This is a genomic window from Bacillus sp. 179-C3.3 HS, assembly GCF_047229225.1.
Classification (GTDB): domain Bacteria; phylum Bacillota; class Bacilli; order Bacillales; family Bacillaceae; genus Bacillus.
The window spans coordinates 1-56,351 of sequence record NZ_JBFEFT010000024.1; the positions used below are offsets into that span (position 1 = coordinate 1).

General features: G+C 41.2%; 69 protein-coding genes, 1 pseudogene and 2 other annotated features (1 of these 72 running past the window's edge). Of the genes and pseudogenes, 2 read left to right on the top strand and 68 right to left on the bottom strand.

Going from position 1 to position 56,351, the window contains the following annotated elements:
• Window positions 1–95 (top strand): IS3 family transposase (locus AB1K80_RS13890; protein ID WP_211062817.1); only part of this gene is annotated, 95 nt, incomplete at its 5' end.
• 117 nt (window positions 96–212) lie between these two features.
• A pseudogene (locus tag AB1K80_RS13895) lies at window positions 213–584 on the top strand (transposase); the annotation flags it as partial.
• 666 nt (window positions 585–1,250) lie between these two features.
• Here the strand turns inward: AB1K80_RS13895 and AB1K80_RS13900 are convergent.
• From AB1K80_RS13900 to AB1K80_RS14235, 68 genes are all read right to left on the bottom strand, one after another.
• The gene (locus tag AB1K80_RS13900) at window positions 1,251–2,336 is read right to left on the bottom strand and encodes a serine hydrolase (protein WP_412857303.1); all 1,086 of its coding nucleotides are present in this window, start codon (window positions 2,334–2,336) and stop codon (window positions 1,251–1,253) included.
• Between the two features lie 548 nt (window positions 2,337–2,884).
• On the bottom strand, window positions 2,885–3,559 hold the full coding sequence (locus tag AB1K80_RS13905; RefSeq protein ID WP_412857304.1) for a hypothetical protein: 675 nt from the start codon (window positions 3,557–3,559) through the stop codon (window positions 2,885–2,887).
• A gap of 894 nt (window positions 3,560–4,453) precedes the next feature.
• Window positions 4,454–4,846, bottom strand: a complete 393-nt coding sequence (rpsI, locus tag AB1K80_RS13910) for a 30S ribosomal protein S9 (protein ID WP_003217273.1) — start codon at window positions 4,844–4,846, stop codon at window positions 4,454–4,456.
• A gap of 20 nt (window positions 4,847–4,866) precedes the next feature.
• Window positions 4,867–5,304: a 50S ribosomal protein L13 gene (gene rplM, locus AB1K80_RS13915; protein WP_412857306.1), complete on the bottom strand. Its 438-nt coding sequence runs from the start codon at window positions 5,302–5,304 to the stop codon at window positions 4,867–4,869.
• A gap of 164 nt (window positions 5,305–5,468) precedes the next feature.
• Complete coding sequence (gene truA, locus AB1K80_RS13920; RefSeq protein WP_412857307.1) at window positions 5,469–6,212, bottom strand: tRNA pseudouridine(38-40) synthase TruA; 744 nt, start codon at window positions 6,210–6,212, stop codon at window positions 5,469–5,471.
• A gap of 11 nt (window positions 6,213–6,223) precedes the next feature.
• Complete coding sequence (locus AB1K80_RS13925; protein ID WP_412857308.1) at window positions 6,224–7,021, bottom strand: energy-coupling factor transporter transmembrane component T family protein; 798 nt, start codon at window positions 7,019–7,021, stop codon at window positions 6,224–6,226.
• Window positions 7,018–7,887 carry an energy-coupling factor ABC transporter ATP-binding protein gene (locus tag AB1K80_RS13930; RefSeq protein ID WP_412857310.1) on the bottom strand — a complete coding sequence of 290 codons (870 nt, stop codon included), beginning with the start codon at window positions 7,885–7,887 and terminating at the stop codon, window positions 7,018–7,020. The genes AB1K80_RS13925 and AB1K80_RS13930 overlap by 4 nt, the downstream gene beginning before the upstream one ends.
• Entirely contained in the window at window positions 7,863–8,705 is an 843-nt protein-coding gene (locus AB1K80_RS13935) for an energy-coupling factor ABC transporter ATP-binding protein (protein ID WP_412857311.1), read from the bottom strand. The genes AB1K80_RS13930 and AB1K80_RS13935 overlap by 25 nt, the downstream gene beginning before the upstream one ends.
• 123 nt (window positions 8,706–8,828) lie before the next feature.
• A complete protein-coding gene (gene rplQ / locus AB1K80_RS13940; protein ID WP_003216944.1) occupies window positions 8,829–9,191 on the bottom strand; it encodes a 50S ribosomal protein L17 in 363 nt (120 codons plus the stop codon).
• Window positions 9,192–9,265: 74 nt separating this feature from the next.
• Complete coding sequence (locus AB1K80_RS13945; RefSeq protein ID WP_412857312.1) at window positions 9,266–10,210, bottom strand: DNA-directed RNA polymerase subunit alpha; 945 nt, start codon at window positions 10,208–10,210, stop codon at window positions 9,266–9,268.
• Window positions 10,211–10,386: 176 nt separating this feature from the next.
• Window positions 10,387–10,782, bottom strand: a complete 396-nt coding sequence (rpsK, locus tag AB1K80_RS13950) for a 30S ribosomal protein S11 (RefSeq protein ID WP_076762565.1) — start codon at window positions 10,780–10,782, stop codon at window positions 10,387–10,389.
• Between the two features lie 20 nt (window positions 10,783–10,802).
• Window positions 10,803–11,168 (bottom strand): 30S ribosomal protein S13, encoded by a 366-nt coding sequence (gene rpsM, locus AB1K80_RS13955; protein ID WP_003217023.1) that lies wholly within the window; start codon window positions 11,166–11,168, stop codon window positions 10,803–10,805.
• A 21-nt stretch (window positions 11,169–11,189) separates the two neighbouring features.
• Complete coding sequence (gene rpmJ / locus AB1K80_RS13960) at window positions 11,190–11,303, bottom strand: 50S ribosomal protein L36 (RefSeq protein ID WP_003156543.1); 114 nt, start codon at window positions 11,301–11,303, stop codon at window positions 11,190–11,192.
• A gap of 31 nt (window positions 11,304–11,334) precedes the next feature.
• Entirely contained in the window at window positions 11,335–11,553 is a 219-nt protein-coding gene (infA, locus tag AB1K80_RS13965; RefSeq protein ID WP_003217190.1) for a translation initiation factor IF-1, read from the bottom strand.
• 292 nt (window positions 11,554–11,845) lie between these two features.
• Window positions 11,846–12,592, bottom strand: coding sequence for a type I methionyl aminopeptidase (gene map, locus AB1K80_RS13970; RefSeq protein ID WP_412857314.1), 747 nt, complete (start codon window positions 12,590–12,592; stop codon window positions 11,846–11,848).
• Entirely contained in the window at window positions 12,589–13,242 is a 654-nt protein-coding gene (locus AB1K80_RS13975) for an adenylate kinase (protein ID WP_412857315.1), read from the bottom strand. Before AB1K80_RS13975 ends, map begins: the two co-directional genes overlap by 4 nt.
• Before the next feature lie 55 nt (window positions 13,243–13,297).
• Window positions 13,298–14,590 (bottom strand): preprotein translocase subunit SecY, encoded by a 1,293-nt coding sequence (gene secY, locus AB1K80_RS13980; RefSeq protein ID WP_412857316.1) that lies wholly within the window; start codon window positions 14,588–14,590, stop codon window positions 13,298–13,300.
• Between the two features lies 1 nt (window position 14,591).
• Complete coding sequence (gene rplO, locus AB1K80_RS13985) at window positions 14,592–15,032, bottom strand: 50S ribosomal protein L15 (protein WP_412857317.1); 441 nt, start codon at window positions 15,030–15,032, stop codon at window positions 14,592–14,594.
• Between the two features lie 30 nt (window positions 15,033–15,062).
• Window positions 15,063–15,245, bottom strand: a complete 183-nt coding sequence (gene rpmD, locus AB1K80_RS13990) for a 50S ribosomal protein L30 (RefSeq protein ID WP_412857318.1) — start codon at window positions 15,243–15,245, stop codon at window positions 15,063–15,065.
• Window positions 15,246–15,258: 13 nt separating this feature from the next.
• A complete protein-coding gene (gene rpsE / locus AB1K80_RS13995) occupies window positions 15,259–15,759 on the bottom strand; it encodes a 30S ribosomal protein S5 (RefSeq protein ID WP_007496332.1) in 501 nt (166 codons plus the stop codon).
• A gap of 24 nt (window positions 15,760–15,783) precedes the next feature.
• Window positions 15,784–16,146 (bottom strand): 50S ribosomal protein L18, encoded by a 363-nt coding sequence (gene rplR, locus AB1K80_RS14000; RefSeq protein WP_412857320.1) that lies wholly within the window; start codon window positions 16,144–16,146, stop codon window positions 15,784–15,786.
• Window positions 16,147–16,178: 32 nt separating this feature from the next.
• Window positions 16,179–16,715, bottom strand: a complete 537-nt coding sequence (gene rplF, locus AB1K80_RS14005) for a 50S ribosomal protein L6 (protein WP_412857321.1) — start codon at window positions 16,713–16,715, stop codon at window positions 16,179–16,181.
• A 31-nt stretch (window positions 16,716–16,746) separates the two neighbouring features.
• Window positions 16,747–17,145 carry a 30S ribosomal protein S8 gene (gene rpsH, locus AB1K80_RS14010; protein ID WP_412857323.1) on the bottom strand — a complete coding sequence of 133 codons (399 nt, stop codon included), beginning with the start codon at window positions 17,143–17,145 and terminating at the stop codon, window positions 16,747–16,749.
• Window positions 17,146–17,176: 31 nt separating this feature from the next.
• On the bottom strand, window positions 17,177–17,362 hold the full coding sequence (gene rpsN, locus AB1K80_RS14015; protein ID WP_008356542.1) for a 30S ribosomal protein S14: 186 nt from the start codon (window positions 17,360–17,362) through the stop codon (window positions 17,177–17,179).
• 22 nt (window positions 17,363–17,384) lie between these two features.
• Window positions 17,385–17,924: a 50S ribosomal protein L5 gene (gene rplE / locus AB1K80_RS14020; protein WP_412857324.1), complete on the bottom strand. Its 540-nt coding sequence runs from the start codon at window positions 17,922–17,924 to the stop codon at window positions 17,385–17,387.
• A 25-nt stretch (window positions 17,925–17,949) separates the two neighbouring features.
• Window positions 17,950–18,261: a 50S ribosomal protein L24 gene (rplX, locus tag AB1K80_RS14025; protein WP_289381009.1), complete on the bottom strand. Its 312-nt coding sequence runs from the start codon at window positions 18,259–18,261 to the stop codon at window positions 17,950–17,952.
• A 35-nt stretch (window positions 18,262–18,296) separates the two neighbouring features.
• Window positions 18,297–18,665, bottom strand: coding sequence for a 50S ribosomal protein L14 (gene rplN / locus AB1K80_RS14030; protein WP_412857325.1), 369 nt, complete (start codon window positions 18,663–18,665; stop codon window positions 18,297–18,299).
• Window positions 18,666–18,704: 39 nt separating this feature from the next.
• A complete protein-coding gene (rpsQ, locus tag AB1K80_RS14035; RefSeq protein WP_353853999.1) occupies window positions 18,705–18,968 on the bottom strand; it encodes a 30S ribosomal protein S17 in 264 nt (87 codons plus the stop codon).
• Window positions 18,969–18,993: 25 nt separating this feature from the next.
• Entirely contained in the window at window positions 18,994–19,194 is a 201-nt protein-coding gene (gene rpmC / locus AB1K80_RS14040; RefSeq protein WP_003217155.1) for a 50S ribosomal protein L29, read from the bottom strand.
• Entirely contained in the window at window positions 19,184–19,618 is a 435-nt protein-coding gene (rplP, locus tag AB1K80_RS14045) for a 50S ribosomal protein L16 (protein ID WP_412857326.1), read from the bottom strand. Before rplP ends, rpmC begins: the two co-directional genes overlap by 11 nt.
• Before the next feature lies 1 nt (window position 19,619).
• On the bottom strand, window positions 19,620–20,276 hold the full coding sequence (gene rpsC / locus AB1K80_RS14050) for a 30S ribosomal protein S3 (RefSeq protein ID WP_289381004.1): 657 nt from the start codon (window positions 20,274–20,276) through the stop codon (window positions 19,620–19,622).
• 3 nt (window positions 20,277–20,279) lie between these two features.
• Entirely contained in the window at window positions 20,280–20,621 is a 342-nt protein-coding gene (gene rplV, locus AB1K80_RS14055; protein ID WP_007496316.1) for a 50S ribosomal protein L22, read from the bottom strand.
• A gap of 17 nt (window positions 20,622–20,638) precedes the next feature.
• Complete coding sequence (gene rpsS / locus AB1K80_RS14060) at window positions 20,639–20,917, bottom strand: 30S ribosomal protein S19 (RefSeq protein ID WP_003216920.1); 279 nt, start codon at window positions 20,915–20,917, stop codon at window positions 20,639–20,641.
• 57 nt (window positions 20,918–20,974) lie between these two features.
• Complete coding sequence (gene rplB / locus AB1K80_RS14065) at window positions 20,975–21,808, bottom strand: 50S ribosomal protein L2 (protein WP_412857327.1); 834 nt, start codon at window positions 21,806–21,808, stop codon at window positions 20,975–20,977.
• Window positions 21,809–21,836: 28 nt separating this feature from the next.
• Window positions 21,837–22,124, bottom strand: a complete 288-nt coding sequence (rplW, locus tag AB1K80_RS14070; protein ID WP_412857329.1) for a 50S ribosomal protein L23 — start codon at window positions 22,122–22,124, stop codon at window positions 21,837–21,839.
• Window positions 22,124–22,747, bottom strand: coding sequence for a 50S ribosomal protein L4 (gene rplD, locus AB1K80_RS14075; RefSeq protein ID WP_412857330.1), 624 nt, complete (start codon window positions 22,745–22,747; stop codon window positions 22,124–22,126). The genes rplW and rplD overlap by 1 nt, the downstream gene beginning before the upstream one ends.
• Before the next feature lie 27 nt (window positions 22,748–22,774).
• Window positions 22,775–23,404, bottom strand: coding sequence for a 50S ribosomal protein L3 (gene rplC / locus AB1K80_RS14080; protein WP_412857331.1), 630 nt, complete (start codon window positions 23,402–23,404; stop codon window positions 22,775–22,777).
• A gap of 37 nt (window positions 23,405–23,441) precedes the next feature.
• A complete protein-coding gene (rpsJ, locus tag AB1K80_RS14085) occupies window positions 23,442–23,750 on the bottom strand; it encodes a 30S ribosomal protein S10 (protein WP_003156464.1) in 309 nt (102 codons plus the stop codon).
• A 494-nt stretch (window positions 23,751–24,244) separates the two neighbouring features.
• Entirely contained in the window at window positions 24,245–25,435 is a 1,191-nt protein-coding gene (gene tuf / locus AB1K80_RS14090) for an elongation factor Tu (protein WP_412857332.1), read from the bottom strand.
• A gap of 118 nt (window positions 25,436–25,553) precedes the next feature.
• Window positions 25,554–27,632: an elongation factor G gene (fusA, locus tag AB1K80_RS14095; RefSeq protein WP_412857333.1), complete on the bottom strand. Its 2,079-nt coding sequence runs from the start codon at window positions 27,630–27,632 to the stop codon at window positions 25,554–25,556.
• Window positions 27,633–27,686: 54 nt separating this feature from the next.
• Complete coding sequence (rpsG, locus tag AB1K80_RS14100; RefSeq protein WP_003216884.1) at window positions 27,687–28,157, bottom strand: 30S ribosomal protein S7; 471 nt, start codon at window positions 28,155–28,157, stop codon at window positions 27,687–27,689.
• A gap of 119 nt (window positions 28,158–28,276) precedes the next feature.
• The gene (gene rpsL / locus AB1K80_RS14105) at window positions 28,277–28,696 is read right to left on the bottom strand and encodes a 30S ribosomal protein S12 (RefSeq protein ID WP_289380986.1); all 420 of its coding nucleotides are present in this window, start codon (window positions 28,694–28,696) and stop codon (window positions 28,277–28,279) included.
• A gap of 112 nt (window positions 28,697–28,808) precedes the next feature.
• On the bottom strand, window positions 28,809–29,057 hold the full coding sequence (locus AB1K80_RS14110; protein ID WP_412857335.1) for a 50S ribosomal protein L7ae-like protein: 249 nt from the start codon (window positions 29,055–29,057) through the stop codon (window positions 28,809–28,811).
• Between the two features lie 144 nt (window positions 29,058–29,201).
• Window positions 29,202–32,801 (bottom strand): DNA-directed RNA polymerase subunit beta', encoded by a 3,600-nt coding sequence (gene rpoC, locus AB1K80_RS14115; RefSeq protein ID WP_412857337.1) that lies wholly within the window; start codon window positions 32,799–32,801, stop codon window positions 29,202–29,204.
• Between the two features lie 61 nt (window positions 32,802–32,862).
• Window positions 32,863–36,444 carry a DNA-directed RNA polymerase subunit beta gene (gene rpoB, locus AB1K80_RS14120; protein ID WP_412857339.1) on the bottom strand — a complete coding sequence of 1,194 codons (3,582 nt, stop codon included), beginning with the start codon at window positions 36,442–36,444 and terminating at the stop codon, window positions 32,863–32,865.
• Between the two features lie 255 nt (window positions 36,445–36,699).
• Window positions 36,700–37,305 carry a class I SAM-dependent methyltransferase gene (locus AB1K80_RS14125; protein WP_412857341.1) on the bottom strand — a complete coding sequence of 202 codons (606 nt, stop codon included), beginning with the start codon at window positions 37,303–37,305 and terminating at the stop codon, window positions 36,700–36,702.
• A gap of 96 nt (window positions 37,306–37,401) precedes the next feature.
• Window positions 37,402–37,770, bottom strand: coding sequence for a 50S ribosomal protein L7/L12 (rplL, locus tag AB1K80_RS14130; RefSeq protein WP_412857342.1), 369 nt, complete (start codon window positions 37,768–37,770; stop codon window positions 37,402–37,404).
• A gap of 42 nt (window positions 37,771–37,812) precedes the next feature.
• Window positions 37,813–38,313, bottom strand: coding sequence for a 50S ribosomal protein L10 (rplJ, locus tag AB1K80_RS14135; RefSeq protein WP_412857343.1), 501 nt, complete (start codon window positions 38,311–38,313; stop codon window positions 37,813–37,815).
• A 69-nt stretch (window positions 38,314–38,382) separates the two neighbouring features.
• Window positions 38,383–38,523 (bottom strand) — a sequence feature (ribosomal protein L10 leader region).
• Window positions 38,524–38,572: 49 nt separating this feature from the next.
• Window positions 38,573–39,271, bottom strand: coding sequence for a 50S ribosomal protein L1 (gene rplA, locus AB1K80_RS14140; protein WP_412857344.1), 699 nt, complete (start codon window positions 39,269–39,271; stop codon window positions 38,573–38,575).
• A 99-nt stretch (window positions 39,272–39,370) separates the two neighbouring features.
• Window positions 39,371–39,796, bottom strand: coding sequence for a 50S ribosomal protein L11 (gene rplK / locus AB1K80_RS14145; RefSeq protein ID WP_003216956.1), 426 nt, complete (start codon window positions 39,794–39,796; stop codon window positions 39,371–39,373).
• Window positions 39,797–39,966: 170 nt separating this feature from the next.
• A complete protein-coding gene (gene nusG / locus AB1K80_RS14150; protein WP_003217197.1) occupies window positions 39,967–40,500 on the bottom strand; it encodes a transcription termination/antitermination protein NusG in 534 nt (177 codons plus the stop codon).
• A gap of 171 nt (window positions 40,501–40,671) precedes the next feature.
• Window positions 40,672–40,848 carry a preprotein translocase subunit SecE gene (gene secE / locus AB1K80_RS14155; RefSeq protein ID WP_226567638.1) on the bottom strand — a complete coding sequence of 59 codons (177 nt, stop codon included), beginning with the start codon at window positions 40,846–40,848 and terminating at the stop codon, window positions 40,672–40,674.
• A 34-nt stretch (window positions 40,849–40,882) separates the two neighbouring features.
• Window positions 40,883–41,032, bottom strand: a complete 150-nt coding sequence (rpmG, locus tag AB1K80_RS14160; protein WP_008356502.1) for a 50S ribosomal protein L33 — start codon at window positions 41,030–41,032, stop codon at window positions 40,883–40,885.
• Between the two features lie 76 nt (window positions 41,033–41,108).
• Window positions 41,109–41,765, bottom strand: a complete 657-nt coding sequence (gene sigH, locus AB1K80_RS14165) for an RNA polymerase sporulation sigma factor SigH (RefSeq protein ID WP_412857347.1) — start codon at window positions 41,763–41,765, stop codon at window positions 41,109–41,111.
• Window positions 41,766–41,828: 63 nt separating this feature from the next.
• On the bottom strand, window positions 41,829–42,341 hold the full coding sequence (gene rae1, locus AB1K80_RS14170) for a ribosome-dependent mRNA decay endonuclease Rae1/YacP (RefSeq protein WP_412857348.1): 513 nt from the start codon (window positions 42,339–42,341) through the stop codon (window positions 41,829–41,831).
• A 2-nt stretch (window positions 42,342–42,343) separates the two neighbouring features.
• Window positions 42,344–43,093: a 23S rRNA (guanosine(2251)-2'-O)-methyltransferase RlmB gene (gene rlmB / locus AB1K80_RS14175; protein WP_412857350.1), complete on the bottom strand. Its 750-nt coding sequence runs from the start codon at window positions 43,091–43,093 to the stop codon at window positions 42,344–42,346.
• The gene (locus AB1K80_RS14180; RefSeq protein WP_412857351.1) at window positions 43,077–43,508 is read right to left on the bottom strand and encodes a Mini-ribonuclease 3; all 432 of its coding nucleotides are present in this window, start codon (window positions 43,506–43,508) and stop codon (window positions 43,077–43,079) included. Before AB1K80_RS14180 ends, rlmB begins: the two co-directional genes overlap by 17 nt.
• Window positions 43,509–43,512: 4 nt before the next feature.
• Entirely contained in the window at window positions 43,513–44,913 is a 1,401-nt protein-coding gene (gene cysS / locus AB1K80_RS14185) for a cysteine--tRNA ligase (RefSeq protein ID WP_412857353.1), read from the bottom strand.
• Window positions 44,910–45,563 (bottom strand): serine O-acetyltransferase, encoded by a 654-nt coding sequence (gene cysE / locus AB1K80_RS14190; protein ID WP_412857373.1) that lies wholly within the window; start codon window positions 45,561–45,563, stop codon window positions 44,910–44,912. Before cysE ends, cysS begins: the two co-directional genes overlap by 4 nt.
• Window positions 45,564–45,640: 77 nt before the next feature.
• Window positions 45,641–45,872: a binding site (T-box leader), on the bottom strand.
• Window positions 45,873–47,324 (bottom strand): glutamate--tRNA ligase, encoded by a 1,452-nt coding sequence (gene gltX, locus AB1K80_RS14195; RefSeq protein WP_412857354.1) that lies wholly within the window; start codon window positions 47,322–47,324, stop codon window positions 45,873–45,875.
• Window positions 47,325–47,417: 93 nt separating this feature from the next.
• Window positions 47,418–47,894, bottom strand: coding sequence for a 2-C-methyl-D-erythritol 2,4-cyclodiphosphate synthase (gene ispF / locus AB1K80_RS14200; RefSeq protein WP_412857356.1), 477 nt, complete (start codon window positions 47,892–47,894; stop codon window positions 47,418–47,420).
• A 3-nt stretch (window positions 47,895–47,897) separates the two neighbouring features.
• Entirely contained in the window at window positions 47,898–48,587 is a 690-nt protein-coding gene (ispD, locus tag AB1K80_RS14205) for a 2-C-methyl-D-erythritol 4-phosphate cytidylyltransferase (RefSeq protein WP_412857358.1), read from the bottom strand.
• A 13-nt stretch (window positions 48,588–48,600) separates the two neighbouring features.
• Window positions 48,601–49,701 (bottom strand): PIN/TRAM domain-containing protein, encoded by a 1,101-nt coding sequence (locus tag AB1K80_RS14210; RefSeq protein WP_412857360.1) that lies wholly within the window; start codon window positions 49,699–49,701, stop codon window positions 48,601–48,603.
• A 163-nt stretch (window positions 49,702–49,864) separates the two neighbouring features.
• Window positions 49,865–50,944 (bottom strand): DNA integrity scanning diadenylate cyclase DisA, encoded by a 1,080-nt coding sequence (disA, locus tag AB1K80_RS14215; RefSeq protein ID WP_412857362.1) that lies wholly within the window; start codon window positions 50,942–50,944, stop codon window positions 49,865–49,867.
• A gap of 2 nt (window positions 50,945–50,946) precedes the next feature.
• Window positions 50,947–52,326 (bottom strand): DNA repair protein RadA, encoded by a 1,380-nt coding sequence (gene radA, locus AB1K80_RS14220; protein WP_412857364.1) that lies wholly within the window; start codon window positions 52,324–52,326, stop codon window positions 50,947–50,949.
• A 91-nt stretch (window positions 52,327–52,417) separates the two neighbouring features.
• Window positions 52,418–54,853 (bottom strand): ATP-dependent protease ATP-binding subunit ClpC, encoded by a 2,436-nt coding sequence (gene clpC, locus AB1K80_RS14225; protein ID WP_412857366.1) that lies wholly within the window; start codon window positions 54,851–54,853, stop codon window positions 52,418–52,420.
• Window positions 54,850–55,941 carry a protein arginine kinase gene (locus tag AB1K80_RS14230; protein ID WP_412857368.1) on the bottom strand — a complete coding sequence of 364 codons (1,092 nt, stop codon included), beginning with the start codon at window positions 55,939–55,941 and terminating at the stop codon, window positions 54,850–54,852. The genes clpC and AB1K80_RS14230 overlap by 4 nt, the downstream gene beginning before the upstream one ends.
• Window positions 55,942–55,945: 4 nt before the next feature.
• Window positions 55,946–56,351 carry the 3' portion of a UvrB/UvrC motif-containing protein gene (locus AB1K80_RS14235; protein ID WP_412857369.1) on the bottom strand. 152 nt of this gene lie beyond the right edge of the window, so the window shows 406 of its 558 coding nt (coding positions 153–558); its start codon lies off the right edge, out of view; it ends in the stop codon at window positions 55,946–55,948.

The following is a 56,351-nucleotide window of genomic DNA, read 5'->3' on the forward strand; positions in this document are numbered from 1 at the left end:
CTGTCAAAGAATACATTTATTATTATAACAACATTCGTATTCAAACAAAACTAAACAACCAATCACCGATAAACTATAGGCAGTTGGCTGTATAAAGGTGTTTTTGATCCCTGTCTCAAAAACGGGGGTCAGTCCCCGCATTTTGCTGGTGCTTTTTTATCTAAACTTGAAGAAGATAGAAGTAACAACTAGAAGTAGTATTTTTGGATTAATTAGTTCCCGAAGGTCACCTTGTGTAAAAAATTGACTAATCCATCGATTTTGATTTCGTTTATGATCTTGTCAAAGAACTTATAGTCCTGACAACAATAGACCAAGTGTTGATCCCGTTGTTCTCATTATAATGGTTTTGATCCAATATTTATTTGGAGTTCGTCCTCTATGCATCAAACGATTAAAGAAATTGAAACAAATGTAGCTTACCGTTGGTTTATTGGTTAAGGATTTACCGAGAAAACTCCGTTACTATTCCACCTTTAAATTACCTGAGACGTTTCAACGATACAGATTTATTTGAACAAATTTATTATCGCATTTTAAGAGGGGCAATGAAAAGTGAGTACGTTGTTCTTTCTATCGCGTTTAGGTTTTCTTTTAGGGTGACTTGTCACTGCTGCAAATGTACATGATATTCCTATATTAAATTCACTCGTATCAAAGATATAGAGAGTGAAAAAACCAAACCCAGTCGCAGTAGATGCTGGATATAAAACACCCGTACGCTAAGTTTTTAATGGATCAAGACAGAAGGCTCGTTATGCCACGTACATGACGCACATTTTGATTGTTACATTTGCCTAAACGGCCAAATCCTTTCTTATCAGACAATAAAGAGAGAGCCAGAGATGGGGTATAAGCAATATCCGTTCGATTCAGAAGTAAGTAAGAACTGCTCTTTTCTATAGAATCGTACACAAAATCAAAACCATGCCAAGTAGATTCATCGCCATATTTGGTAGGATTACTCAGATAAAACAAAACATCTCAGGCACACGCAATTAAATAAAACCATCTAAATACAAAAGAAAAGCAAAGTATGCATTGGACAAAGCTTCATAAGCTTGATGCAGGCAATACTTACTTTCACTGCAAAGAATCTCAAAAAAACTAGCAAACTGGACATGGCAAGGATCATGTCCAACGTAAGAGATCTTATAGATATTATCAACATAAGTAAAAACTCCACTTTTACTTGAAGTAAAGGTGAGATTTGTCTACGGATTGAATAGAGGGATGTGACCCTCTGTTTTTTATGTTGATGTAGTAAAAGCTTGAATCAATCGTTGCCGAAAGTTTTGGTCAATAGCTGTAGTCACCATAAATTCATTGAATACGCCTCCAATCCAGTGCGAGTTCCTCGCTTTCGGATCATTAATAAAAAGAGAAATGGACATAGACGACGTATCCGTTTTTCGATATAAAGCCGCTGTGAAGACAAACATTGTTGAACCACCTTTATACCAAAGATATTGATCTGCTTCCGTCAACAATTTTTCTCCGAGTACAATTTGGCTAAAAAGACTTTTTTCCTCTGTTGTTAACAGCTCATCATGCAGGCGTTTCATAAAATGTGCGTATTCATGTGTGGTCGACTTCGTCTGCTTTTGCGTCAGAAATGATTGAATACGAAAGCTTAATAAATTCTTTTTCATCATTTTTTCTTCTAACGCCTTTTTATGGTCTGGATCATTTTTCATGATATTGAATATCTCATTCATCAATGATTGATATTGCTCATCAGATACCCTACTCATTTGCTTCAATGCATCCCGCCGATGATCAGATATATAGGATGACCACAAAAGCTTAGGCGTCAGCGGCACCAGTTCATCATGTTTTGTAAGACCTGCTTGTTCCAGTCGATCATTGATCTCTTCTAAACCTAACCGATCAATTAGATAATCGGTACATGCATTTGAACTGACTTGTATCATCCCTTTTGCTACATCCAGCAATGGAGCATGATCAGAAAAACCATTGACCTCTAACCAGTACTTGTGTGCACCTCCGTCTGTTCTATCAATATAAAACCGCTCTACATCAGACAATACTACTTGTTCATCTAGCTTGATGTCGCCACTGGAAACAGCTTTGACAAAGTGATATAAAACCAATAATTTCACCGTACTCGCAAGCGGTGTTTTCTGATCACCATTCCAATCTAACACCACATCTTCATTTTCAATGATTGTCACTGATACGTCCTTTTTGTTTTTGATGACAAATGTCATAAGATCTTCTTTTGTTTTCTTCATGTCTCTTTTATACAAGATGACTTCAACTACTACGTAAAGAATAGCAGCACCTATGAGAGCTAGGACAATTTTGAGCAACATAATTTCCTCTCCTAGTAAACAGATAGTCTTCACATTTAATATAACAAATATTTCAAATTAGGGTATGACTGTTTGATAGATAGACGTCTACCAAATCGTTACCACTAAAAGGTGATCACTGTTGCTGTTCTCATTCAAAAAGAATTCTTGTAACATTCTAAATTGACTAGAAAAATTATGAAGAACAAAAAGACAGACTCACGGAACACAAGATGAGATAAGCAACCGAAAGTACCTAGGGGAATTGGTTCCTCAAGTTCATTTTGGGCGAAAAATTGATTAAGTCATCGATTTTAATTTTATCTATGATCTTGTCAAAGACCATTATAGTTCTCACAACCATAAATTTGATAAAGAAAAATCAATGTACTAACTACGTTTTTGAAGCAGGTGAATTTCTCCGATCATAATCTAGCAATATAAACTTAATTTCGTAATAAGAGGTTTTTCTAGTATGGGTGTTACATGAGGAAAACTTTAGGTGGGATATAAAGCTGTCGATTTTTCTCGACAGCTTTATAATAGTCTGTTTGCTTGCTTTTTTCTAATTATTTACTCCAAATAGAACTTAACTTTCCTTTAGCATCACAATAAATAGTATTTGAGTGACTAAAAGATTTGAAATTTACACCAACTGGATTAATTCCATACTTTATTTTACCTTTGAATGTATTCTTAACATATGATTTAGCACTTTTTTCACTTTTCTTTGAACTAGTAGATACAGTCCATCCTTTTCCTTCATAAGAAGCATAAGCATTAATAGGCTTAGAAGTAAAACCATTCACCTCAAAAACACCAACACTCTTCAACGTTAAAATAGTTGAACCCTTAGCATTTTTAAGTAACATTTGTTTAGTAACTTTTACAATTTGAGACTTGCTCTTTTTAGCCTTAGATACCATTTCCATATTATAAATAGTCGATGAACTCTCTGCTAATGAAGATGGCAGTATAAACCCTGAGGTCTTCTCTAGACTTTTCTCCAAAAAGAGGTTATCACTCACTCTCACTTGTTCAGTATTTTTCTCATTATCTATTTTTTGCATTCCATCTTCTAAAATTCCCCCTAAATTGTTCAATTCTTCTGTACTAATATTTAGTTGTTGAGCAAATTTTTTGTTTTGTTCATTAGGGTAAGATTCCGCAAAAGCCATTTGATTGAAAGTAAAACTAGACAATAGCAACAGAATACCTACAGCAAAAGATAATAATTTCTTCATAAATACCTCCAAATTATTGAATAATTATAAGACAAATAATATAGAGATAAATTACCTATGTAAATAATATCTAATGTAAATTAAGGTGGTTTTAAGAATTACCATTTTGTTACACTATTAAATCTGAAATAGTTATACCTCAGGAATAATTGCATGCCAATGGATGTTAATTATTCTCTTCAAAATTATTTGTATTCTAAATATTTGAAAAACCGATTATTCTAGTTTTTAATGCTTCAATGAACGCCTAACATTTCATATCGTTAACATATCAGATGCTTTTTAAAATTTGCCCCCTATTTCAATATATCTAGGCTTTATACTTGAAATGGACAATGTGACATTAATCAATCATTCAGTTCCTATAGAATGATAAGGATTATATAATTAACCCTTTTTGTCTATCAACCTTTCCGAAATGTCATCAGTGTCTATATAAGTCATAGCACCTTCGTTGGCTCTTGTTATTAATAAAGCACAATGTCCTATTCCTCCAATATCGCTTCGCTATAACTCCTCCAGTTTCAGTTGTTAAACTTGTTTCTTCCTTAATCTTTCTATAAATGGCTTCTTTAAGACATTCTCCCCGTTCCACTACCGACAAAAAGTGACCATCCTGACCGTAATTTTATGCATACGTTAAATCGAATCCGTAATTTCTAATCGTCCCTAAATATTTTAAAAGTCTATTTCAATTTTAGGTTTTTCCTCCAATAATAAAAATTATTTAATCAACACATCCTCTCCCTCTCATGTATCGTTCTATGTGAAATCCACCCCGCATATATATTAACTGGAATTAATGACAGAAAAAAGCACCAGCATTTTGCTGGTGCTTTTTTTGGTTTGTCAGTAACAGACCTCTGTCTGACGTCCATAACAAAATAAATTCGATTAACGCTTCGAGAACTGAGGAGCTCTACGTGCGCCTTTAAGACCGTATTTCTTACGCTCTTTCATACGAGGGTCACGAGTAAGAAGTCCAGCACGTTTAAGTGATGTACGGTACTCAGGATCTACTTCTAGAAGAGCACGAGAGATACCGTGACGAATTGCTCCAGCTTGACCAGAGAATCCACCACCGTGAACAGTTACAAGAACATCGTAGCTGTTAGCTGTTTCTGTGATGTTCAAAGGCTGTTTCACGTCTTCGATTAAAGCAGCGAATGGAATGTATTCAGTAATTTCACGATTATTAACGACGATACGGCCTTCACCTGGAACTAAGCGAACGCGCGCTACAGAACTTTTACGACGACCTGTACCGTAATATTGAACCTGTGCCAAATTGTTAACCTCCCTTTTAATTAACCGCGAAGTTCGTAAACTTCAGGTTGTTGTGCTTGATGTGGATGCTCAGAACCACGGTACACATTTAATTTTTTGAACATTTGACGTCCTAGTGGACCTTTTGGAAGCATACCTTTGATAGCAAGCTCCAACATTTTTTCAGGGTAGTTTGTACGCATCTCAAGAGCAGTTCTTTGTTTCAAACCACCTGGATGATTCGTGTGACGGTAGTAAATTTTATCAGCTAATTTATTACCAGTTAATTCGATTTTCTCAGCATTGATGATGATGACGTGATCACCTGTATCAACATGAGGTGTATAAGTTGGTTTGTGCTTACCGCGCAAAAGTGATGCTACTTCAGTAGAAAGACGACCTAGAGTCTTGCCTGCCGCATCAACAACTAGCCATTTGCGCTCAATTGTGCTTGCGTTCGCCATTGGTGTTGTACGCATGAGTTTCCCTCCTAAATAAATCAATGATTTTTCCTTGAATCAAGTGCTACGTTCTATTTCAAAACACAGATAAGTTTCCGGGGCTTATTTGTGGGGTTGAAATACATACCATAGGATATCTTATAACTTTCTGCTTCTTGTGTCAAGAATATGTTACACCAGGTTTAGTTGTCATAGAAAACTTCCCATAGGTACAGTCCGTGACTAGGAGCAGTCTTGCCTGCCGCTTCTCGATTTCGGGCGGCAAGCATGGTTTTTACGTCCTGAGGGTGAAATTTACCAGCGCCAACGTCGAGTAATGTGCCAGCGATAATTCGCACCATGTTGTATAAAAAGCCATTACCCTTCACACGCATTTCAAGCCCGTCTGAGACGTTTTTCCATTCAAGGGTGTAAATATCCCTCACCTTGTCTTGAACCTCTGTATTGGCCGCACAAAAGCTTGTGAAGTCATGTGTACCAATTAGGTGCCCAGCAGCTTCTTTCATTTTCTCGACATCTAGCTCGTAAGGGTAGTGACAGGCGTAGAGTCTTGTAAATACATTTTGGTGCGTTTCGGTTGAGACTCGGTAGCGATACTCCTTCGATACCACACTAAACCTTGCGTGAAACGACTCGTCCACTTCTTCCGCCTTTAAAATACGGATGTCATCAGGCAGTAAGCTATTGAGAGCAAACGGCCACCGTTTCATCGGAATTGTGAGCGGGGTCTCAAAATGGATGACCTGTCCTTTTGCGTGGACACCACTATCCGTACGACCAGATGCCACAACAGGGATTGGTTCCTCTTGTTTATGCATTCTCGCAAGCGCGGACTCAATCTCCGTCTGAACGGTTCTCTGCCCAGGCTGAACTTGATAGCCTTTGAATTTTGTCCCATCGTAGGAAACGGTACATTTTACCTTCATCTAGGAATCACCTAATTTCTGAAAAGCACAAGAAGTGCGATTAACAGGATGAAGAGGAGGAGTGTAAACGTATCTTTCATGCCCCAGACAAGCTGGCGATACTTTGTGCGCCCTTCTCCCCCTCGGTAGCCTCTTGCTTCCATTGCGGTCGCCAATTCCTCCGCACGCTTAAATGCACTGACGAACAGAGGGACAAGTAACGGAACGATTGCCTTCATGCGATCTTTCAATGGTCCGCTTGTAAAATCTACACCTCTTGCCATTTGTGCCTTCATGATTTTATCTGTCTCTTCTAGTAAAGTCGGAATAAATCGAAGAGAGATTGACATCATAAGTGCAAGCTCGTGAACAGGCAGTTTGATTTTACGAAATGGGTGCAACAATTTTTCCATGCCATCTGTGACTTCTATAGGCGTTGTGGTTAACGTGAGAAGGGTCGTCATCATGATGAGATACACAAAACGTAATGAAATGAAGATCCCTTGTTTTAAACCCTCTTCATAAATATTAAGAAACCCAAATTGGAACAGCAAGGCGCCATCCTTTGTCATGAAAATATGCAAAATAAAAGTGAACAGGACAATCCAAAAGATCGGCTTCATTCCCTTGAGAATAAAGTAAAGTGGCACCTGTGACACCATCACCACTAGAAGCGTGAACACCCCTAACACTCCGTAAGTGATATAGTTATTGGCAAAAAAGACAATAAAAACGAAAAAGAAAATTGATAATAGCTTTGTCCTTGGATCAAGTCGATGGACAAAAGATGAACCAGGCACATATTTGCCGATAATCATACTATCCATCATGATGTCGTTTCCTCCTGAAAAAGAGTTGTTAAGGCGTCTGCCATTTCCTCCATCGTCAGAAGTGGTTTTGGAAATTGAATGCCTAGCTTTTCTTCCACAGCCTGCTGGAATTTTATTGTTTCCGGTAGGTCGAGGCCAAATGAAGACATGTCTGTGCGGTTGGCAAACAATTCCCTCGGCGTACCTGTCGCTTTCACTGTTCCCTTATGCATGACGATCATTTGATCGGCATAGTGGGCTGCATCCTCCATACTGTGTGTGACCAGAATCGTGGTGAGGTTGGCTTTTTGATGAAGTTCATAAAACATGTCCATGATTTCTTTCCGTCCGCGTGGATCTAGACCGGCAGTCGGTTCATCGAGCACAAGAACCTCCGGCTCCATTGCGAGTACACCAGCAATCGCCACACGTCTCATTTGACCACCACTTAATTCAAAGGGTGATCGAGATAGTAGTGATTCTGACAGACCGACTAGTTTGAGCATCTCTTTCGCTTTTGCCTCTGCTTTTTCTTGAGAAACGCCAAAGTTCATCGGACCAAAGCAAATATCCTTCAAAATGGTTTCTTCAAAGAGCTGATGTTCCGGAAACTGAAACACGATGCCTACTTTTTTTCGGATAGATTTTAAATCCTTTTGCTTTTTGTTGGCTTGTAAAACCGTATCCCCAAGCGTAATGCTCCCTTTGGTCGGTTTGAGCAGTCCATTTAAATGTTGCAGCAATGTCGACTTACCAGAGCCCGTATGACCAATGACAGCGACATAGCTGCCCTCTTTGATGGACACATTGACATCATACAAAGCGAGGCGCTCAAACGGCGTTTTCATTTGATACCGATGCTCTAATTCTTTGATCGTAATGTCCATAGCTCTTTCACCAATCCTTCTTGTGTCAAATGGGCATTTGCAAGCGGCACACCTTGCTGCTTTAACTGTTTACTCAACCGATGGGAAAATGGTAGATCCAGTCCGATTTGAACAAGCTGTTCATCTAGCTCAAATACTTCCTCTGGTGTTCCCTCGGCAAATTTCTTACCACCATTCATCACAATGACACGATCGGCCTTAGCAGCTTCATCTAAATCATGTGTGATGGAAATGACCGTAACGGTTCCTTGCTCCTTTAACAATCTGACCGTTTCTAATACTTCTTCACGGCCAATCGGATCAAGCATGGATGTTGCTTCATCCAAAATCATAATGTCAGGGCTTCCGGCAAGCACACCTGCAATGGCTACTCTCTGCTTTTGCCCGCCTGATAGATGGTGCGGCTCTTGATCAAGAAACTCCTGCATATTGACCTGTTTCACAGCCCAATCTACACGTTCTATCATCAATTCCCGCTCAACCCCGTTGTTTTCTAAACCAAAAGCCACATCATCACGAACCGTTGAGCCAACGAATTGGTTATCTGGATTTTGAAAGACCATTCCGACTTTTTTGCGAATATCCCAGACACTGTCTTCTTTGAGCTCAATCTCACCAACCTTTACCGTACCAGCATCCGGTAAAATAAGACCATTCAGCACACGGGCAAGTGTGGATTTACCTGACCCGTTATGACCAACAATCGCTAGCCATTCATTTTGATTCACATGCAATGACACTTGATCTAAAGCGGGCTTGTCTGCTTCTTTATGATAACGAAATACAATATCCTTTACATCAATTAATGTCTTTCCCATCTCTACCGGACCTCCTCTCAGCTCAACCTCTTCTTTGCTTGTCCTAAAAAGCCGTAGTATCTAAAAAAGGGCATAGATCCAGTTATGAACTGTCCCGCCCTTTCTTAGATACACGATATGTGATTAAACTAATTCAATGACAGCCATTGGTGCGCCATCGCCGCGACGAGGTCCAAGCTTCATGATACGAGTGTATCCACCTTGGCGGTCTTCGTAGCGAGTTGCAACGTCAGCGAACAATTTTTGAAGTGCATCTTGGTTTGTTTCAGCGTTAGCTACTTCATTACGGATGTAAGCTGCAGCTTGACGGCGAGCATGAAGATCTCCGCGTTTGCCAAGAGTGATCATTTTTTCAACAACAGAGCGAAGTTCTTTCGCACGTGTTTCAGTTGTTTCAATGCGCTCGTTGATGATCAAATCAGTTGTTAGGTCACGAAGCATTGCTTTACGTTGTGCACTAGTGCGTCCTAGCTTTCTGTATGCCATGTATGTCCCCTCCTTAATTAGAGATGCTGTATGAATAAAAAACACACGAAAATCCTAGTTCACAATGAAACTAGTCAATCGTCTTTACGAAGTCCTAGTCCAAGTTCTTCTAGTTTCGCTTTCACTTCTTCAAGAGATTTACGTCCAAGGTTACGAACTTTCATCATATCCTCTTCTGTCTTGTTAGCAAGCTCTTGAACCGTGTTAATACCCGCACGCTTCAAACAGTTGTAAGAACGAACAGAAAGATCAAGCTCTTCAATTGTCATTTCAAGCACTTTTTCTTTTTGGTCTTCTTCTTTTTCAACCATGATTTCAGCATGTTGAGCTTCGTCAGTTAAACCAACGAAAATATTAAGATGTTCAGTTAAAATCTTAGAACCTAGAGCGATCGCTTCTTTCGGTCCTGTGCTTCCATCAGTCCATACATCTAGTGTCAATTTATCATAGTTTGTGATTTGCCCAACACGGGTATTCTCCACTTGATAAGTCACACGAGATACTGGTGTATAGATTGAGTCAATCGGAATCACACCGATTGGCTGATCGTCTCTTTTGTTTGTATCAGCAGGACTATACCCGCGACCTCTTTGTGCAGTTAGACGAACGCGGAAGCTCGCATTCTGACCAAGAGTTGCGATCTGAAGATCTGGATTTAAGATTTCAATATCGCTGTCGTGTGTAATATCAGCAGCTGTTACAATACCTTCATCTTGTACATCAATTTCAAGCGTCTTCTCTTCTTCAGAGTAGATTTTGAGTGCAAGCTTTTTAATGTTTAAGATAATCGTTGTAACATCTTCAACCACGCCTTCGATCGTTGAGAATTCGTGTAAGACTCCATCTATCTGGATCGATGTTACAGCTGCACCAGGAAGTGAGGATAAAAGGATACGACGAAGGGAGTTCCCTAAAGTGGTACCATATCCACGCTCAAGTGGCTCTACGACAAACTTGCCATACTTGGCATCGTCGCTGATTTCAACCGTTTCGATTTTTGGTTTTTCAATTTCGATCATCTAATAAAACCCTCCTTCAAAACGTCGAAACCTCGGAATAGAATCATATGAGATTCCATCCGAAATTCCTCATTGTTTAGTCCCGTATGTGCTCAGGCAACGAGTCGTGTATTCGTCTCATAAATAACTGTATCATAACCCATTATTGACAGGGACACAAAATCTATACAAACAAATTACACGCGGCGACGTTTTGGTGGACGGCATCCGTTATGAGGAACTGGAGTTACGTCTCTGATTGCAGTAACTTCAAGACCTGCAGCTTGAAGCGCACGAATTGCAGCTTCACGACCAGAACCAGGACCTTTAACAGTTACTTCAAGTGTTTTAAGACCATGTTCGATAGAACCTTTAGCAGCAGTTTCAGCAGCCATTTGTGCAGCAAAAGGAGTCGATTTACGAGAACCTCTGAAACCTAATGCACCAGCACTTGACCAAGAAAGTGCGTTTCCATGAACATCTGTAATAGTGACAATCGTGTTGTTGAAAGTGGAACGGATATGAGCGATTCCAGCTTCAATATTCTTTTTCACGCGACGTTTACGCGTATTTGATTTACGAGCAGCAGCCATTCTTTAACTACCTCCTTTACTTATTTTTTCTTGTTAGCTACAGTACGACGCGGACCTTTACGAGTGCGCGCGTTATTTTTTGTGTTTTGTCCACGAACAGGAAGTCCTCTGCGATGACGGATTCCGCGGTAGCTTCCGATTTCAATTAGACGCTTAATGTTAAGGGATACTTCACGACGAAGGTCACCTTCTACTTTAAGTTTGTCAATGATATCACGGATTTTACCAAGTTCGTCTTCAGTTAGATCGCGAACGCGAGTGTCTTCAGAAACACCTGCTTCTTTAAGGACTTGTTGAGCAGTCGTACGACCAATTCCAAAAACATATGTTAAAGAAATGACAACACGCTTATCACGTGGAATATCTACACCAGCAATACGAGCCATGATTTGGGCACCTCCTTGTTATTAGCCTTGTTTTTGTTTATGTTTTGGGTTTTCACAGATCACCATTACTTTTCCTTTTCTGCGAATCACTTTACATTTTTCACAGATAGGTTTAACAGATGGTCTCACTTTCATGTGTTTCCAACCTCCTTCTTCCGGAGTTGCTTTATTTGTAACGGTACGTAATTCTACCACGAGTTAAGTCATATGGAGATAATTCTACCGTAACTTTGTCTCCAGGTAAAATGCGAATGAAGTGCATACGGATTTTTCCGGATACGTGCGCCAAAACTGTATGACCATTCTCTAGTTCAACTTTGAACATTGCGTTTGGCAAAGTTTCAGCTACAGTGCCTTCCACTTCAATTACATCGTCTTTCGCCATTCAATTGTTCTCCCTTCTTCAAATCAGTAACTTGCTCACTGATAAATGTGCAAAAGAGGGTCTCTCAATTGTCCATCTATCAACCGACCTGTTTTGAATATACTGTTCTGAACTTCCGGAGATACGCAATCATAAAAGGTTACATGATTGATATATTTTTCTGAGGAGAATGAAATTTACGCTTTTCTCCGCCTGCGATAAGTACATGGCAGTCATCGAACATGTCGTTGATAACGATATACTGATGTTGCTTTTCCTAAAAAGGGCTTTCGAATTAGGCTTCAGTGAAGACCTAAATCTTAGTCAGTATATCAAAGCCTGTATCTGTAATCGCAATCGTATGCTCGAAGTGAGCACACTTTTTCCCATCAACCGTTACAACCGTCCAGTTATCAGCCAGTGTTTTCACATATCGGCTGCCTGCGTTCACCATCGGTTCGATGGCCAACACCATTCCAGGTTTTAGCCGTGGGCCTTTGTTTGGCGGACCATAATGAGGAATTTGAGGGTCCTCATGAAGATCCTGTCCGACCCCATGTCCAACATATTCTCTAACAACTGAGAAATTCTCACCTTCAACATACGTTTGTATGGCATGGGAAATGTTTGACAGACGTTCGCCTGGCTTTGCTTCCTGTAAGCCTTTATATAGAGATTCCTCTGTGACTTCCAGTAGTTTACGGTCCTCATCACTGATTCCCCCAACTGGATACGTCCAAGCAGAGTCACCATGATAGCCATTTAACTTTGCACCGATATCGATACTAATGATGTCTCCATCACGTAAAACCCGTTTACCAGGTATACCGTGAACGAGTTCTTCATTCACCGAAACGCAAATGCTCCCGCGAAAACCATTATACCCTTTAAAAGATGGGATTGCACCCTGCTTTGTGATAAAACGTTCGGCAATTTGATCCAATTCTTTTGTCGAAATACCTGGTTTTATATGTTTCTTCAGCTCTTCATGAGTCAGCGCAACAATACGTCCAGCTTCTCTCATAATCTCAAGCTCGCGAGGAGTTTTACAGATAATCATTTACTTAATCCTCCAAGCAGGTCCTTGATATCTGTGTATACATCGTTAATGTGCTTCGCACCATCGATGTTTACTAGATATCCTTTTTCTGAATAGAAGTTCAGTAAAGGTTCAGTCTGCTTTAGGTTTACTTCAAGTCTAGTCGAAACAGTTTCTGCATTATCATCTGCACGTTGATAAAGCTCTCCGCCACACTTATCGCAAACATTTTCTTTCGCAGGTGGATTGAAAACCAAATGATATGTTGATCCGCAATTTTTGCATATTCTTCGGCCAGTCAGACGCTCCATCAAAGCATCTTTATCGACTTTAATATTAATGACATAATCAATCGTTCTGCCAAGTTCCTTTAGAATACCTTCTAAGGCTTCAGCCTGAGCGACTGTTCGCGGAAATCCGTCCAGAAGAAAACCTTGTTCACAATCATTCTTGCCAAGTCTGTCTCTCACAATACCGATTGTGACCTCATCAGGAACAAGCTCTCCTTTATCAATAAAGGATTTTGCTTCGAGCCCAAGTTGTGTCTCCTCTTTCATAGCAGCACGGAACATATCTCCTGTTGAGATATGAGGGATCCCATATTCATCAACAATTCGTTCTGCCTGAGTGCCTTTACCAGCACCCGGAAGCCCCATTAAGACCAAGTTCATTTCGGATTTCCCCTTCCTAACTTAGAGAGGTTGGGCAAACGCCCAGCCCTCTGTTTTATTTCATAAATCCACGGTAGTTTCGTTTCACTAATTGGCTTTCAAGCTGTTTCATTGTTTCCAGTGCAACACCTACAACAATGAGAAGGCTTGTGCCGCCAATTTGTGCAGCGGAAGGTAATCCAGCGAATTGAATGAAAAAGATAGGAAGTATTGAAATCACAGCTAAGAAAATGGCACCCACAAACGTGAGTCGGTACAAAATACTCGTAATTCTATCTTGAGTCATTTTCCCTGGACGAACTCCCGGGATATAGCCACCCTGCTTTTGCAGATTTTCAGCCATTTGTTCAGGATTCACTTGAACAAAAGCATAAAAATATGTGAAAGCAACAATCAGTGCTACATAAATCGTCATACCGATTGGCTTAGTATAGTCAAAGTTGTTTGTTATCCAAGTCGTTACATCATTGGTTCCAAAGAACGAAGCAATCGTCTGTGGAGTAATGATGAAAGAAATGGCGAAGATGACCGGAATCACCCCAGCTGGATTCACTTTCAATGGTAGGTGCGTTGCTTGACTAGCAGACATTTGTGCACGACCTGTTCCTTTTGAGTATTGAATCGCAATTTTTCTTACAGCCATTTGGATGTAAATAACACCCACGACAATAACAAGAATTGCAAGAAGGATCAGTGCAATTTTTAGGATTTGCATGAACAACTGTCCATCTCCACCTACAAACTGCTGCGCGTACACTTGGTTTAATGTTTGAGGGATACCTGCGATGATACCGGCAAAGATAATAATCGAAATACCGTTACCAACACCGTGTGCAGTAATCTGCTCCCCGAGCCACATTAAAAATGCTGTTCCCGCAGTGAGTACGACCGCAATTAAGAGGTACGTTGACACACCAGGGTTTTCAATCAGCATGCCTCCTGCCATATTGTTGAATCCATATGACATTCCTATTGCCTGAATAAATCCTAGAACAATTGTAAAATACCTTGTGAATTGTGCTAATTTTCGGCGGCCAACTTCTCCTTGCTTTGACCACTCAGTAAACTTCGGAACCACATCCATCTGCAAGAGCTGAATGATGATTGAAGCAGTGATATACGGCATAATCCCCATTGCAAGAATGGAGAATTGGAAAAGTGCCCCGCCCCCAAACGTGTTGAGGATTCCGAAAACACTCATTTGATCCTGTGCCTGGAGAACTTCGGCGTTCACATTAGGCACAGGGATGAAAGCACCTATACGAAAGACGATTAACATTAGTAGTGTAAAGATAATCTTATTCCGTATATCTTTCACGCGCATAAAATTGGAGATTGTCTTAAACAAGTTAGATCACCTCGGCTGTACCGCCAGCAGCTTCAATCGCTTCTTTAGCAGAAGCTGAGAATTTATTGGCTTTTACAGTTAATTTTTTTTCTAATTTACCGTTGCCAAGAATTTTAACTCCTGCTTTTAACTTGCTTAATGTACCAGTCTCTAGAAGAAGTTCAGGAGTAACTTCCGTTCCTTCGTCAAAACTGTTTAATCTGTCTAAGTTGATTACCGCATAATCTTTACGGTTGATGTTTGTAAAACCACGTTTTGGAAGGCGTTGGAATAAAGGCATTTGTCCACCTTCGAAACCAGGGCGTACACCGCCACCAGAACGAGCGTTTTGACCTTTATGACCTTTACCAGAAGTTTTACCGTTACCTGATCCAATACCACGACCAACACGGTTGCGTACTTTACGTGAACCTTCTGAAGGCTTCAATTCATGAAGTTTCATTTGGGCACCTCCTTATCGATATAAAATGTATTATTGTTCTTTAACAGAAACTAAATGAGACACTTTGTTAATCATACCGCGGATCGCTGCATTGTCTTCATGAACGACTGTTTGGTTTGTTTTCTTAAGACCAAGAGTACGAACAGTGACTTTCTGATCCTCTGGGCGGCCGATAACACTGCGTTTGAGGGTAATTTCTAATTTTTTTGCCATTATTGTTCCCTCCTTATCCTAACAGGTCTTCTACAGATTTTCCACGAAGCTTCGCTACGTCTTCAGCACGTTTAAGCTCACTTAAACCTTGAAGTGTTGCGCGAATCATGTTGATCGGTGTATTAGAACCTAGAGATTTAGAAAGGATATCAGCTAGACCAGCAAGCTCAAGTACCGCACGCACTGGGCCTCCAGCGATAACTCCTGTACCTTCTGAAGCAGGTTTTAATAAGACGTTTCCTGCACCGAATCGACCGATGATTTCGTGTGGAATTGTAGTTCCAACCATTGGTACTTCAATTAAATTCTTTTTCGCATCTTCAACAGCTTTGCGGATCGCTTCTGGTACTTCTTGTGCTTTACCAGTACCGAAACCTACATGACCGTTTTTGTCACCGACAACAACTAAAGCTGCAAAACGGAAACGACGTCCACCTTTAACAACTTTCGCTACGCGGTTAACCGTAACTAAGCGTTCTTCTAACTCTAATTTGCTTGGGTCAATACGACTCATTCGGATGTGTCCCTCCTTCTTTTATTAAAATTTAAGTCCAGCCTCACGAGCAGCTTCAGCTAGAGCTTTCACACGTCCATGGAATAGGTATCCTCCACGGTCAAATACAACGTTAGAGATTCCTTTTTCAACAGCGCGTTTTGCAACAAGCTCGCCAACTTTCGTAGCAGCTTCAGTATCAGCACTCTTCTCGATCTTTAACTCTTTATCAAGAGTAGAAGCACTTACAAGTGTTACACCGTTAACATCATCAATTACTTGTGCGTAGATATTCTTGTTAGAACGGAAAACGTTAAGGCGAGGTCTTTCAGCAGTACCTGAAAGTTTCGCACGAACACGAGCATGTCTTTTTAGACGAGTAGCATTTTTGCTAGTTTTCGTAATCATCCGAGTCACTCCTTTCTTCACATTAAGCGATCTTACTTACCAGTTTTTCCTTCTTTACGGCGAACGAATTCACCTTCGTAACGAATTCCTTTACCTTTGTAAGGCTCTGGAGAACGGACAGCGCGGATGTTAGAAGCAAGAGCTCCTACACGCTCTTTATCAATACCTTTAACGACAACTTTCGTTTGAGATGGAACTTCAACTTCAACTCCAGCCTCAGGAACGATTTCAACTGGGTGAGAGTATCCAACGTTTAAAACAAGTTTGTTTCCAGATTTAGCAGCACGGTAACCGACACCGATAAGTTCTAAACTTCTTTCGAAACCTTTAGATACACCTTCAACCATGTTTGCAATCAAACTACGTGTTGTACCGTGTAAAGCGCGGTGTTCTTTATGATCAGAAGGACGGCTTACAGTTAAGACGTTATCTTCCATTTTGATTTCCATTTCAGGGTGAAACGTACGAGTTAGTTCACCTTTTGGTCCCTTTACTGTCACTGTGTTGTTGTTGTTCGTCACAGTTACACCTGAAGGGATCTCGATTAGTTTTTTACCTATGCGAGACATACAAGGCACCTCCATTCATCTTAAACTTTTTTTACCATACGTAAGCAAGTACTTCTCCACCAGCTTGTTTAGCACGGGCCTCTTTGTCCGTTAAAACACCTTGTGATGTAGAAATAATTGCGATTCCAAGTCCGTTAAGTACACGTGGTACTTCATTTGATTTCGCATATACGCGTAAACCAGGTTTACTGATTCTTTTAAGACCAGTGATAACACGCTCGTTGTTTTGGCCGTATTTAAGGAACAAACGGATAATTCCTTGTTTGCTGTCTTCGACGTATTCAACGTCACGGATAAAACCTTCGCGCTTTAAGATTTCAGCAATTTCTCTTTTGATTTTTGAAGCAGGTACTTCAAGCTTCTCATGACGTACCATGTTCGCATTGCGAATACGAGTCAGCAAATCTGCAATCGGATCTGTCATAACCATTATTTAATAACCTCCTTCCCATTTATGGGGATTACCAGCTGGCTTTTTTAACGCCAGGAATTTGTCCTTTATATGCAAGTTCGCGGAAACAAATACGGCAAAGTTTAAACTTACGAATAACTGAATGTGGACGTCCACAACGTTCGCAGCGCGTATACTCTTGAACTTTAAACTTTTGTTTGCGTTGTTGTTTCGCAATCATAGACTTTTTAGCCACGATTTCGCCTCCCTTTCATTGATTATTTCTGGAACGGCATACCTACTAGAGTTAATAACTCACGTGCTTCTTCGTCCGTATTGGCAGTCGTAACAATAACGATGTCCATACCACGAACTTTAGTTACTTTATCGTAATCAATTTCTGGGAAGATTAACTGTTCTTTAATACCAAGCGTGTAGTTTCCACGTCCGTCGAAAGATTTCTTAGAAATCCCACGGAAGTCACGTACACGTGGTAAAGATACAGAAATAAGTTTATCAAGGAAATCATACATGCGCTCTCCGCGAAGTGTTACTTTCGCACCGATTGGCATTCCTTCACGTAGACGGAATCCAGCAATAGAATTCTTCGCACGAGTAACGACAGGTTTCTGACCAGCGATAAACGTTAATTCTTCAACAGCAGAGTCGATTGCTTTAGCGTTTTGAACTGCGTCACCAACACCCATGTTGATCACGATTTTTTCGATTTTTGGCACTTGCATTACTGATGAGTATTCAAACTTAGAAACCAATGCAGGTGTAATTTCTTTTACAAATTTTTCTTTAAGGCGGTTCATGAGAAAGACCTCCCTTCCTTATTTACTATTTATCTAGAACTTGCCCAGATTTTTTCGCTACACGGACTTTCTTTCCGTCCTCAACCTTATACCCAACACGTGTCACTTCACCCGTTTTAGGATCAAGCGGCATTACGTTTGATACGTGGATTGGCGCTTCTTGTTCAGAAATTCCGCCTTGAGGGTTAGCTTGTGTTGGTTTAGAGTGTTTTTTCACAAGGTTGATACCTTCTACTAAAACACGGTCCTGTTTAGGAAAAGCAGCAAGGATGACACCTTGTTTACCTTTATCCTTACCAGAGATAACCACTACTTTATCGCCCTTTTTAACATGCATTTAATCGCACCTCCTTGAGTCGCGGGTTGTATTCATTAGATTACTTCTGGTGCTAAAGAAACAATTTTCATATAGTTATTTTCACGAAGTTCACGTGCTACTGGTCCGAAGATACGAGTTCCACGTGGGCTCTTATCGTCACGGATGATGACACATGCGTTTTCATCAAAAGTGATGTAAGTTCCATCGTTTCTGCGAGCTCCGCTCTTAGTACGAACGATAACTGCTTTTACAATTTCACCTTTTTTGACAACGCCACCTGGTGTTGCTTGTTTAACCGTACAAACAATGACATCACCGATGTTAGCCGTCTTACGTCCAGAGCCACCAAGAACTTTAATCGTTAGTACTTCGCGTGCACCAGAGTTGTCAGCTACTTTTAAACGAGTCTCCTGTTGAATCATTAATGTTACCTCCTTTCGGAAAAAGAATTCCGAACTTTATTAGATAATAACAGCTTCTTCGACAACTTCAACTAGACGAAAACGCTTAGTCGCAGATAATGGACGAGTTTCCATGATCTTTACGATGTCTCCGATTTTTGCTTGGTTATTTTCATCATGCGCTTTGAACTTTTTAGAATATCTTACACGCTTACCATAAAGTGAATGCTTTTTGTATGTTTCAACTACAACTGTGATAGTTTTATCCATTTTGTCAGAAACAACACGACCTTGATACACTTTACGTTGGTTACGTTCGCTCATGTTTGCGGGGCCTCCCCTCTAATTATTATTTATTAGCAGCGATTTCTCTTTGACGAATCACAGTTTTCATGCGTGCGATTGATTTACGCACTTCACGAATGCGAGCAGTATTTTCAAGTTGCCCAGTCGCTAATTGGAAACGAAGATTGAAAAGTTCTTCTTTAAGAGACTTTACTTTTTGTTCAATTTCAGCAGTGGTAAGGTCACGAATTTCATTAGCTTTCATTTGATTCACCACCAATTTCTTCACGTTTTACGAACTTCGTTTTAATTGGCAATTTGTGAGATGCAAGACGAAGAGCTTCACGAGCAACTTCTTCAGACACACCAGAAATTTCAAATAAAACTTTACCCGGTTTTACAACAGCTACCCATCCTTCTGGAGCACCTTTACCGGAACCCATGCGGACCTCAAGTGGTTTCGCTGTATATGGCTTAGAAGGGAAAATTTTGATCCAAACTTTACCGCCACGTTTCATGTAACGAGTCATAGCAATACGAGCAGCTTCGATTTGACGGTTAGTGATCCAAGAAGCTTCTACAGCTTGGATACCGAACTCACCGAAATGTACTTCAGTGCCACCTTTTGCACGACCACGCATTTTTCCACGATGTTCTCTGCGATACTTTACGCGTTTTGGCAATAACATATTATTTTCCTCCTTCCGCAGTATTCTTCTTAGTTGGAAGGACTTCTCCACGATAGATCCATACTTTTACGCCAAGCTTACCATAAGTAGTGTCAGCTTCAGCATGAGCATAGTCGATGTCAGCACGAAGTGTGTGCAACGGAACAGTACCTTCACTGTAATGTTCAGAACGAGCAATATCTGCACCGCCAAGACGACCAGAAACCATTGTTTTAATTCCTTGTGCTCCAGCACGCATTGTGCGTTGGATTGTTTGTTTTTGTGCACGACGGAATGAAATACGGTTTTCAAGTTGACGAGCGATGTTTTCAGCAACTAGTTGTGCATCAAGATCTGCTCTCTTGATTTCAAGAATGTTGATGTGTACACGTTTGCCAGTTAGGCTGTTAAGAGCTTTACGAAGTGCTTCAACTTCAGATCCGCCTTTACCAATTACCATACCTGGTTTAGCCGTGTGGATTGTGATATTTACGCGGTTTGCAGCACGCTCGATTTCTACTTTAGAAACAGACGCGTCAGACAAACGCTTGCTAATGAATTCACGGATTTTCAAGTCTTCATGTAGGAAGTCAGCGTAATCTTTACCAGCGAACCATTTAGATTCCCAATCACGAATAACGCCAATACGAAGACCTATTGGATTTACCTTTTGACCCACGGATTATCCCTCCTTCTTTTCTGATACAACGATTGTAATGTGGCTAGTACGTTTGTTAATTGCGCTCGCACGACCCATAGCACGTGGACGGAATCTCTTAAGTGTTGGACCTTCGTCAACGAATGCTTGAGTGATCACTAGGCTGTTAGCATCTAACTCGTAGTTGTGCTCAGCATTTGCGATAGCAGATTTCAATACTTTTTCAATAATCGGTGAAGCAGCCTTCGGTGTAAGGTTAAGAATAGATACTGCTTCTCCTACTTGCTTACCTCGGATCAGGTCCATTACTAGACGTGCTTTACGAGGAGCAATACGGACTGTTCTTGCGACAGCTTTAGCTTGCATTTAAAAGCCTCCTCTCATTAGCGTCTTGTTTTTTTATCGTCACTAGCATGACCTTTGTAAGTACGGCTTGGTGCGAATTCGCCCAATTTGTGACCTACCATATCTTCAGAGATGAATACAGGTACATGTTTGCGGCCGTCATAGACTGCAATTGTGTGACCGATGAATTGTGGGAAAATTGTAGAACGACGAGACCAAGTTTTTACTACTTGCTTCTTGTCAGTTTCATTTAGTTTCTCGACTTTAGCCATCAAATGATCATCAACAAATGGTCCTTTTTTTAAGCTGCGAGCCATTGTGGAACCTCCCTTCGTGATTGAGCTACGGTCCTAAATGAACCGTAGACAACCCCGTTACTTGTTTTTACGACGACGTACAATGAATTTATCAGACTTGTTGGTTTTCTTACGAGTCTTGAATCCAAGAGTCGGTTTACCCCATGGAGACATTGGTGATTTACGTCCGATTGGAGCGCGTCCTTCACCACCACCGTGTGGGTGATCGTTAGGGTTCATAACAGAACCACGAACTGTTGGGCGTACGCCTTTCCAGCGAGAACGACCAGCTTTACCAATGGTAATTAATTCGTGTTGCTCGTTTCCAACTTGACCAACTGTTGCACGGCAAGCAGAAAGAATCATACGAACTTCTCCTGAGTTCAAGCGTACAAGAACGTATTTACCTTCTTTACCAAGAACTTGAGCAGAAGTACCAGCAGAACGAACTAATTGTCCACCTTTACCTGGTTTTAATTCAATGTTATGCACAACTGTACCAACAGGGATGTTGATCAGTGGAAGAGCGTTACCTGGTTTGATGTCAGCTTCTGGACCAGAAGTAACTTCAGTACCAACTTGGATTCCTTTTGGAGCAAGAATGTAACGTTTCTCACCATCTGCATAGTTTACAAGAGCGATGTTTGCTGAACGGTTTGGATCATACTCGATTGTAGCAACGCGTCCAGGTATACCGTCTTTATTGCGTTTAAAGTCAATCACACGGTATTGACGTTTGTGACCGCCACCTTGATGACGAACAGTTAATCTACCTTGGTTGTTACGTCCGCCTTTTTTATGAAGCGGTGCAAGTAATGATTTTTCTGGTGTGTCAGTCGTAATTTCAGCAAAATCTGAAGTAGTCATGTTACGACGACCATTACTGGTTGGTTTATACTTTTTAATCGCCATTTTGAATTTCCCTCCTTCTTTTTAAGATTTATGCTTCAAAAATTTCGATTTCTTTGCTGTCAGCAGTTAATTTCACGATCGCTTTTCTGCGACGGCTAGTCATACCAGTGTAGCGTCCAACGCGTTTAGATTTCCCTTTGTAGTTTTGAACGTTGACTTTCTCAACTTTCACTCCAAAGATTTCTTCAACAGCATCTTTCACTTCTGTTTTGTTAGCTTTGACATCAACTTCGAACGTGTACTTCTTCTCTGTCATTAGATCAGCAGAACGCTCAGTAATGATAGGGCGCTTTAGAACATCACGAGGATCTTTCATTATGCAAGTCCCTCCTCTACTTTTTCAACCGCTGCTTTTGTGATCAGAAGTTTCTCATGGTTAACAACGTCAAGAACGTTGATACCGTTAGCTTCAACAACTGTTACTCCAGGGATGTTACGAGCAGATAATGCAACTGTTTCGTTTACATCAGCAGTAACGATCAACGCTTTTTTCTCAACAGATAACCCTTTAAGAATGCTTGCGAATTCTTTCGTTTTCACAGCATCAAGAGTAAGATCTTCAAGAACGATGATGTTGTTGTCGTTTACTTTAGAAGACAACACTGACTTGATAGCCAAGCGGCGAACTTTTTTAGGTAATTTATAAGAATAGCTGCGTGGTGTTGGACCGAATACGATACCGCCTCCGCGCCATTGTGGTGAACGGATAGAACCTTGACGAGCACGACCTGTACCCTTCTGTCTCCAAGGTTTGCGACCTCCGCCACGTACTTCAGAACGAGTTTTTACTTTGTGAGTTCCTTGACGTAAGGAAGCTCTTTGCATAAGAATAGCATCGAATACTACGCTTTCGTTCGGCTCGATTCCAAACACAGAAGCGTTTAATTCGATTTCACCGTTAGTAGAACCGTTTTGGTTAAATAATGCTACTTTTGGCATGACTTGTTTCCTCCTTTCCTAAGAGAGTTATTTAGATTTAACTGCACTTTTCACAGTTACTAGAGATTTTTTAGGTCCTGGTACGTTACCTTTGATCAAAAGAAGATTACGTTCTGCATCAACTTTAACGATCTCAAGGTTTTGGACAGTGATTTGCTCTCCACCCATACGTCCTGGAAGAAGTTTACCTTTGAATACACGGTTTGGATCAACAGGTCCCATTGAACCAGGACCACGATGGTAACGTGAACCGTGAGTCATTGGTCCGCGTGATTGTCCGTGGCGCTTGATAGCCCCTTGGAATCCTTTACCTTTTGATGTTCCTGTTACATCTACGATATCTCCACTTGCGAAAATATCAACTTTGACTTCCTGACCAACTTCATACGCATCTAACTCCGCACCGCGTAATTCTTTTACGAAGCGCTTAGGAGCAGTTTCCGCCTTAGCAACGTGGCCTTTCTCTGGTTTGTTAGAAAGCTTTTCACGCTTATCGTCAAAACCGATTTGGATTGCTTCGTAGCCATCCGTATCAGTCGTCTTCTTTTGAAGAACAACGTTAGCTGCAGCCTCAACAACAGTTACAGGGATAAGATCTCCGTTTTCTGCGAATACTTGCGTCATACCAATTTTTCTACCTAAGATTCCTTTGGTCATTCGTCACACCTCCTATAATATGTGTTTTCTATTTGAATTAAAGTTTGATTTCGATATCTACACCAGATGGTAAATCTAATCGCATTAGAGCATCAACTGTTTGCGGAGTTGGATTCACGATGTCGATTAGACGTTTGTGAGTACGCATCTCGAATTGCTCACGAGAATCTTTGTACTTATGAACCGCACGAAGGATTGTGTAAACTGATTTTTCAGTTGGAAGCGGGATTGGACCAGATACACTAGCACCAGAACGCTTAGCCGTTTCAACAATCTTCTCAGCAGATTGATCAAGAATTCTATGATCATATGCTTTTAAACGAATACGAATTTTTTGTTTTGCCATTATTTTCCCTCCTTTTCGCCTACTTACGTTAGACAGTTCTCCGTGAGAAAAACCTGATCACCTTGCCATGGCAAAGCGGCCGGGTGTGTCAGCAACCTCTCACTTCATCGCAGTCAAAGACCAACATGCACTATTGTACCAAATTGGCCTGCATGTTGCAATCATTAATCGCATAAATTTATGATTTGCACACTTTTCATATTATACAGGGCATCGCTCTATAAATCAAGTTTTCCCTAAAGATGTTGCACTGCTTTTTCTCTTGTTTTATTTGGATCACAATAAGGAGGAAGTTGATCTGATTATCATTGATGAATAACGGTTACAACAAGGGATATACCGGGCCTCTTAGTACTCGATTAAGTAGCACAGTATTTATATAGTAGAAACTCGGTTTTTTATTGGTTTACAGTACTAGTATTCGTTCAATTTCTTATCGCATTTCTACATGAAAAAAAGAGACCCTTTTGCAAGGAGTCTCTTTTATTTATTCATTACTTAATGATTGAAGATACAACACCAGAACCTACAGTACGTCCACCCTCACGGATAGAGAAACGAGTTCCTTCTTCGATAGCGATAGTAGAGATAAGTTCAACTTCCATCTCAGTGTTATCGCCAGGCATTACCATTTCAGTACCTTCTGGAAGATGTACGATACCAGTTACGTCAGTTGTACGGAAGTAGAACTGCGGACGGTAGTTAGCGAAGAATGGAGTATGACGTCCACCCTCTTCTTTAGAAAGTACATAAACTTCAGCTTTGAAACGGCTATGTGGAGTGATTGTACCTGGTTTAGCAAGTACTTGACCACGTTGGATATCTTCACGAGATACACCACGAAGTAGTGCACCGATGTTGTCACCAGCTTCAGCATAGTCAAGAAGTTTACGGAACATTTCAACACCTGTAACAGTTGTTTTACCGTTTTCTTCTTGAAGACCGATGATTTCAACTTCGTCACCGACTTTAACTTGTCCACGCTCAACACGTCCAGTAGCAACTGTTCCACGACCAGTGATTGAGAATACGTCCTCAACTGGCATCATGAATGGCTTCTCAGTGTCACGCTCTGGAGTTGGGATGTACTCATCAACCGCGTCCATAAGTTCGAAGATTTTCGCTTCGTACTCAGCATCTCCTTCAAGAGCTTTAAGAGCAGAACCTTTGATAACTGGTACATCGTCACCAGGGAAGTCATAGTCAGAAAGAAGGTCACGAACTTCCATTTCAACAAGTTCAAGTAACTCTTCATCGTCAACCATGTCACATTTGTTAAGGAATACAACGATGTAAGGTACACCTACGTTACGAGAAAGTAGGATGTGCTCACGTGTTTGTGGCATTGGACCATCAGCAGCAGATACTACTAAGATCGCGCCGTCCATTTGTGCAGCACCAGTGATCATGTTTTTAACATAGTCTGCGTGTCCTGGGCAGTCTACGTGTGCGTAGTGACGAGTATCAGTTTCGTACTCAACGTGAGAAGTTGAGATTGTGATTCCACGCTCGCGCTCTTCTGGAGCACCATCGATTTGATCATATCCCATTGCTGATCCTTTACCAGATTTCTTATGAAGAACTGTTGAGATAGCAGCAGTTAGAGTTGTTTTACCATGGTCAACGTGTCCAATTGTACCAATGTTAGCATGCGATTTGGAACGGTCGAATTTTTCTTTAGCCATTCTGAAAATCCTCCTTAAAGGTTCATTGTATTTGGTATAGAGTGATAGAAAGTGAAGAGTTACCTCCCACTTTCTGATCTTCAATAGTAGTTATACTTTAGTTTAAAGGCAAAATCAATTATTCACCTTTATTTTTTTTGATGATTTCTTCACTAATGCTCTTCGGTACTTCTTCATAGTGATCCATGAACATTGTGAAAGTCCCGCGTCCTTGTGTGTTAGAACGGAGTGATGTTGCATATCCGAACATTTCAGATAGTGGAACCATAGCGCGAACAACTTGTGCGTTACCGCGAGCTTCCATACCTTCAACACGTCCACGACGAGATGTGATATCACCCATGATGTCTCCCATGTATTCTTCTGGGATAACGACTTCTACTTTCATCATTGGCTCAAGTAGAACTGGGTTACATTTGCTTGCAGCATTTTTCAATGCCATAGATGCAGCAATTTTAAACGCCATTTCGTTAGAGTCAACATCGTGGTATGAACCATCAAATAGTTTTGCTTTGATGTCGATTAATGGGAATCCAGCGATAACACCATTATCAAGTGAATCTACAAGACCTGCTTGAACTGCTGGAACGTACTCACGAGGAACAACCCCACCGACGATAGCATTTTCAAATTCGAAGCCTGCGCCTTCTTCGTTTGGTTCGAACTCGATCCAAACGTGTCCGAACTGACCACGTCCACCAGACTGACGTACGAATTTACCCTCAACTTTTGCACTAGAACGGAATGTTTCACGGTACGCAACTTGAGGAGCTCCTACGTTAGCTTCAACCTTGAACTCACGCTTCATACGGTCAACAATGATATCAAGGTGAAGTTCACCCATACCAGAGATGATCGTTTGACCAGTTTCAGGGTTTGTTTGTGCACGGAATGTTGGATCCTCTTCAGCTAGTTTAGCTAAAGCGACACCCATTTTGTCTTGGTCAGCCTTCGATTTAGGCTCAATCGCTACATCGATAACTGGTTCTGGGAAGTCCATAGACTCAAGGATAACAAGATTTTTCTCGTCACATAGAGTATCACCAGTTGATGTATCTTTAAGACCTACAGCTGCTGCGATATCTCCTGAATATACAGTAGAGATTTCTTCACGGCTGTTTGCGTGCATTTGCAGGATACGTCCAACGCGCTCACGCTTGTTTTTAGAAGAGTTCTTCACGTAAGAACCAGAATCAAGTGTTCCAGAGTATACGCGGAAGAAAGTTAATTTCCCAACAAATGGGTCAGTCATGACTTTAAATGCAAGAGCAGCAAATGGTGCGTCATCAGTAGACTCACGTACTACTTCTTCATCTGAATCTGGCACTGTACCTTTGATAGCTGCAACATCAGTTGGTGCAGGTAGGTAATCAAGGACAGCATCAAGTACAAGCTGAACACCTTTGTTTTTGAAAGCAGAACCAACAAGAACTGGGAAGAATTCGACATTCAAAGTACCTTTACGGATAGCAGCTTTCAATTCAGGAATTGAAATTTCTTCACCTTCAAGGTATTTTTCCATAAGCTCTTCATCCAGCTCAGCAACAGCTTCAACTAAGCTATTACGTTGCTCTTCAGCTTTTTCTTTATACTCAGCAGGAATTTCTGTTGCTTCTGAGCGAGTTCCAGTTTCATCATCGTAGAAATATGCTACGTTTTCTACAAGATCGATGATTCCTACGAATTGGTCTTCAGCACCGATTGGCAATTGAATTGCATGTGCGTTTGCTTGAAGACGATCTCTGATTGTGCCTATAGAGTAAAGGAAATCCGCACCTGTTTTATCCATTTTGTTAACGAATACGATACGAGGTACTCCATAAGTTGTTGCTTGGCGCCAAACTGTTTCAGTTTGTGGCTCTACTCCTGATTGTGCATCAAGAACAGTAACAGCACCATCAAGTACACGTAAAGAACGTTCAACTTCAACAGTGAAGTCTACGTGTCCTGGTGTATCAATGATGTTTACACGGTAACCCTTCCATTGTGCTGTAGTAGCAGCAGAAGTGATTGTGATACCACGTTCTTGCTCCTGTTCCATCCAGTCCATTTGTGAAGCTCCTTCGTGAGTTTCACCAAGTTTGTGGATACGACCAGTATAATACAAGATACGCTCAGTCGTTGTCGTTTTACCAGCATCGATGTGAGCCATGATACCAATATTACGAGTTTTGTCTAAGGAGAACTCTCTTGCCATTGGGTAATTTCTCCTTCCTTATTAGGGAATAGTTTTTTTAGTTTGGTATAAATCTTACCAGCGGTAGTGAGCGAATGCTTTGTTCGCTTCTGCCATTTTGTGTGTATCTTCACGTTTCTTAACAGCAGCACCAGTGTTGTTAGCTGCGTCAAGGATTTCGTTAGCTAGACGCTCTTCCATCGTTTTTTCTCCACGAAGACGAGCGTAGTTTACTAACCAGCGAAGACCTAAAGTTGTACGACGGTCTGGACGAACTTCTACAGGTACTTGGTAGTTAGCTCCACCTACACGACGTGCTTTTACTTCAAGAACTGGCATGATGTTTTTCAAGGCTTGTTCGAAAACCTCCATCGCTTCATTACCAGTACGTTCTTTGATGATATCAAATGACTTGTAGAGGATTGTTTGAGACTTTCCTCTTTTACCGTCGATCATCATTTTGTTGATCAGACGAGATACAAGTTTAGAATTGTAAATTGGATCTGGCAAAACATCTCTTTTTGCTACAGGACCTTTACGTGGCATCTGAATAGCCTCCCTTCTCTTTTAAAAGGATTCTTATCTGTTTTCATCTCAGTATCATTGTCAGTCACCCGACTCAACTAATCTGATTCAACTTCTAAAAACCCTTATGTTTGTTTTTATTATTTGCTTTGTTTAGGACGTTTTGTTCCGTACTTAGAACGACCTTGCATACGACCTTCTACGCCGGCAGTATCAAGCGCACCACGAACGATGTGATAACGTACCCCCGGTAAGTCTTTTACACGTCCGCCACGGATTAGTACTACACTGTGCTCTTGTAGGTTATGTCCGATACCAGGAATGTAAGCTGTTACTTCAATCAGGTTAGACAAGCGTACACGAGCATATTTACGTAATGCTGAGTTTGGTTTTTTCGGTGTCATTGTACCGACACGAGTACAAACCCCGCGTTTCTGTGGAGATGTTACGTTAGTGTGCTCTTTTTTGAAACTGTTGTATCCTTTGTTAAGTGCTGGAGACTTTGAGTTTTCAACTTTACTCACGCGTCCTTTGCGTATTAGCTGATTAATTGTAGGCATGTTGTTATTCCTCCCTTCATTACTTTTTTTATAACCCACATACCCAGGTGGTTCATCAAAAGGCAAAAAACAATGCTTTTACATTTAAAGCATGCAAAAACAAAAAAGTACGTTATAACATAATGGCAACAGTTGCTGCCCCAACTTCAATTCCGCAGGCTTTGCCAAGCTTTTTCATGGAATCTACCACTGAAATATCTACGCCCTTTTCCTCTGCTAGCTTGATTACACTAGCTGTTAAAGCGGGATCGGCGTTTTTCGCTACGACAATTTCCTTCACTGAATCTCGTTTTAGAGCCTTTACTGTTTGCTTCGTACCAATAATAATGGATTGGGCCTGTGATACTTTATCATAAGACATTGAATATCCTCCAAAGTAACAGGTTTTATTTGAGCACCTTGGTTATATTACCATCATGGCAGTAGGATGTCAATAATCTATGACAAATTATCTTGACACCCTACACCATTTTTAATGGCATTTATGAAAACCTTAAAAGAAAGATTATTCTACAGGAACCATGTCGTCAGACGGCTGAACTTGAGAAACCGGCTTAACTTTACGGTAGTTTGGCATTCCTGTTCCAGCAGGAACAAGCTTACCAATGATCACATTCTCTTTCAAGCCAAGCAGTTCATCACGTTTTCCTTTGATCGCCGCGTCTGTTAGGACACGAGTTGTCTCTTGGAATGATGCCGCAGACAGGAATGAGTCTGTTTCAAGCGACGCTTTTGTAATACCAAGAAGAACTGGACGTCCTGTTGCAGGGCGTTTGCCTTCGAATAGTACCTTTTTGTTCGCTTCAGTAAATTGATGTACATCAAGAAGTGTGCCTGGTAATACATCTGTATCACCCGCATCGGCGACACGCACTTTACGTAGCATTTGGCGAACCATTACTTCTACGTGTTTATCACCAATTTCTACCCCTTGCATACGGTAAACTTTTTGCACTTCATGTAGTAGGTATTCTTGAACAGCTGTCATATCCGTTACTTTCAGAAGTTCTTTCGGATCGATAGAACCTTCTGTCAGTACTTGACCGCGTGCGACTTTATCACCTTCAACAACTTTCAGACGTGCATTATAAGGAGCTGTGTAAGAGCGAGATTCAACTTCACCTTGAACCACAATTTCCTGTTGCTTGTCACGAACTTCGTTGATTTCGGCAACAACACCATCAATTTCAGTGATTGTCGCTTGACCCTTCGGATTACGTGCTTCAAATAGCTCTTGAATACGAGGTAAACCTTGGGTGATATCGTCTCCTGCAACCCCACCAGTGTGGAATGTACGCATCGTTAACTGTGTTCCTGGCTCACCGATAGATTGTGCAGCGATGATTCCAACTGCCTCACCAACCTCAACGTCAGTACCAGTTGCAAGGTTACGGCCGTAGCATCGTTTACATACACCGTGTGGCGTGTTACATGTAAATGCAGAACGAATCCATACTTCTTCAATTCCTGCTTCGACTACTTCAAGTGCTTTATCTTCATCGATTAGTTCGTTTTCGCCTACAATGACTTCGCCCGATTCAGGATGAACAATTGGTTTTCTTGCAAAACGTCCGATGAGACGTTCTTCAAGTTTCTCAATGATTTCATTTCCTTCTTTAATGGACTTCGCCAAGAGGCCTCGGTCTGTGCCACAATCTGTTTCACGGATGATCACATCTTGTGCAACGTCAACGAGACGACGCGTGAGGTAACCAGAGTCAGCTGTTTTAAGGGCTGTATCGGCAAGACCTTTACGCGCCCCGTGAGTGGAAATAAAGTATTCCAATACGGTTAAGCCTTCACGGAAACTAGATTTAATCGGAAGTTCAATGATACGTCCAGCCGGGTTGGCCATCAGACCACGCATACCAGCTAGCTGAGTGAAGTTAGATGCGTTACCACGCGCTCCAGAGTCACTCATCATGTAGATCGGGTTGACTTCATCAAGGGACTTCATCAGTTTACCTTGGATGACATCTTTAGAAGAACTCCAGATTGAAATAACTCTCTCATAACGTTCTTCTTCTGTAATCAAACCACGTCTGAATTGCTTCATGACGTTATCTACTTTCCCTTGTGCTTCTTCAAGGATTTCTTGCTTATCATCTAATACGACGATATCTGATACACCAACTGTGATACCAGCTTTGGTCGAATATCTGAAACCAAGATTTTTCATGCGGTCCAGCATTTTAGATGTCTCAGTGATATGGAATCTCTTAAAGATTTCCGCAATGATTTTACCTAAAATACCTTTTTTGAACGGCGCGTTGATTTCTTGTTTCTCGATCGCAGCTTTGACATCCTCACCTTTTTCAAGGAAGAAACGATCAGGCGTATTTTCTTCAATATTGCTCTTTGTCGGCTCATTCATATATGGGAATGATTCCGGTAAGATTTCATTAAAGATCAGTTTTCCAACTGTTGTGATTAACAGTTTTGAACGCTGTTCATCAGTGAATGTGATATTCTTCAACGAGCTAGCTGCAACAGCTACACGTGTATGAAGATGCACATAGCCATTTTGATAAGCTAAAAGGGCTTCGTCAGTATCTTTGAAGACCATACCTTCTCCGATAGCACCTTTACGCTCAAGTGTAAGGTAGTAGTTACCAAGCACCATATCCTGAGATGGCGTAACAACTGGTTTTCCATCTTTCGGGTTCAAAATGTTTTGTGCAGCAAGCATTAAGATACGAGCTTCAGCTTGAGCTTCAGCAGATAATGGTACGTGAACCGCCATTTGGTCACCATCAAAGTCAGCGTTGTAGGCTGTACATACAAGTGGATGCAGACGAATTGCGCGTCCTTCCACAAGTGTAGGTTCAAACGCTTGAATACCAAGTCTGTGAAGAGTTGGTGCGCGGTTTAGTAAGACTGGGTGCTCACGAATCACAGATTCTAAGACATCCCAAACTTCTGGCTGCACGCGCTCAATTTTACGCTTCGCGCTCTTAATGTTGTGAGCTAATCCTTTTTCAACAAGCTCCTTCATCACAAATGGTTTGAATAACTCAAGAGCCATTTCCTTCGGAAGTCCACATTGATACATTTTCAAATTCGGTCCAACAACGATAACAGAACGCCCAGAATAGTCAACACGTTTACCAAGTAAGTTTTGACGGAAACGTCCTTGTTTTCCTTTCAGCATGTGTGAAAGAGATTTTAATGGACGGTTTCCTGGTCCTGTTACTGGTCGACCTCTACGTCCATTGTCAATCAAAGCATCTACAGCTTCTTGAAGCATTCGCTTCTCGTTCTGAACGATGATGCTTGGTGCGCCAAGGTCTAGTAGTCGTTTTAGACGGTTGTTACGGTTGATGACACGACGATAAAGGTCGTTTAAGTCAGATGTAGCAAAACGTCCACCATCAAGCTGAACCATTGGTCGTAATTCTGGTGGAATCACCGGAAGTACATCAAGAATCATCCAAGATGGTTTGTTGCCTGAGTTACGGAAAGCTTCTAATACTTCAAGGCGCTTGATCGCACGTGTACGACGCTGTCCTTGAGCTGTTTTCAACTCTTCTTTAAGAGTATCAACTTCTTTAACAAGGTCGATATCCTGAAGGAGTTTGTTAATTGCCTCTGCACCCATAGCTGCTTGGAACGTATTTCCGTACTTATCTAAATAGGCACGGAACTCTTTCTCAGAAAGAAGTTGTTTCTTCTCAAGCGGTGTGTTTCCTGGATCTGTCACGACGTAAGAAGCGAAGTAAATCACTTCTTCTAACGCACGCGGCGACATGTCAAGGACAAGACCCATTCTGCTTGGGATACCTTTGAAATACCAAATGTGGGAAACTGGGGCAGCCAGTTCGATATGCCCCATTCTCTCACGACGGACTTTTGCCCGTGTTACTTCTACACCACAACGGTCACATACAACACCCTTATAACGAACGCGCTTATACTTTCCACAATGACATTCCCAGTCTTTTTGCGGTCCGAAGATACGTTCACAAAAGAGACCATCTTTTTCAGGCTTCAGTGTACGATAGTTGATCGTTTCAGGCTTTTTCACTTCACCAAAAGACCAAGAACGAATTTTATCCGGTGATGCGAGACCGATGTTCATATACTCAAAATTGTTCACATCTAGCAAGGGGCCTACCTCCCTTTTAATCTTCGGGTTATACCCTAGTCACTTGCTCTAATCGTTTCTGTTATTCTTTTGTGACTGTGTCACGTTCAAGATCGACAGGTGCGAAGTCAGCGGCATCTTCGTCATTTGATAACGCTAATCCGTCTGCTTTCTTCGTCTCCTCATCGTCCTCTAAATCTCTCATTTCTATCTCTTCTTCATCGCCTGATAGGATTTTTACATCCATACCTAAACTTTGAAGTTCTTTAATTAACACTTTGAATGATTCAGGAACACCTGGTTCTGGTACGTTTTCTCCTTTGACGATGGCTTCGTATGTTTTCACACGACCTACAACGTCATCCGATTTAACTGTTAAGATCTCTTGAAGTGTGTAAGCTGCACCGTAAGCTTCAAGTGCCCATACTTCCATCTCTCCGAAACGCTGACCACCAAACTGTGCTTTACCGCCAAGTGGTTGTTGCGTAACAAGTGAGTAAGGTCCAGTTGAACGAGCGTGAAGTTTATCGTCAACCATGTGAGCCAGTTTGATCATATACATGATTCCGACAGATACACGGTTGTCGAATGGTTCACCAGTTCGACCGTCATACAGGACTGTTTTCGCATCACGAGACATGCCTGCTTCTTCAAGCGTTTCCCAAACATCTTCCTCACGAGCACCATCAAATACTGGTGACGCGATGTGGATGCCAAGGTAACGTGCAGCCATACCCATATGAAGCTCAAGAACCTGACCAATGTTCATACGAGATGGTACCCCTAGAGGGTTTAACATGATATCAATCGGTGTTCCGTCTGGAAGATACGGCATATCTTCTTCTGGAAGGATTTTAGAGATAACCCCTTTGTTACCATGTCGTCCGGCCATTTTGTCACCTTCAGAAATTTTACGCTTCTGAACGATGTATACGCGGACTAATTGGTTTACACCTGGTGGTAATTCATCTCCATCTTCACGATTAAAGACTTTGACATCATGAATGATTCCGCCGCCGCCGTGTGGAACACGTAGAGACGTATCACGAACTTCACGAGCTTTTTCACCAAAGATTGCATGTAATAGACGTTCTTCAGCTGTCAGTTCTGTTACACCTTTAGGCGTTACTTTCCCTACAAGAAGGTCTCCGTCTTTTACTTCTGCACCAATACGGATGATTCCACGCTCGTCAAGGTTACGTAAAGCGTCTTCCCCAACGTTCGGAATATCACGTGTGATTTCTTCTGGTCCAAGCTTCGTGTCACGTGCTTCTGATTCATATTCTTCAATATGAATAGATGTGTAGACGTCATCTTTTACAAGACGCTCACTCATAATGATGGCATCCTCATAGTTGTAACCGTCCCAAGTCATGAAGCCGACCATGACGTTACGTCCTAGAGCCAATTCGCCTTTTTCCATAGAAGGTCCATCTGCAAGGATTTCTCCTTTGACGACTTCATCTCCTACGCTAACGATTGGGCGTTGGTTGTAGCAAGTCCCTTGGTTAGAGCGGACAAATTTCAGCAAGCTGTATTTGTCTAAGTTGCCCTTCACTTTTTGTCCGTCAACGTCTTCATAGCGACGAACCCAAATGGTTTTCGCTTCCACACGTTCTACAACACCTGGATAGCGACAGATGACAGCAGCACCAGAGTCTTTACCTGATACATACTCCATACCTGTACCAACAATTGGTGATTCCGGCTGCATCAAAGGCACAGCCTGACGTTGCATGTTCGCTCCCATTAGAGCACGGTTAGAGTCATCGTTTTCTAAGAAAGGAATACATGCTGTCGCTGCAGAAACAACCTGCTTTGGCGATACGTCCATGTAGTCAACGCGGCTTTTAGGAACAACCGTGTTTTCGCCTCTAAAACGAGCGATGATGTTATCTTCAATGAACGAGCCGTCTTCAGCTAATTCAGCGTTCGCCTGAGCTACAACGTAGTTATCCTCTTCGTCCGCAGTCAAGTAATCAATTCTCGGTGTGACTTTACCTGTTTCAGGGTCAACACGGCGATAAGGTGTTTCGATAAAGCCGAAACGGTTTACTTTTGCAAATGACGATAGCGAGTTGATCAAACCAATGTTTGGTCCCTCTGGCGTTTCAATCGGACACATACGGCCATAGTGAGAGTAGTGAACGTCACGAACTTCCATTCCTGCACGCTCACGCGTCAAACCACCTGGTCCAAGCGCTGATAGACGACGTTTATGCGTCAATTCAGCAAGCGGGTTTGTTTGGTCCATGAACTGAGAAAGCTGAGAGCTACCAAAGAACTCTTTGATCGAAGCGATCACAGGACGGATGTTGATCAGCTGTTGAGGTGTGATCGTGTTTGTGTCTTGGATCGACATTCTTTCACGAACAACACGCTCCATTCTGCTCAGTCCAATTCGGAATTGGTTTTGCAATAATTCACCTACAGAACGTAGACGACGGTTACCAAGGTGATCGATATCATCTGTATCACCTACACCATGTAGTAGGTTAAAGAAGTAACTGATTGACGCAATGATGTCAGAAGGGGTAATGTTCTTTACAGCTTCCTCTACATATGCATTGCCAATCACGTTAATGACTTGTTCGCCTTCTTGGTCAGACGGCGCGTAAATTTTAATAGATTGAAGTTCTACTTCATCTTCTACCACGCCACCGTTCGGGTAAAGCTTTCTAAAACCGATGCCGCTTTCTAAGTATGGAAGAACTTTATCAAGAACTCTTCTATCTAAAATTTGACCTTTTTCTGCTAGAATTTCACCTGTTTCAGGATCAACTAACGTTTCAGCCAACTTTTGATTGAACAGTCTGTTTTTAATATGAAGCTTTTTATTAATCTTGTAGCGTCCAACGTTTGCTAGGTCGTACCTTTTTGGATCAAAGAAACGAGAGTCTAGCAAGCTTTTCGCGTTTTCAACAGTTGGCGGCTCTCCAGGACGAAGGCGCTCGTAGATTTCAAGAAGTGCTTTATCAGCATTCTCTGTGTTGTCTTTTTCCAACGTGTTGCGTAAGTATTCATTCTCGCCAATGAGGTCAAGAATCTCTTGATCAGAGCTGAAGCCGAGTGCACGCAAAAGAACCGTAACCGGCAACTTACGTGTGCGATCGATGCGTACATAGACTACATCCTTCGCATCAGTTTCGTATTCTAACCATGCGCCACGGTTTGGAATGACAGTCGCAGTAAAACCTTTTTTACCGTTTTTGTCTACTTTACCACTGTAATATACACTTGGAGATCGCACTAATTGAGAAACGATAACACGTTCTGCACCGTTAATAATAAAAGTACCTGTGTCTGTCATGATAGGGAAATCCCCCATGAACACATCTTGGTCTTTTACTTCTCCAGTTTCTTTGTTAATTAATCGAACTTTTACTCTTAGTGGAGCAGAGTAAGTGACGTCGCGTTCTTTTGATTCTGCTACAGGATACTTTGGATCCCCTAGGCTGTAATCAATGAATTCAAGAGAAAGGTTACCAGTAAAATCCTCAATTGGGGATATATCTTGAAACATCTCTCTAAGACCCTCATCAAGAAACCACTGATAAGAAGAGGTTTGAATTTCAATGAGATTTGGTAATTCTAACACTTCGCTTATGCGTGCGTAACTTCTGCGCTGGCGGTGTCGTCCATACTGAACTAGTTGACCTGTCAACTGATTCACCCCTCAAATCATGCGTATTATATGTGTAAAAAGTATTTCGGCATTTCAAATGTCAGAAAAGAAATACTTTTACAAGACAAAAGAAAAAAGGGTTTCTAAAATAAGAAAACCACATCCAAAAACAAATACCGATTTTATTAGTTTTCCCAAGTATGCATAATTTATACAAAATAGTTATTTATTAAGCCTATCAAGCAAAATATACATATTGGCATTTTATAATGTTAACACAGCTAGGAAACTGCGTCAAACATTTTTAGCTCTGATAATATAGTAGCCCTTCTTTTTCAACACGACCGTCACTTCTCCAAAGAGCTGCTCTAATTTTTCTATCGTAGATGGTCCGCCTTGCTTTTTCTGGATAACCACCCACAACTCGCCTTCTGGCAATAAATGATCAGCACTTTTTTCAAAGATTGCATGTACAACTTTTTTTCCTGCTCGGATCGGAGGATTGGTCAGTATAGAGGCAAAAGTAGATGATGAATGAACATTCGAGAACAAATCACTTTGATAAATGCGGACATTATCAATTCGATTATGTTTAGCGTTTTCCTTTGAAAGTTCGACTGCTCTTTCATTCACATCAATCATATGAATGGTGCGGCTTGTCAATTCATTCGCTATTGATAAACCGATCGGTCCATAACCGCAACCGACATCTAAGACGTCGCCATCCAATTCAGGTTCTTCAAAAGCTTCAATTAAAAGCCTTGAACCAAAGTCGACTTCTTTCTTAGAAAACACTCCATTGTCACTTGTAAAAGTAAAGGTACGGTTTCTCAAGGTGAAGTCCCAAGTCTGTTTATCGCTTTTCACAGATGGCTTTTCCGTATAATAGTGGTCACTCATGATGAATGGACCTCCTCTGGGTTCAATCGTTTCAGGAGATTAGAAAAGAAAAAGCCCGCCAGTAAAAGCGAGCTTTCTCAAAAGATTAGGCGAAGATTACTTAACTTCTACAGAAGCGCCAACTTCTTCAAGCTTAGCTTTAAGTTCTTCAGCTTCTTCTTTAGCAATACCTTCTTTAAGAGGTTTTGGAGTGTTGTCAACAAGTTCTTTAGCTTCTTTCAAGCCAAGACCAGTGATTTCACGAACCACTTTGATAACTTTGATTTTTTGGTCTCCAGCACCAGCAAGTACTAGATCAAATTCAGTTTTCTCTTCAGCAGCGCCACCAGCAGCAGCACCAGCTACAGCTACAGGAGCAGCAGCAGTTACGCCAAATTCTTCTTCGATTGCTTTTACTAAGTCGTTTAACTCAAGTACAGTTGCTTCTTTAACTGAAGCAATGATTTCTTCGATATTTAAAGCCATTTGTAATTCCTCCATTTTAAGTTATTTTACGTCAAGTACGCATTAAGCGCCTTGTTCTTCTTTTTGTTCTGCAACTGCTTTAGTTGCAAGAGCAAGGTTACGAACTGGAGCTTGAAGAACGCTAAGCAACATAGAAAGTAAGCCTTCGCGAGACGGAAGTTCCGCAAGAGCCTTCACTTCTTCTACAGTCGCTACGTTTCCTTCGATGACACCAGCTTTGATTTCTAAAGCTTCGTGGCTTTTCGCAAAATCGTTGATGATTTTCGCAGGTGCGATAACATCTTCGTTACTGAATGCGATAGCGTTTGGACCTGTTAAGAAATCATTTAAACCCGCTAGTTCAACTTGTTCAACTGCACGGCGAGTCATCGTGTTTTTGTAAACTTTGAATTCTACACCAGCATCACGAAGTTGCTTACGAAGTTCAGTCAGTTCAGAAACTGAAAGACCACGGTAATCTACTACTACAGTAGATGCACTATCTTTAAATTTTGAAGCAATTTCATCAACGAGTACCTTTTTTGTATCGATTGCGCTGCTCATGGTTACACCTCCTGTACATTCTTTGTGTAACACTTATACCGATCAGGTCATCACGTTCCTAACGAACGGTTCTCCATATAAAAAGCCTCCATCAAGACATGGAGGCTGTATATACAAGCATACGTTAACGTAAGACTGTGACATATACACCTCGGCGGGTTATTTAAGCCATCAGGCCCCTGCTGTCTACGGTATAAATGGACATTATTTTATTTTACAACATTTTGATAATATCAAAATGATTGTGACAAGTCAAGAATTACTTTGCAGAGAAAGAAGATGGATCCACTTTCACGCCAGGGCCCATTGTAGATGTAACAGAAACGTTTTTCACGTATACACCTTTAGCCGCTGCAGGTTTAGCTTTAAGGATTGTTTCATAGATTGTTGAGAAGTTCTCAACAAGTTTGTCATCCTCGAAAGAAACCTTTCCGATTGGCGCGTGGATGTTACCAGCTTTATCAACGCGGTATTCAACTTTACCAGCTTTGATTTCATTGATTGCTTTTTCTACTTCAAATGTAACAGTTCCTGTTTTAGGGTTTGGCATAAGACCTTTTGGTCCAAGTACACGACCGATCTTACCAACTTCACCCATCATGTCAGGTGTTGCAACGATTACATCGAATTCGAACCAACCTTGTTGGATTTTTGCGATGTAATCAGCATCTCCAACGTAGTCTGCTCCAGCAGCTTCTGCTTCTTTTGCTTTTTCGCCTTTAGCGAACACAAGAACGCGTTGAGTTTTACCAGTTCCGTTAGGAAGTACAACTGCACCGCGGATTTGTTGATCGTTTTTACGAGGGTCTACACCCAAACGAAAAGCAACTTCTACAGTCGCATCAAATTTCGCTGTATTTGCTTTCTTTGTAAGAGAAACAGCTTCAGCTACATCATACGCTTTTGTACGATCAATTAGCTTAGCAGCTTCTACATACTTTTTACCTTTTTTAGCCATTATATAAATCCTCCTTATGTGGTTTTAGCGGAATAACCTCCCACGAATAAGGGTTGCGAACTTGTCAAAACAAAACTCGCAACCCAACAAGACAAAAAATTAATCTTCGATGACAATACCCATACTACGTGCAGTACCTTCAACCATACGCATAGCTGATTCAACGCTAGCAGCGTTTAAGTCAGGCATTTTTGTTTCCGCGATTTCGCGTACTTTATCACGCTTAACAGTTGCCACTTTATTACGATTAGGTTCACCAGAACCAGACTCAATACCAGCTGCTTTTTTAAGTAAAACTGCAGCAGGTGGAGTTTTAGTAATAAATGTAAATGAACGGTCTTCAAAAACCGAAATTTCAACAGGAATGATAAGACCAGCTTGGTCAGCTGTACGAGCATTAAACTCCTTACAGAATCCCATGATATTAACACCGGCTTGACCTAGTGCAGGTCCAACTGGTGGAGCTGGGTTAGCTTTTCCAGCAGGAATTTGCAATTTAACAACTTTTACTACTTTTTTAGCCACGAGACACACCTCCTTAAAGTCCGTGATGTGGTAATAGGGGAATCCCCCTCCCACTCAACAACTTCATTCTTTATATGAATGACGAAATAACTAGCTAGCGATCTTGAGCGAACTCAAGACGTACCTTTGCTATATTACCACTTCTATACACTCATTTCAAGCTATTTCAATTACAATTTATCGATCTGTGTGAACTCAAGTTCCACAGGTGTTTCTCTACCAAACATATTAACAAATACTTTGACTTTGCTTTTATCGTAATCAATTTCTTCAATAGAGCCAGTGAAATTAGCAAATGGTCCATCGATTACTTTGACTGTTTCTTTTAATTCAAAGTCGATTTCTGTCTTGCGTTCTTCAAGACCCATTCTCTTCAGAATGGTTTCAGCTTCGCCTGGTAATAACGCAGTCGGCTTTGAACCTGATCCGGCTGATCCAACGAAACCTGTCACACCTGGTGTATTCCGTACGACATACCAAGAATCGTCAGTCATGACGATTTCAACAAGGACATAGCCAGGGAACACTTTCTTTTTGACGACTTTTTTCTTACCATTTTTAATATCAGTTTCTTCTTCTTCAGGTACAACAACGCGGAAGATTTTGTCTTGCATCCCCATTGATTCAACACGCTTTTCTAAGTTCGCTTTTACTTTGTTTTCATAGCCAGAGTACGTATGCACAACATACCAATTCTTTTCCATTTTCGTTCAGGACTATTTAGTCCTTCCCTCCCCACATTTCAAAATGTCTATTTGACGTATCTCAAGTAACGGTAAATATTTTCAAGCAATTGAAAAAACCCGTAAAACGGGTTTTTTGGCAAGTCATATTATGATCTATTATAGCACGTTCAGCAGACCATTATTCAAGTATTAATGAATTAATTCAATTAATTGTGAGATTCCTATATCAAGGAGAGAGAAAAAGATTGCAAAGAATACAACTGTTAAAATAACAGTAATTGTGTAGCGGACCATTTCGTTTTTCTTTGGCCAGCTGACCTTTTTCATTTCTTTCCCGACACTTTTTAAGAAACTGATAATACGCATGTAAAAGACCTCCACAGATTAAAGAACGCAAATCTTACTTCGTTTCTAAATGTGTTTTATGTGAATTACAAGTCTTGCAATATTTCTTCACTTCTAATCTTTCAGCTGCTGAAGCCACACTTTTCATCGTTGTATAATTACGGCTTCCACAGTCTTTACAGGCTAGAGTAATTTTCTTCCTCATATTTACACCTATTTTCTCGACATCATTTCTTTAGTACCTTATCACAGTGTCGAAAAAACTGTCAATATAGGTTTTACTAGAGACTAATCTCGCGAAGCTCTAAGTACTTCTCTAATTTTCTCTTTACTCTCTGGAGAGCGTTATCAATTGATTTGACATGACGGTTCAAATCTTCAGAAATCTCCTGATAAGATCTGCCGTCAAGATAAAGCACAAGTACTTTCCTTTCCAGCTCGCTTAATAGTTCACCCATCTTCATTTCAATATCATCAAATTCTTCTTTGCTAATAATCAAATCTTCTGGGTTAAGCGCTTTAGTACCGGAAATGACATCTAATAATGTTCTGTCCGATTCTTCATCGTAAATCGGCTTATCTAATGATACATAGGAATTTAACGGGATATGTTTTTGGCGAGTAGCTGTTTTAATTGCGGTGATAATTTGGCGGGTAATACATAATTCTGCAAAAGCCTTAAATGAAGTAAGCTTGTCCTCTCTGAAATCACGGATAGACTTGTAAAGTCCAATCATCCCCTCTTGCACAATGTCCTCTCGGTCCGCTCCAATCAGAAAATATGATCTTGCTTTTGCACGTACAAAGTTGCGATATTTTGTTATTAAGTAATCTAGCGCATCACTATCTCCGACATGAACCCTTTCAATGACTTGTTCATCTTCCAACTGGCAAAATTGCTCTCTGATGGACTTACCCTTGCTGTTGTTTAGATTCACTTCGATCCCCCCGACCGCACCTAGATAGAAATATTATACATTAATTATCAAAATTTAGTCAAGTTATTCCAAATTCCCTCTTCGCCATTTTTCGAACGTTTTCAATACGTCTTCTGACAATTCAATTTTAGATGCCGGCTTATCAGACGTAATCTTTTTGACACGTGTTTCTATCTTTCTTTCAATCACTTCAATTTCTCTTAACAGCTCTCTCGCCGACTTACGAAGGGCGCCTTGTCCAAAAATCGCCCATTGTTCTGTGTAATCAGATGTCGCAACATGAATTTGCGTTCTAATATTGTTCAAATCCTGTGCAAGCTTTTCAATCCGCTCATCAGCCGTTTCATTCTCTCTCGTAAAGATGACCTCTACCCGGTGGTTTTTCCGCTTTTTCTCGATACCTTTGACCATATGGGCATCGAATACGACGATCACTCGATACCCTGTGTATGCTTGATATTCTGCCAAATATTGAATCAGCACATCTCTGGCTTCTTCAAAGCTGTTTTCCTTTAAGTGTTGCAAACGAGGCCATGCACCTATCATGTTGTATCCATCGACTAAGAGGATGTCCATCTCTATTCTCCTAACGGATAACGTTTTCGGTACACTTCATACATCAATAATCCAGCTGCAACCGATGCATTTAATGAAGTAACCTTCCCTGCCATTGGTAGTTTAATGAGAAAATCACATTTTTCTCTGATTAAGCGACCAATTCCCTTTCCTTCACTACCGATGACTAGAGCGAGAGGCATTGTCCCATCAAACTGTCTGTAATCCTGTTTAGCAGATGCATCTGTACCTGCTACCCAGATGCCCCGTTCCTTCATCTCATCAAGGGCTCTTGATAGATTGGTCACTTTCGCTACAGGTATATGTTCAATTGCTCCAGTAGATGCTTTTGCAACGGTTGTCGTTAACCCTACCGCTCGTCGTTTCGGGATGACAATTCCGTGTGCACCAACAGCATCAGCTGTTCGCATAATGGAGCCCAAATTATGAGGATCTTCAATCTCGTCTAAAATAAGAAAGAATGGCTGTTCATTCCGTTTTTCTGCGATTTGATATAGATCTTCCAATTCTGCATATTCATACGCAGCCACCTGTGCAACGATTCCTTGATGCTGACCAGATACCATTTGATCAAGTTTTTTCCTCGGAACATACTGAATGGTGATATTTTGTTTTTTAGCGAGTTCAATGACCTGCTGGGCTTGTCCTTTTACAGTGTTTTCTGCCATCCAAAGCTTGTATAGCTCTCGATCTGACTTCAGTGTCTCAATCACTGCATTTTTCCCAATCACATAATCATGTTGCTGACTCATTTGTCTTCCTCCCTGACGTTCCGATTTCAATCGCTTGACTGATCAGTTCTTCTAACCGCTCGTCCTGCTTTTCAATAAATAGATAACCCATGATCGCTTCAAGCGCCGTACTATAACGATACGTTTGAACGTCTGTGTTTTTAGGCACTGTGCCCGATTTTGCGTTTCGTCCTCTTTTCAACACCGCTTCTTCTGCTTCAGTGAAAAAGCCCTGCTGCTGAAGCTCAAATAAAATGGCAGCCTGAGATTTAGCTGAAACGATCTTACTTGCTCGTTTATGCAGCTCATTCGGTTTTGTTGCCCCCGTTTGGAGGAGGTGATGCCTCACATATACTTCAAAAATGGCATCACCCATATACGCTAGCGCAAGACCGTTTAATTGCTTTCCGTCTTTCAGCTTTTCAAAATTCAACATGCTGTTATTCTCCTCTTTTCCAACGAGTACCTTGAGGAGTATCCTCTAATACAATATTCATGCTCTTTAACTGGTCACGAATTTGGTCAGATAGCGCAAAGTCACGATTTCTTCTAGCTTCATTTCTCTTCTCAATCAATGCTTCAACCTCTTCATCAAGCGTGTGCTTTTCTTCTAGTGAGAAGCCGAGCACGGACGTCATTTCTTGGAACAAGCCAATAAACGCATGAATGACTTCTTCTGATGTATGATCATTCTCCATATAGTAATTCGCCTGTTTCGCTAGTTCAAATAAAACAGAAATCGCGTTTGCTGTATTGAAATCATCATTCATCTCAGAAATAAATGTCGCGCGCTGTTCCTCGATCTTTGTCAGCCATTCGCCGTTATCCTCTGTTAGATTGGTGCTGCTCTCTAGGCGGTGATGTAGATTAGCATAAGATGTTTTCAGTCTGTTAAACGCGCTCTTTGTACTATCCAATAAATCAATTGAGTAATTAATCGGATGGCGATAGTGAACGGACAGCATAAAGAAGCGAAGCACATCTGGGTCTTGTTCTTTAATAATGTCATGCACCAATACAAAGTTGCCTAGTGATTTTGACATTTTTTCATTTTCAATATTAATGTATCCATTATGCATCCAATACTTCGCAAAAGGCTTTCCTGTCAATGCCTCTGATTGGGCGATTTCATTCTCATGGTGAGGGAATGTTAAGTCCTGTCCGCCAGCATGAATGTCGATCGTATCACCTAAATATTTTTTGACCATAGCCGAGCACTCAATGTGCCAGCCTGGACGCCCTTTGCCCCACGGGCTATCCCATGAGATCTCCTGATCCTTCGCAGCCTTCCATAAAGCAAAATCAAGGGCATCTTTTTTCTTCTCACCTACACGAATGCGGGCACCTGTTTTTAGCTCATCAATCGATTGGTGAGAAAGCTTTCCATAGCCATTAAACGACCGTGTGCTGTAATAGACGTCACCGTCAGCTTCATACGCATAGCCTTTATCAATCAACTCCGCAATAAATGCGATGATTTCATCCATATTTTCTGTTACGCGTGGATGGAGGTCTGCCTTTTTGCAACCTAACGCACTTACGTCTTCAAAATAGGCTTGGATAAATCGATCAGCAATGGTTGGGACATCCTGCCCTAATTCCTTGGCTGCTTTAATCAGTTTGTCGTCAACATCTGTAAAATTGGATACAAAGTTTACATCATAGCCTCTATACTCTAAATACTTACGTACTGTGTCATAGACAATGGCAGGCCTTGCATTCCCAATATGAATATAGTTGTATACGGTTGGTCCGCACACATACATTTTGACCTTTCCTGGTTCAAGCGGAACAAACTCTTCCTTCTTACGTGTCAGTGTATTATAAATATGAATTGTCATGATTGTTCTTCCTTTCTGCTCAATGAAGCCAGCTCACGTTTTAGCTTTTCCATTTCTCGCTCCAATTCTTTGAAACGATCGGAAACTGGATCTGGCAAATCTTGATGATTGAGATCACGATTGATTTTCTTCCCATTTTGAACGACCACTCGCCCAGGTATACCTACAACCGTTGAATGGTCTGGTACATCTTTTAATACAACTGATCCTGCTCCCACCTTGGATCCTTTACCAACAGTAATGGAACCGAGCACCTTTGCACCAGTGGCAATGAGGGCGTCATCTAAAATGGTTGGATGCCGCTTTCCCTTCTCTTTCCCTGTTCCCCCTAAAGTCACGCCTTGGAAGACGGTGACGTTGTCTCCAATTTCACATGTTTCTCCGATCACGACCCCCATGCCATGATCAATGAAGAAGCGTCTGCCGATTGTCGCCGCTGGATGAATTTCAACCCCTGTGAAAAACCGGCTGACCTGAGAAATGATCCGCGCAATGAAATATAACTTACGCTTATAAAATGCGTGCGCGATACGATGAGCCCAAATCGCATGAAGCCCTGAATAAGTTAACACTACTTCAATGTAGCTTCTTGCAGCAGGATCTTGATCAAACACAGTATCAATATCTTCTTTCAGCATTTTGAAAAACACATGCTCCCCCCGTTCTTCCCAATCATTCTCTCTAAAGACTTCTTTTTTGGACAAATAAAAAAACGCCCCTGCCAAATGACAGAGACGTTTTGAAAACGCGGTTCCACTCTGTTTAGAAAACTCTACATCCTACAAGTTTTCTCAACTTCATCCCGTAACGGTGGGTACCGCCCTTGCATACTAACGTACGTGTTCCTCAAGGGTCTTGAGGGTGCATTTCCAATGTCTGTCCATAAGTCTCTTTCAGCCGGTGAAGACTCTTTCTGTGATGGACGTAAACACTGTACTTCTCCCTCGCAACGATTTTCCTTATATTTGTTTAATGCGGTTTAGTACCGTTTCTTTGCCTAAAAGTTCAATACTTTGCGGAAGTTCTGGGCCATGCGTCTGTCCTGTGACAGCTACACGGATCGGCATGAATAGTTTCTTGCCTTTATGCCCTGTTTCTTTTTGTACCGCTTTAATAGCAGCTTTGATTTCATCTGGTGTGAAAGACTCAAGCTGTTCAAGCTGTGCTGCGAACGAAGCCATGACTTCTGGTACTTGCTCTTCTGCTAGCACATCCCTTGCCTCTTGATTATACTCAATTTGCTCCTGAAAGAACAACTCTGTTAACTCCACAATTTCTGCTCCGTAGCTCAGCTGCTCATGATATAGAGAAATAAGTTTGCGAACCCATTCGCTTTCCTCTGCTGTCAGCTGCTCGCTTACCTTGCCTGCCTTTTGAAGATGCGGAAGTGTTAATGCAACGACCTGATCGAGATCAAGTCCTTTCACGTATTGGTTGTTCACCCATTTTAGTTTATGCATATCAAATAGAGCTGGTGACTTAGATAGTCGATTCACATCGAAAATATCAATGAATTGCTCTTTTGTAAACAGTTCTTCTTCGCCAACTGGAGACCATCCAAGCAGTGCAATGAAGTTAAAGAGTGCTTCTGGTAAATAACCCAAGTTCTTATATTGCTCGATGAATTGAATAATGGATTCATCACGTTTGCTTAACTTTTTACGATTCTCGTTCACAATCAAGGTCATATGTCCGAACAATGGTACTTCCCAGCCAAATGCATTGAATACCATGATTTGTTTCGGTGTATTCGAAATATGATCCTCTCCACGGAGAATATGTGTCATTTTCATTAAATAATCATCAATGGCTACAGCAAAGTTATATGTCGGTGTACCATCTTTCTTCACGATGACAAAGTCACCGATGCCATCAGTTTCAAAAGAAATCTCTCCTTTGACCATGTCGTCAAATTTGATCAATTCTCCCTTTGGCACACGGAAGCGAATACTTGGCTCTCTTCCTTCAGCAATGAGTTTGTCCTCTTCTTCTTTCGATAAATGACTGCACTTCCCAGAGTATCGAGGCATCTCACTGCGAGCGATTTGTGCTTCACGCTCTTCTTCCAATTCTTCAGACGTACAATAGCATTTATATGCCAAGTCTTTTTCTAATAGCTCGTCATAGTACTTTTTATAAATATCATTACGTTCTGATTGTCTGTAAGGCCCGTACCCGCCATCTTTATCAACGCTCTCATCCCATTCGATGCCGAGCCATTTTAAATGACGAAGCTGACTTTCTTCTCCGCCTTCTACATTACGCTTTTGGTCCGTATCCTCAATTCGAATAATAAATTTACCGCCTTGGCTACGTGCGAACAAATAGTTGAAAAGAGCCGTTCTAGCATTCCCGATATGTAAATGACCAGTTGGACTCGGTGCATAACGAACACGCACTTCATTTCCCATGAGTTTAACTTCCTTTCATCTGCATCATGTTGTCTGACACCATTTTTTATAACCGTATTTTATCATCAAACGCCGTTCTCATCAAAACGGATTTTACTTTTTCTGAAGAAGCACTGTGGCTTGTGAAGCAATTCCTTCTCCTCTTCCTGTAAAACCAAGTTTCTCCGTTGTTGTAGCTTTGACATTCACCTGTGTTACATCCGCCTCAAGTGCTTCAGCAATCTTGATGCACATCGGCTCAATATATGGAGCCATCTTTGGCTTTTGAGCCATGATGGTGCAATCAATGTTCACGAGTGAATAGCCTTTTTCTTTTACAAGTGTCCAGACATGCTGAAGCAATTGAAAAGAATCTGCATCTTTAAACTCAGGATCAGTGTCTGGGAAGTGTCTGCCGATATCGCCTTCTCCAATCGCACCTAGACATGCATCTGCCACTGTATGAAGCAATACGTCAGCATCTGAATGACCAAGCAATCCTTTTTCAAAGGGAATGGTCACCCCGCCGATAATGAGAGGTCTTCCCTCTGTTAACTGATGTACATCAAAGCCTTGTCCTATTCTAAACATGATCTAGTACCCTCTTTCCGCATCCATAATTGCTTTTGCAACCAACAAATCATCCGGTGTTGTTAGCTTAATATTCGTATAGTCCCCTTGGACAATGTAGACACTCTCACCTTGTAGCTGTTCAACAAGACTCGCATCATCTGTGCCAAGGAAACCTGTCCGCTCCGCATGTTCATGCGCCTCTTTTAAAATAGAATGACGAAAAGCTTGTGGGGTCTGGACTGCCCACAAGCTTTGACGTTCAATGGTCTGTTCTACTTTACCTTCTTGAACGCGTTTGATTGTGTCCTTCACTGGTACCGCTACGACTGCGGAGCCTTTTTCAATCGCTGCCTTAACGAGCAAATCGATTTGTGTATGCTTAATAAAAGGCCTTGCCCCATCATGAACAAGCACGATATCTGCATCCTTTACAGCCTTCAATCCTTCATAAACACTTTGCTGTCGTTCTTCACCGCCAGTGACAAGTGAAACAGGCGTTTGAAAAGCGTGTACCTTTAGTAGCCTTTCAAAGTCATGACGTTCCTCTTCATTAATTGCTAGGATCATGCGTTTGCAAAGTGAATGGGCGTCAAATACCTTCAGTGTATGAATAATGACCGGCAGTCTTTTCAGTTCAATAAAAAGCTTATTGCGGCCGGCCTTCATTCGTTTCCCCTGCCCCGCAGCCGGAATGACTACTTCATAATACATGTTCGTTCTCCCTTTAGAGCGCCTTCTCCAGAAGTTTTGGCTTCGCAAAAATCATTCTTCCAGCAGCAGTCTGCAGCACACTTGTGACAAGCACATCAATATCCTTACCAATGTAATTGCGTCCTTCTTCGACCACAATCATCGTACCGTCATCTAAGTAGGCAACACCTTGGTTATGCTCTTTCCCATCTTTAATGACCTGTACCTTCATTTCTTCCCCAGGCAACACAACCGGTTTGACCGCATTGGCTAGATCATTGATGTTTAACACTGCTACTTTTTGAAGTTCGCATACTTTATTTAAATTAAAATCATTTGTGACAACAACACCAGAAGTTAATTTAGCGAGTTTGACTAGCTTGCTATCAACCTCTTGAATGTCTTCAAAGTCACCTTCGTAAATTTCAACTTTAATATCTAATTCTTTTTGAATTCGATTTAAAATATCAAGACCTCTTCGTCCTCTATTTCTCTTTAATACATCAGAGGAATCTGCAATATGCTGTAATTCTTCTAACACAAATTGAGGAATCACCATAATGCCTTCTAAGAATCCAGTTTGACAAATATCTGCGATTCTCCCATCAATGATAACACTAGTATCTAAAATTTTCAGCTTTTTATCTTCGATTTCAAGTTCCTCATCAGCTGTTCCTTTTTTCTTACTGACCTTTGTAGATCTAGAGAACAGCCCCATCATTTCATCCTTCTTCTTAAATCCTACCTGGAATCCAAGGTATCCTAAAAAGAAAGCCAGGAAAATCGGAATAATGGTACCAAAAATATGATATGGGATATTGTTTATTGGGATCACATTTACAACAAGATATGCTAGAATAAGTCCAAATACTAAACCGAAACTTCCAGATATAAGATCAGGAAGAGGCGCCTTTAAAAGAGAATCCTCGATCCATTTCACCCAATTAACAACATAGCCTGTGCACCATTGGCCTACAACGAAAAACACCGCGGCTCCTATTAGTGCTGAAGAGTAAGCATTTGTTATGAAAGGTATGTCCTTTACATTTAACACTAGAAATAATTCTGGAATGATAAAAATCCCCACAACTGCCCCTAAAATGATAAAAAACGCCTGAACGATTCTTTTTAACATACCTTCACCTCCTTTAGTTTTCATCTGTCAATCCACCTTCATCTGACATTGATATATGTTTAAGTCTCCCATCATGATAAACGGAAAACAAAAAGCATCATTAATATACCCATATTCATCCATTTTTAATCGCATCACCTTTAAAAAAATCTCTTTTTTTATTTTATAGCTGACGATCGATATAATGTTTTTCCTGTAATCTTTTTAATCCTTTTTTTATCTTTTTCGCTCTTACTTCTCCAATTCCTTCTACTTCATCCAATTCTTGTACATCCGCTTCCATAATTCGATCTAATACACCGAATGCTTCCACGACATTTTCCACGATTGGCATTGGTAGTCTAGGGATTTTATGAAGTAATCTGTAGCCTCTTGTGTACACATATTCGTCAATATTTGTAGAAGCTGGATACCCAAGCAACTTGTACAAAATCGAATCATCTAACAATTCAAAACTAGACATATCCTGAAGTTGTTTGAGCAACACATATGGATCTTTGACCTTTTCTTTTGCGTAATCTTTAATAAATAACGCAGCTTCTTGTTCCATATCCGTAATCAGCTCATTGACTTGAAGACGAATCAAGTGTCCCTCTGTTCCAAGTTCTTTGATATACATATTGATTTCATTTTTGATTCTGAGTACCATTTCGTATCGATGCAGAACGGAAAGCACATCACTGAATGTCACAAGCTCTTCGAATTCGAGGGCGCTTAACGTGGATATGGCATGATCTAAAATGGTTTTATATTTTTCAAGAGTTTGAATGGCCTGATTGGCTTTTGTTAAAATAAACCCGATATCCTTCAACGTATAACGGCGATTGTCTTGATAAAGGGTAATGACGTTTCTCCGCTCAGAAATGGCAATGATTAAACAGCCTGTTTGCTTGGCTACACGTTCAGCCGTGCGGTGTCTCATACCTGTTTCTGACGAATGAATCGTTGCATCTGGCATCAATTGGGTATTCGCATACAAGATTTTTTGACCAGAGTCGCTTAATATAATGGCTCCATCCATTTTAGCTAATTCATATAAGTGTGCTGGGGAGAAGGCAGAGTTAATGTGAAAACCTCCATCTACCAGTCCTTTCACCTTATCGTTATAGCCGACAACAATGAGCCCTCCGGTATTGGCCCTCAGGACATTTTCAATCCCAGCTCGCAGCGGTGTCCCTGGTGCCACAAACTGAACGATATCTAAGAGATCGCCTTCTTTGGCTCCTTTTTTCTCTTTTTCCATTTCTATGATCCCCCTAGTGAAATACGAAGTGCCTCCGCTACATTTTCTACACCGACTAACTCAATCCCTCTAGGCTTTTTCCAACCGTCTATATTCGCCTGAGGAATAAACATTCGCTTAAATCCTAGTTTCGCTGCTTCCTGCACACGCTGTTCAATTCTTGATACTCTTCTGACTTCTCCAGTCAGACCGACTTCCCCTATAAAGCAATCTGCTTGATGCGGGGCTGCATCCTTAAAGCTTGAGGCAATACTGACGGCAATCGCCAAGTCAATCGCTGGCTCGTCAAGCTTCACCCCACCTGCGACTTTTAAATACGCGTCTTGGTTTTGGAGCAGCAATCCAACACGTTTCTCTAAAACGGCCATGAGCAATGACACACGATTATGATCAAGACCTGTTGCCATTCTCCGCGGATTTCCAAAGCTTGTCGGCGAAATTAAAGCTTGTATCTCCACAAGAACCGGTCTTGTACCTTCCATTGAGGCAACAACACACGAGCCAGATATACCCGCTGACCGCTCTTCTAAGAAAATTTCTGAAGGGTTTAATACTTCTGATAGCCCTTCCTCTTTCATTTCAAAAATGCCTAATTCATTCGTTGAACCAAATCGGTTTTTTACTGCTCTAAGGATACGAAAAGTATGATGACGCTCACCTTCAAAATAAAGAACTGTGTCAACCATATGCTCTAACAAGCGTGGACCTGCAATCGAGCCTTCCTTTGTCACGTGGCCGACAATAAATATAGGAATACCATTGGTCTTCGCAATCTTCATCAACTGTGCTGTACACTCTCTCACCTGAGAAACTGATCCCGGAGCTGAAGTAATATCACTTTGATAGACGGTTTGAATCGAATCCACCACAACAAAAGCAGGTTTCATCTCTTGTATAGCAGACGTTATAAACTCCATATCGGTTTCAGCCAAAACATGTAATGAGGCGCTTTCAATTCCAAGACGATCTGCTCTTAGCTTCGTTTGTTTAATAGACTCCTCACCAGATATGTATAACACATTCTGATTTTGATCTGAGAGCTGAGCCGATACTTGTAACAATAACGTAGACTTCCCAATCCCGGGGTCTCCACCAATGAGAACGAGAGAGCCTTTGACAATGCCACTTCCTAATACTCGGTTAAATTCTTCTAAGTTCGTTTTTATTCGGGGTTCTTCTGATGTTTCAATTGCAGAAATGGGTGAAGGTTTTTGAACGGTTTGAACAGAATGATTAAAAGCACTTCGACGATTTGCTGGCTCTTTACGAACGACTTCTTCTGTCATACTGTTCCACGTGCCGCAGCCGGGACATTTCCCCATCCATTTGGCGGATTCATAACCGCACGACTGGCATATAAATTTTGATTTTGTCTTTGCCATAGATTGAAGAATACAACTCCTTATGTTGGTCAAAAAATAAGTAAAGGGAGGCATACAGCTAAACAGTATGCCTCACACTTGTTCTACTATATTAGTTCGTAGCAGCCGTTGCTTTTACGACAATTTCTCCATTTTCCACATCTAATACGATCTGTTGACCCTTTTGAATATTGCCCTTCAGCAATTCCTCAGAAAGTCGATCCTCAACGTGCTTCTGAATCGCTCTTCTTAACGGACGAGCACCATACTCAAGGTCTACGCCTTCATCAGCAATCTTCGCTTTTGCTGCCTCTGTCAGCTCAATTGAAAGATCCTGCTCTTTTAATCGTTTAGTTAATTGATCGGACATAAGGGAAACAATCTCTTTTAGATGTTTCTTTTCAAGTGAGTGGAAGACAATGATTTCATCAATACGGTTGATGAATTCTGGTCTAAACGCACGCTTCAACTCGCCCATCACTTTGCCTTTCATATCTTTATAATTTTGACTTTCATCCTGTACGTTAAAGCCAACATATTTATTGCGCTTCAGCTCACTAGCTCCAACGTTTGACGTCATAATCAAGATCGTATTTCTAAAGTCTACAGTACGTCCTTTAGAATCAGTGAGGCGTCCATCCTCTAGCACTTGAAGTAAGATATTAAACACATCTGGATGCGCTTTTTCAATCTCATCTAAAAGTACAACAGAATATGGCTTTCTTCTGACTTTTTCGGTCAATTGGCCTCCCTCATCATAGCCAACATAGCCTGGAGGTGATCCAACAAGTCTTGAAGTAGAATGTTTCTCCATGTATTCAGACATATCAATACGAATCATCGCTTCTTCATCACCGAAAATAGACTCCGCTAAGGCTCTTGCAAGCTCGGTCTTACCAACCCCAGTTGGCCCTAAGAAGATAAAGGATCCAATCGGACGTTTCGGGTCTTTTAAGCCAGCACGAGCACGTCTCACTGCCTTTGCTACAGCCACAACCGCTTCATCCTGTCCAATCACTCGATTATGGAGTAATTGTTCCATATTCAGAAGCTTATCTGTTTCTGTTTGTGCAATTTTTGCAACAGGTACTCCCGTCCAGCTAGAGACAACCATCGCAATATCATCGACTGATACCTCTGAATTCTCTTGGCCTTGCTTTTCTTTCCACGTCTTCTTTGTCACTTCTACTTTTTCACGTAAACGCTGCTCTGTATCACGAAGTGAAGCGGCTTTTTCAAATTCTTGGCTTTGAACAGCTGCATCCTTTTCCTTGCGTACTTCATCTAGCTTTTGCTCTAATTCTTTTAAGTTAGGTGGTGTCGTGAAAGAACGTAGACGTACCTTCGAACCTGCTTCATCAATCAAATCAATCGCCTTGTCTGGAAGGAAACGATCGGAAATATAACGATCAGATAACTTTACCGCAGCCTCAATCGCTTCATCCGTAATAGATACACGGTGATGTGCTTCATAGCGATCTCTAAGCCCTCTTAAAATTTGGATGCTTTCATCGACGGATGGCTGATCGACTTGAATTGGTTGGAAACGGCGTTCAAGTGCAGCATCTTTCTCAATGTACTTACGGTACTCATCTATTGTTGTAGCTCCTATACATTGAAGCTCACCACGAGCTAAAGATGGTTTTAAAATATTGGAAGCATCAATTGCCCCTTCTGCTCCACCTGCACCAATGAGCGTATGAAGTTCATCAATGAAAAGAATGATATTTCCAGCCTGACGAATTTCGTCCATGACCTTTTTCAAACGATCCTCGAATTCACCGCGGTATTTCGTACCCGCGACAACCGTTCCCATATCAAGGGTCATCACGCGTTTATCACGCAAAATTTCAGGCACTTCATTGTGGATGATTTGTTGTGCTAGCCCTTCTGCAATCGCTGTTTTCCCTACACCTGGTTCACCAATCAGCACAGGGTTATTTTTTGTTCTTCGGCTAAGTACCTCAATCACACGTTGAATTTCTTTACTTCGGCCGATCACAGGGTCTAGACTATCCTCTTTCGCAATAGCCGTCAGGTCTCTCGCCAAACTATCCAATGTTGGCGTGTTTGCATTACTATTAGATCCTGTTGCAGACGCACCAGTCTCATTGCTGCCAAGCAGCTGTAATACTTGCTGACGTGCTTTATTTAAGCTCACTCCGAGGTTATTTAAAACACGAGCCGCTACACCCTCACCCTCACGAATAAGACCTAAAAGAATATGTTCTGTCCCGACATAGGAATGACCTAACTTTCTCGCTTCATCCATGGAAAGCTCCGTGACCTTTTTCGCTCTAGGCGTATAATGAGGAATAGCTTGAGATACCTCTTGCCCTCTTCCAATCAAGCTCTCGACTTCTTTTTGGATTTTATCTGAAACAAGACCCAGTGCTTCTAATGCTTTTGCGGCGATACCTTCACCTTCACGCACAAGGCCAAGCAAAATGTGCTCTGTTCCAATATTTTTATGGCCTAGGCGAATGGCTTCCTCTTGTGCAAGTGCTAATACCTTTTGAGCTCTTTCAGTAAATCTTCCAAACATCATATCGTTTCATCCTCCTGTCCATTCCTATGCATTTCTAAGCGCAGCCTTTCTCTAATAATTGCTGCTCGCTTTATATCTCTTTCATTTGGCTTCAAAGCTCCTCCTGAATATTGTTGAAGGAAGCCAGGCTGTGTCAAAATCATGAGCTCATTCAGTATATTACTTGAAAGTCCTTGAATGATCCCTAAATCAATACCAAGACGTACATCCGACAAACATTTTGCCGTTTCCTTCGATTCAATCATCCGACAATTAGCCAAAATCCCTAAAGATCGGTACACTCTGTCCTCAAGTTCAATTTTAGACGTTTGATAAAGTGCTTTTCGTGCAGATCGCTCCTGCTCAATTAGCTGAGCTGCCACACTATTCAAATCATCCACAATATCCTCTTCCGATTGACCAAGGGTCATTTGATTAGAAATCTGAAAGATATTTCCTATTGCTTCGCTACCCTCACCATAAATTCCTCTGACCACAAGACCTAATTGATTGATTGCAGGAATAATACGATTCATTTGTCTTGTGAGAGCCAATGCTGGTAAGTGCATCATAACGGAAGCCCTAATCCCTGTACCTACGTTAGTTGGACAGCTTGTTAAGTATCCTCTCTTTTCAGAAAACGCATAGTCTACCTGCTCCTCAATCCAATCATCAACTTGATTTGCTGCTTTTAATGCTTTAGCAAGCTGGAACCCTGGGAATAAGCATTGAATACGTATATGGTCTTCTTCATTCAGCATGACACTGATCTCTTCATTTTCAGAAAGCAAGCAACCGCCAAATCTCGATTCGGCTAAGTTCGGACTAATCAAATGTTTTTCAACAAGCACCCTTTTCTCTAAAGGCTGTGTTTCATTCATTCTGATTAGCACAAAATTTCCAATATCCTCAACTTCTTGGTTAGCAAATTTTTGCTCGAATTGCTGAAGTACAGCATCAGCCTCTTCTTGAGAAAACTGAGTTGGGAAACGAACATGTTCTAGGTTACGTGCTAGCCGAATACGACTGCTTAGAACAATGTCACTTTCTGGTCCTTTTTGTTTCATCCATTGACTTAATGCGTCTTGAATAAAATGCTGGAGCGACATGTCGTTACTCTCCCTCCCTCTGCTGAGATTGCTCAAGCTCTAATGAACGAATTTGATCGCGAACTTCCGCTGCTTTTTCAAACTCTTCCTGCTCAATCAGCTGTTTCAATTCTTGCTGCATATACTCAAGCTGCCGGCGTACATGTAGGCTACCGGCAATTCGTTTAGGAACCTTTCCATGATGGACTGTATTTCCACTATGCACTTTTCGTAACACCGGATTTAGATATTGATCAAACGTGCGATAACACTCTGCACAGCCGAAACGCCCCGTTTTTCTAAACTGTTGAAAAGTTAAGCCACACTTTGGACATTGATCCACTTCTCTTGCTTCTTGAAAAATAGATGAACCCTTGTTACTACTTGCTGTAAAATGAGGGTCGATATTCAATAAGCCTGACAATAAGTTG

What these genes read in the sequence shown, in the direction of transcription:
- rpsM (WP_003217023.1), bottom strand. Translation starts at nt 11,168, where the DNA reads ATGGCTCGTATTGCTGGTGTAGATATTCCACGTGATAAGCGTGTTGTC.
- rpsS (WP_003216920.1), bottom strand. Translation starts at nt 20,917, where the DNA reads ATGGCTCGCAGCTTAAAAAAAGGACCATTTGTTGATGATCATTTGATG.
- disA (WP_412857362.1), bottom strand. Translation starts at nt 50,944, where the DNA reads ATGGAAAAAGAGAAAAAAGGAGCCAAAGAAGGCGATCTCTTAGATATC.
- radA (WP_412857364.1), bottom strand. Translation starts at nt 52,326, where the DNA reads ATGGCAAAGACAAAATCAAAATTTATATGCCAGTCGTGCGGTTATGAA.
- rpmD (WP_412857318.1), bottom strand. Translation starts at nt 15,245, where the DNA reads ATGGCAAAAAAATTAGAAATTACCCTCAAACGCAGTGTTATCGGCCGC.
- AB1K80_RS14125 (WP_412857341.1), bottom strand. Translation starts at nt 37,305, where the DNA reads ATGAGTGACCACTATTATACGGAAAAGCCATCTGTGAAAAGCGATAAA.
- rpsH (WP_412857323.1), bottom strand. Translation starts at nt 17,145, where the DNA reads ATGGTTATGACAGATCCGATTGCAGATTTGCTGACTCGTATTCGCAAT.
- rplR (WP_412857320.1), bottom strand. Translation starts at nt 16,146, where the DNA reads ATGATTACGAAAACTAGCAAAAATGCTACTCGTCTAAAAAGACATGCT.
- rpsG (WP_003216884.1), bottom strand. Translation starts at nt 28,157, where the DNA reads ATGCCACGTAAAGGTCCTGTAGCAAAAAGAGATGTTTTGCCAGATCCA.
- ispD (WP_412857358.1), bottom strand. Translation starts at nt 48,587, where the DNA reads ATGTATTATGAAGTAGTCATTCCGGCTGCGGGGCAGGGGAAACGAATG.
- rae1 (WP_412857348.1), bottom strand. Translation starts at nt 42,341, where the DNA reads ATGGACATCCTCTTAGTCGATGGATACAACATGATAGGTGCATGGCCT.
- AB1K80_RS13900 (WP_412857303.1), bottom strand. Translation starts at nt 2,336, where the DNA reads ATGTTGCTCAAAATTGTCCTAGCTCTCATAGGTGCTGCTATTCTTTAC.
- secE (WP_226567638.1), bottom strand. Translation starts at nt 40,848, where the DNA reads ATGCGTATTATCAGTTTCTTAAAAAGTGTCGGGAAAGAAATGAAAAAG.
- truA (WP_412857307.1), bottom strand. Translation starts at nt 6,212, where the DNA reads ATGAAGGTAAAATGTACCGTTTCCTACGATGGGACAAAATTCAAAGGC.
- AB1K80_RS13930 (WP_412857310.1), bottom strand. Translation starts at nt 7,887, where the DNA reads ATGGACATTACGATCAAAGAATTAGAGCATCGGTATCAAATGAAAACG.
- gltX (WP_412857354.1), bottom strand. Translation starts at nt 47,324, where the DNA reads ATGGGAAATGAAGTGCGTGTTCGTTATGCACCGAGTCCAACTGGTCAT.
- AB1K80_RS14230 (WP_412857368.1), bottom strand. Translation starts at nt 55,941, where the DNA reads ATGTCGCTCCAGCATTTTATTCAAGACGCATTAAGTCAATGGATGAAA.
- clpC (WP_412857366.1), bottom strand. Translation starts at nt 54,853, where the DNA reads ATGATGTTTGGAAGATTTACTGAAAGAGCTCAAAAGGTATTAGCACTT.
- rplA (WP_412857344.1), bottom strand. Translation starts at nt 39,271, where the DNA reads ATGGCTAAAAAAGGTAAAAAGTATGTAGAAGCTGCTAAGCTAATTGAT.
- AB1K80_RS13925 (WP_412857308.1), bottom strand. Translation starts at nt 7,021, where the DNA reads ATGATGGATAGTATGATTATCGGCAAATATGTGCCTGGTTCATCTTTT.
- rplB (WP_412857327.1), bottom strand. Translation starts at nt 21,808, where the DNA reads ATGGCGATTAAAAAGTATAAACCAACCAGTAATGGTCGTCGTAACATG.
- rlmB (WP_412857350.1), bottom strand. Translation starts at nt 43,093, where the DNA reads ATGAGTCAGCAACATGATTATGTGATTGGGAAAAATGCAGTGATTGAG.
- rplM (WP_412857306.1), bottom strand. Translation starts at nt 5,304, where the DNA reads ATGCGTACAACACCAATGGCGAACGCAAGCACAATTGAGCGCAAATGG.
- AB1K80_RS14180 (WP_412857351.1), bottom strand. Translation starts at nt 43,508, where the DNA reads ATGTTGAATTTTGAAAAGCTGAAAGACGGAAAGCAATTAAACGGTCTT.
- rplP (WP_412857326.1), bottom strand. Translation starts at nt 19,618, where the DNA reads ATGTTATTGCCAAAACGCGTAAAGTATCGCAGAGAACATCGTGGAAAA.
- rpmG (WP_008356502.1), bottom strand. Translation starts at nt 41,032, where the DNA reads ATGAGGAAGAAAATTACTCTAGCCTGTAAAGACTGTGGAAGCCGTAAT.
- AB1K80_RS13945 (WP_412857312.1), bottom strand. Translation starts at nt 10,210, where the DNA reads ATGATCGAAATTGAAAAACCAAAAATCGAAACGGTTGAAATCAGCGAC.
- rplD (WP_412857330.1), bottom strand. Translation starts at nt 22,747, where the DNA reads ATGCCAAAAGTAGCATTATTTAACCAAAACGGTTCTACTAACGGTGAA.
- rpsQ (WP_353853999.1), bottom strand. Translation starts at nt 18,968, where the DNA reads ATGAGCGAACGTAACCAACGTAAAGTGTATCAAGGTCGTGTTGTTTCT.
- nusG (WP_003217197.1), bottom strand. Translation starts at nt 40,500, where the DNA reads ATGGAAAAGAATTGGTATGTTGTGCATACGTACTCTGGCTATGAAAAC.
- rpmC (WP_003217155.1), bottom strand. Translation starts at nt 19,194, where the DNA reads ATGAAAGCTAATGAAATTCGTGACCTTACCACTGCTGAAATTGAACAA.
- rpmJ (WP_003156543.1), bottom strand. Translation starts at nt 11,303, where the DNA reads ATGAAAGTGAGACCATCTGTTAAACCTATCTGTGAAAAATGTAAAGTG.
- AB1K80_RS14210 (WP_412857360.1), bottom strand. Translation starts at nt 49,701, where the DNA reads ATGTTAAAAAGAATCGTTCAGGCGTTTTTTATCATTTTAGGGGCAGTT.
- rplJ (WP_412857343.1), bottom strand. Translation starts at nt 38,313, where the DNA reads ATGAGCAGCGCAATCGATACAAAAAAGGTACTCGTTGATGAAATTGCT.
- AB1K80_RS14110 (WP_412857335.1), bottom strand. Translation starts at nt 29,057, where the DNA reads ATGTCTTATGATAAAGTATCACAGGCCCAATCCATTATTATTGGTACG.
- map (WP_412857314.1), bottom strand. Translation starts at nt 12,592, where the DNA reads ATGATTATCTGTAAAACTCCTCGCGAGCTTGAGATTATGAGAGAAGCT.
- ispF (WP_412857356.1), bottom strand. Translation starts at nt 47,894, where the DNA reads ATGTTTAGAATAGGACAAGGCTTTGATGTACATCAGTTAACAGAGGGA.
- fusA (WP_412857333.1), bottom strand. Translation starts at nt 27,632, where the DNA reads ATGGCAAGAGAGTTCTCCTTAGACAAAACTCGTAATATTGGTATCATG.
- rpsE (WP_007496332.1), bottom strand. Translation starts at nt 15,759, where the DNA reads ATGAGTCGTATTGACCCAAGCAAATTAGAGTTAGAAGAACGCTTAGTT.
- rplE (WP_412857324.1), bottom strand. Translation starts at nt 17,924, where the DNA reads ATGAACCGCCTTAAAGAAAAATTTGTAAAAGAAATTACACCTGCATTG.
- infA (WP_003217190.1), bottom strand. Translation starts at nt 11,553, where the DNA reads ATGGCGAAAGACGATGTAATTGAAGTGGAAGGCACTGTAGCTGAAACT.
- rplN (WP_412857325.1), bottom strand. Translation starts at nt 18,665, where the DNA reads ATGATTCAACAGGAGACTCGTTTAAAAGTAGCTGACAACTCTGGTGCA.
- cysS (WP_412857353.1), bottom strand. Translation starts at nt 44,913, where the DNA reads ATGACAATTCATATTTATAATACACTGACACGTAAGAAGGAAGAGTTT.
- rplO (WP_412857317.1), bottom strand. Translation starts at nt 15,032, where the DNA reads ATGAAACTTCATGAATTGAAGCCTTCAGAAGGTTCACGTAAAGTACGC.
- rplF (WP_412857321.1), bottom strand. Translation starts at nt 16,715, where the DNA reads ATGTCTCGCATAGGTAAAAAACTAATCGAGATCCCTTCAGGTGTAACT.
- AB1K80_RS13905 (WP_412857304.1), bottom strand. Translation starts at nt 3,559, where the DNA reads ATGAAGAAATTATTATCTTTTGCTGTAGGTATTCTGTTGCTATTGTCT.
- rplW (WP_412857329.1), bottom strand. Translation starts at nt 22,124, where the DNA reads ATGAAAGATCCTCGTGATGTTCTAAAGCGCCCTATCATTACTGAGCGT.
- AB1K80_RS13935 (WP_412857311.1), bottom strand. Translation starts at nt 8,705, where the DNA reads ATGGGAAAGACATTAATTGATGTAAAGGATATTGTATTTCGTTATCAT.
- tuf (WP_412857332.1), bottom strand. Translation starts at nt 25,435, where the DNA reads ATGGCTAAAGAAAAATTCGACCGTTCCAAATCGCATGCTAACATTGGT.
- rpsJ (WP_003156464.1), bottom strand. Translation starts at nt 23,750, where the DNA reads ATGGCAAAACAAAAAATTCGTATTCGTTTAAAAGCATATGATCATAGA.
- rpsK (WP_076762565.1), bottom strand. Translation starts at nt 10,782, where the DNA reads ATGGCTGCTGCTCGTAAATCAAATACGCGTAAACGTCGCGTGAAAAAG.
- rplV (WP_007496316.1), bottom strand. Translation starts at nt 20,621, where the DNA reads ATGCAAGCTAAAGCTGTCGCAAGAACAGTCCGTATTGCTCCTCGTAAA.
- rplL (WP_412857342.1), bottom strand. Translation starts at nt 37,770, where the DNA reads ATGGCTTTAAATATCGAAGAAATCATTGCTTCAGTTAAAGAAGCAACT.
- rplC (WP_412857331.1), bottom strand. Translation starts at nt 23,404, where the DNA reads ATGACCAAAGGAATCTTAGGTAGAAAAATTGGTATGACGCAAGTATTC.
- AB1K80_RS13975 (WP_412857315.1), bottom strand. Translation starts at nt 13,242, where the DNA reads ATGAACTTGGTCTTAATGGGGCTTCCGGGTGCTGGTAAAGGCACTCAG.
- rplQ (WP_003216944.1), bottom strand. Translation starts at nt 9,191, where the DNA reads ATGGCATACAGAAAGCTAGGACGCACTAGTGCACAACGTAAAGCAATG.
- rplX (WP_289381009.1), bottom strand. Translation starts at nt 18,261, where the DNA reads ATGCATGTTAAAAAGGGCGATAAAGTAGTGGTTATCTCTGGTAAGGAT.
- rpsL (WP_289380986.1), bottom strand. Translation starts at nt 28,696, where the DNA reads ATGCCTACAATTAATCAGCTAATACGCAAAGGACGCGTGAGTAAAGTT.